This is a genomic window from Bacillus sp. ISO11 (assembly GCF_003458115.1).
Classification (GTDB): Bacteria; Bacillota; Bacilli; order Bacillales; family Bacillaceae_G; genus Bacillus_A; species Bacillus_A cereus.
In genome coordinates, this window is record NZ_QXCO01000012.1 from 114,092 (window position 1) to 155,925 (window position 41,834).

Consider the following 41,834-nt stretch of genomic DNA (forward strand, 5'->3'; position numbering starts at 1 on the left):
AGAGGAGATGTATTTTTCCAATTTGTTAGCCAAGGAAACTTATCTACATATAGTAGTTCTTCTTGATGAAACCAAGGATATCCACCGAATACTTCATCAGCTGATTCGCCGGATAAAGCTACGGTCGCATCTTTTTTCATTTCGCAAAATAGTAAATATAGTGAAGTTTCCATTTCACCAGCACTCGGTAAATCTTTCGCATGAAGGGGAACGAATAAGTGATTTGCTAATTCTTCAGCATTCACAATGATATCATGATGCGCTGTCCCGACATGTTCAGAAACGCGTTTTACCCAAGGAGCGTCTAAACCAGTGCGAGCAAATGTCAGTTCGAAATCTTTTGCGCTATTTACAAAGTCAACAGAATACGTATGAAGTGTTTTATTTTCAGCAGCAAATTCTTTACCCGCAAGTGCAGTAATACCGCTAGAGTCTAATCCGCCTGATAACATACAAACGAGAGGAACATCGGCAATTAATTGTCTTTTTACTGTATCTTGTAAAATAGATAAAATATGCGAAGATGTATCTTCTATAGAGTCTGTATGGAACTTACTTTCTAAATTCCAATACTTCGTAACTACTTTTTTATGACGTGTAAATGTTATAGAATGTCCAGCACGTACTTCTTGAATATGTTTAAAGACGCCACATCCTGGAGTGCGAAATAAGCCTAATCCAAATATTTCATTTATTCCATTAGCATCAATTTCAGCAGGGACAGATGGATGCGCTAATAATGCTTTAATTTCAGAGCCGAAAATAATACTGCCATTTCTTTCTGTAAAAAAGAGTGGTTTTACACCTAAATGATCTCGTGCTAAAAACAATTTTTGCTTCTGATCATCCCATAAGGCAAAAGCGAAAATTCCGTTTAAATGTCGTACGCAGTCTTCTTTCCATTCTAAATAAGCATGTAGTAATACTTCTGTATCTGAATGGGTTTCAAATGCATGCCCACATTTTTGAAGCTGCTCTCTCAGTTCACGGAAATTATAAATTTCTCCATTATAAGTAAGAGCATACGTATAATCACCAGCACGAAATGTCTTAGGCTGTGTCCCGCCTTCTGGATCAATTACAATTAAACGCCGGTGTGCAAAGGCCGCATGAGGTGAAAACCAAAATCCTTCAGCATCCGGACCACGATGCTGGATACTATTTGCCATCTTTTTTAAAATAACATGTTGATTTGAAAGGTCTTCTTTCCAATCTACCCAACCTGTAATTCCACACATACACATCTCATCTCCTAAATTAAAATAGTAGATTAACGAAATAAAATGTACACTAAGTTAAAAAGTGACTATATAAATAGTGTACTACATGAATTAAATTACAGACTTGAGAAAATTTTCTTTGAACGCATAGTTATGTGAGACAATGGCTAAGGGAAAGTATTCCATTACATACAAAAAATAAAAAAGATGAGAGGAAAAATTTTCTCAGACGTTATATAGGGTGTAAAAGCTTTTACAAAACAATAAGGGGAATCGCTACATGAAATCAAATGAGAAAAATTTTATAAAAAGATTACAGCGGCAAAAAGAAGACGCGTTAGAATTTGTTGTCGATACATACTTACCACTCATAAAGGGGATCACGCATAAAGTTCTACTTCCCATTCAAAATGATGGACTCATAGAGGAATGTATAAACGATATATTTCTTTCCATTTGGAATAACGCAAATAAATTTCATGGAGAGCCGAGTGATTTTAAAAAGTGGATTGCAGCGATTGCGAAGTTTAAAGCAATTGATTATTACCGGAAATCGACTAAAACAGTAGAAATCATTTCAGATGAGTTTCATATCAGTACAGAAAAATCAGCAGAAGACGAATTAATCGTTATGGAAGATAGGGAAGAATTATTGAAGCTCATTAATCAATTAGAACCGCTAGATCAAAAGGTGTTCATTATGAAATATTTACTTGGTATGAAGACAGAGGAAATAGGTGACAAGTTAGGATTAACTCGGGCAGCAATTGATAATCGAGTGTACCGGGGGAAAAAGAAACTACAACAAAATGCTACGAAAATTAGTTTTGGAGGTAGTGCAATATGAAAGACATTTATGAACTATTAAATGATATTGATATAGATGAAAAAGAACTAGAAGAAATTGAGGCTTCTGAAATTGAAAAGGAAAAAGTAAAACGAAATGTAAAACAATCGATACGTACGAAGAAAAAGATGAAAAGTTGGAAAAAAGGTGTCGCTGCTGCATCAATTTTAGTAGGGTTATCGGTTGCAACTCTTGGTATCGGTTTTCCTACATATGCCGGGGGATTGCCAATTGTAGGTGACATATTCCGATTTTTAGATAATGGTAGAACGGGGTTATATGAAAATTATAAGGAATTTTCGACTGAGTTGAATATGACAAAAGAGAGTAATGGGGTTAAGGTTACAATTAATGATGTAATTTCTGATGGCAGAACATTATCTATAACGTATTCACTGGAAAGTGAGCAGGACTTAGGGGAGGATCCTATCATATTAGGTGGATTGGATATAATGGACGCTCATGGTAGTTCAGGCAGTGGTAAAATGACTAAAGTTACTGAAAAAAAGTATGTAGGTATGGTAACAACGACGCATCATGATAGCAATAAAAAGGACAAAGTAAACTTTAGATGGAATATAGAGAGAATAGAGATGCCAGATAGGAAAAAATCAATACAAGGTAATTGGAATTTCGCGTTAACTGTAAAATCAGTGGATAGTAAAGAGAGAACAATTGGTGGGAGTTCAGAAAAAGAAGGTATAAAAGCAAATATGGAAAAGGTCGCAATATCGCCAGTTTCATTTATTCTTTATTACAATCAAGAGGTTTCTAAGGGCGCGAGGAAAGAATGGGATAGTGTAGATGTTGAATTGACGGTTAAGGATGATTTAGGGAATATTTATTCGGGTGAAGGAAATGGGGGAAGTGGCAACGATCCTTACAATATCCATTGGAGTGCCACCTTCCAAAAACTAAACGAAAATGCAACAAAGCTTATCGTTACACCTCGCGTGCACTTGCGAGTACATACACCTGAAAATCATGGTGGAGTAGAGTATGTGAATGGGAAAGAGAAGAAAATAGAAGTGCCGAAAAAAGAAGCGAAGAGCAAAGATATTGTGTTAGATGATATTGTCATTGATTTAAAGAAATAAAAGAGAGACTGCCTAAAATCATTTAGGCAGTCTTTTTTCGTTAAGAACTAGTGACGAATAGTGCATGCGGATGCTGCGTTTTATACTCATCTTTCCACGGAATGTTTAGTTGTTCCCACGATTCGCCGCTATCATTGGATTGAAAGACGCCATTGTTATTTAACGTGTAAAACGTATGTGGTTCGGCTTCGTTTGTAGCAAACATCGAAATGACTGTACCGATTGCAGATGGTAGTCCTTGTTGTACTTGCTGGAAAGGAGTATCTTTCGTTTTTCGATAAATATAAGACTCATAAGGGATACGATGATGAGCGAGATCAGCACTTGGCGCGGCAGAAACGAGAATCGTATCACAATCAGCTGGATCAATTGCCATGCTGTATAAATAATGATGTTCAAGTCCTGCACTACATGAGATCCAGCTGTTTCCATTGTTATAACTCTCAAGATAAGCACGATCAGGTCCGCCCATAAATCCGTCACCACATGATGCATAAAGGCGATTTGGTGCTTCAGGGTGCATAAGTAATTGATGAGCATCGATAGGAGCACCGAATTTTTTATCAATCCATGTATGCCCTTTATCATTACTTTGAATAACAGCACCAGCTTCGATTGAAACGTGTATTGTATTAGGGTTGTTTGGATCAACTGTAATCCAGCGTACGTGATGGGTAAAAGGTCTAGGCGGGAAAGCCCATGTATAAGAAGATAATAATGATTTCATATTTTTAAGTTCAGTCCACGTTTCACCACCATTTTCAGAGCGAAATAAAGCGCTCGGTTCTGTGCCGACATAAACGACCCCATATCCGTTAACTTGTTCATTTGAGCTTATTGTTATGGAAGTGATAGAGGAGTGCAAAATACCATCTTCTTTAGGGAAATCAAAGTAACGATAAGAATCTCCAATTGGTCTCCATGAATCCCCACTATCGTCACTTAACCATAGAGCTCGTCCAAATGTTCCGCAATATACACGATTCTTTTGAAATGGATCAACAGCGATACAGGTAGGTTGCATATTTTGTAAGTGATAAGTCGTTTCATAGTTATCATTGTGTTCTTTCACTACAACAAGTTCACGTTCCATACAGAGAAATAAACGTTTCATTTAAGTAACCTCCTTAAAAATTCTTTCATTAGTAAACAATATGAAAATAAAAAAGAAGTAGTCTTGTTTTATTTGAGAAAAAGGGATTGTTAAAAAAATAGCGAAGTGTGTATACAGAGGAAGCGGGCGTTTACAATCAGTCAATTCGGGATAAAGATGGGGAGTTTGTTTCATACTAACATACAGATATTGTACTTAAAGGAGTATAAGTATGGGACATTCGCATGATCATGGTCATTCAAAAAATAAAAAGGCGTTACTAATTGCCTTCCTACTAACAACAAGTTTTATGATTGCAGAAGTTGTTGGTGGGTTTGTAACAAATAGCTTAGCACTACTATCTGACGCGGGGCATATGCTAAGTGATGCAGTATCTTTAGCTTTAAGTTTACTTGCGTTTAAACTCGGAGAAAAAACAGCAACAACTGCGAAAACATACGGGTATAAGCGAGTCGAAATGTTAGCAGCATTATGTAACGGTGTCGTTCTTATTGTCATTTCGGTATACATTTTTATTGAAGCAATCCGTCGTTTTAAAGAACCAGTTGAGATTGCTAGTAATGGGATGCTCATTATTGCAGTCCTTGGTCTGCTTATTAATATTTTATCAGCTTGGATATTAATGAGAGGCGGAGATGTGAAAGGTAATTTGAATTTAAGAAGTGCTTTCCTGCACGTACTAGGCGATCTATTGGGTTCCGTCGGAGCGATTATTGCTGCGTTACTTATTAAATTTTTCGGATGGACTGCTGCAGATGCGATTGCTAGTATTCTTGTGTCTATTTTAGTCATTATTAGTGGATGGCGTGTAACACGTGATACGGTTCATATATTAATGGAAGGTGCACCACAGCACATAAATGTTGAAGAGGTAAAAAGTACGTTATTAAATATTCCAATTGTCAAAGAAGTTCATGATTTGCACATATGGTCTGTCACATTAGATTTTCAAGTATTAACATGTCATCTTATTATTAAAGGGAATGAAACGCAAAGTGTATTAAAAGAGGCTACGTATGTATTAAAGGAGAAATTTCATGTAGAACATGTCACCATTCAAGTAGAAATAGATGGTGAATTTAATCATGATGAGACAACTTGCAAAGTATGAAAGAAAAAGGATAAGAAAAAGTGTCATAACATTTTTCGCACGGCATACATATATATAATGTGGCCACAAGTACTTTGCAAGGTAAATATTTCATGAAATTACTTTACTTATAAAGAGTCATCTTTTATAATCAAAAGTGGTAATTGATAGAGATTATCATTTTCAATGATCGTAGAAAGGAGTTTTTTAAAAGATGAGTAGTCAACTCCGTTTTGCTGTTGAAAATCGTAAGAGGCATTTAATTGATGAGTTAATTGGAGCAGGTGTGTTTAAGATTCGCGACCGACAATTATACGAGCTGTCTTTAGAGGAATTGGAAAAAGAGTACGAAGATATGGAAGATTATGCGAATATTCAGGCGTAGCTATATAGATTAGTAAAAGGAGAGCTGGTTACGATTTTGTGTAACCAGCTCTCTTTTTATTTCGTAGAAATTATTTTTTGTATTTCTTTCATGGGACGGAGCCAGTTTTGGGTCATTATTTGTTCCATTTGTTTTTCGTCCTGCTTCTGTAATGCTTGAATGATAGAGTGATGTTCTTCAATAGATTGACTTGCTGGAACAAAGTTTTGGAAAAACAAATATTCAAGACGTAAAACGTGAAGTTGCATATTTTCTAGAAAGGGTTCAATATATTGGTTTTTAGCAATAGAAGAAATTGTATTGTGGAATTGTATATCTAATTCTAAAGCTTGTTTTGCGTTTTTTTTCTCTATAGATTGCTGAAAATGCTCATTTATTTCAGAAAGTAGTTGAATATCAGCGTTTGTAATGTTTTGAAGAGCTTGCTTTCCTATAATAGAGTGAAGACCAGCCATCGTTTCATAAATGATAGATACGTCGTCTAACTTAATAGGAGCAATTTTCGTTTTTTGCCCTGGTACCATTTCCACTAATCCAGAAAGCTCTAATATTTGAAGTGCTTCTCTTACAGGTGTTCTGCTTACTCCTAGTGCCTCAGCCAATTCCCCATCATTAATTTTTTCATTGGGCTTCAGTACACCCTCAATAATCCAATTTTGTAGTTGATTTAAAACGAGTGATTTTGCTGAAACTCTTCCTGGTTTTTTATAATTTTGAGGGACAGGCATAGTGAATTCAATCCTTTCATTGTATATTTTCCTTTTTTGCATGAACAAGCTTTAATTTTTGTTTCCCTTCATCCGGCTTTTGGCTTAAGATGAGCACCATTACAATGACACAAAAAGCGCCTAATAACTGAAAAGATTGAAATGGCACTTGCAATATAAGTACAGAAGAAATAATAGCTGCGAGTGGTTCTGTGCAACCAAATAATGTTGTTTCTTTCGGAGTCAGGTATCGTATGCTGTCTAAGTATAAATAAAAGGCAATAAGTGTCCCGAAAATGACGACAAATGTGATGAGCGGTAGGGTACTTAGTTTTACATATTTCATAGTTGATAATAAAATGAATTCGTTTGTAGAAATAAAGTGTACAATCGTTACACCAATACCCCCAATAATCATGCCCCATCCAACGATAACGGAGGAAGACCATTTTTCTAACAATTCCTTTGAATATAAACTATAAAAAGCGAGAGATAATCCAGATAAAATCCCCCAAATAATAGCTGGTGTAGAAACAGCCAAGTTATGAACAGACCCGTTTGTTAGTAAGAGAAAAGTGCCTACTAATGAAAGGGTAATTGAAATGAAATCAATTTTTGATGGACGAACGTTCCATTTGAAAAGTAAGTATACAGTGATGAATATAGGAGCTAAATATTGTAATAATGTTGCCACGGCAGCATTTCCTTCTTTAATTGAAGCGAAATACGTATACTGTACAGCAAGCATACCGAATAGACCAAACAAAATCATTTTAATAGCATCAGATTTTTGTTTCCAAATGCTAAATATCTCTTTTTTTCTCGTTCCGAATGAGGAAATAATGAGCAAAATAATTCCAGATATAAGTAAACGGATCGTAACTAACCATTCGGTTGAAACATTGTCATATTGAAAAAGTTGTTGTGCAGCTGTACCAGACAAGCCCCATAAACAAGCACCGATTATGACCATTATAATTCCTTTTAATCGATTTGAATCCATATGATCTAACATTCTCCTTTCTAAAAATACAAATTGAATACAATATGCAATATATCACAGAATGACGTGTTAATAAACTGAAATTTCTAATTTTGTTTTTTATGTATAGTAAAATATTGTAGAGGAGGGGGAGTATATGTTAGCTGGATTTTTAGTTTGTTTATTTGTAGGGTTACTTATCATTTTTTTAGGGTATCAAATACATGTGAAAAAGAGGTTGTTTTTGTTAGCAGGATATCAAGAAGAAACGTTTGTTGGAGACAAAAATAAATTAGCGAAGCTTTCAGGAGCATTTTCTTATATAGTTGGAGTTACTACTATAATATTACCGCTTGGCTTAGAAAAAATAGGTGCTGTAGTTGGTATCGTATATGCTATATTAATTGTTTTAGATACAATTGTATTCATAATTAAAGCAAACCTATTAAATAAGAGTGCTATAAAGTAAAAAAGGCTTCATTCTACTGAAGCCTTTTTTAAATTATTATGAAGTATAAGTAAAAGCTGGAATAGGATCAACAAATATATCCCAATCTTGTTTCATTTCTTTCTCTGTTAATAGACAACTATCTAATGATTGTTCAATTAAAGAACGGTTCATATCAATTCCGATAAATACGAGTTCGGTTATTCGATCTCCATATTGTTTATCCCAGTTTTTCAATACTTCTGGTTCTTCTGTAATCATTTGATTTCTTTCAGTTTCAGGTAATGCCGCTATCCACTCACCGGCTCCTTGAATTGTAATAGAGGAACCTGCTTGAGATAGAAGCCCTATCATATTATTACGAGATGCCAGCCAGAAGAATCCTTTCGCTCTTACAACATCTAAAGGCCATCTTTCTAGCCAATTCATAAGGCGCTCGGGATGGAAAGGATATTTGCGGCGGTAAACAAAGGAATTGATACCGTATTCTTCCGTTTCCGGTGTATGATGGTCACTATTTAATTCTTGTATCCAGCCGGCCGATTGACTGGCTTCTTCATAATTAAATAGATTTGTGTTTAAAATTTCTTGTAATTGTACTTTGCTAAACGAAGATTCAAGAACTTTTGCATTAGGATTTAATTTTTTTAGTAAATGATGAAGCTCTATCACATCTTCTTTTTCTAGCAAATCTATCTTATTAAGAATAATTACGTTTGCAAATTCAATTTGATCTATTAATAAATCAATAACTTCTCGGGTATCATTCTCATCGATTGCTTGTTTTCGGTCTAATAAACTTTCTCCATCTGCAAAATCATCCCAAAATCTATTTGCATCTACAACTGTAACCATCGTATCGAGGCGACAATTTTTCGTTAAATCAATGTTAAGGACTTCGTCTGTATAAGTAAACGTTTGAGCAACTGGAATAGGCTCACTTATACCAGAAGATTCAATAATAATATAGTCAATATCACCATTTTCCACAAGACGATTCACTTCTATCATTAAATCTTCTCGTAGTGTACAACAAATACAGCCATTTTGAATCTCTACTAGTTTTTCCTCCGTACGTGAAAAACCACCCTTTTTTATAAGAGATGCATCAATGTTTACTTCGCTCATATCATTAACGATAACAGCTACTTTTAAGTTATTCTTATTAGTCAAAATGTGATGTAGTAAGGTAGTTTTTCCAGATCCTAAAAAACCACTTAATACAGTGATAGGTACTTTTTTCATGAAATGATCTCTCCTTTAAATCGTAATGATTACGTTTTATATTAAACGATAGGAAAAGAAAAATCAATAATAAATCATAATGATTACGATTTAAGAATAGAAATAGACTATAAAATTTGTGCTGTAGTATGAAGCATTTGGACAAGCACATGTTTACATGTAAATAAAATGGAGGCGAGAAGCTTGGTCTTTAATAGAGTTTCAAAAGAATTAGTAGGCATAGCTCTTATCGCTATGTTTCTCTTTTTATTATTTTTTGTAGATTTTACAAGTCTAGTAAATTTGCACACAAATATACCGCAGGAATGGCTGAATGTGAATACGGTATTTTTAAGTATCATTTTTGAAGCAATACCTTTTATTTTATTAGGGGTAATTGTTTCTTCATGTATTCAAGTGTTTGTGACGGAAGATATGATTCAAAAAGTAATGCCGAAATCTCCAATTGTTGCAATGATTCCAGCAGTATTTGTGGGAGTTCTTTTTCCAATGTGTGAATGTGTCATTATACCAATTGTAAGAAGGCTCATTCAAAAGGGGCTACCACTTCATGTAGGCATTGTTATTTTATTGAGTGCACCCATTATGAATCCAGTTGTTCTTTTATCTACTGTATATGCGTTTCCAAAAAATGATTACGTTGTATATGCACGCTTTGGGATAACAATTCTAGTTGCTCTATTCATAGGTCTAATTGTGTATTATTGCTATCGCGAAAGAAATGTTTTAAAAGACGTAGAGGTTTCAGTTCAAACAAGCAAAAAAAAGAGTTGGAAAGATGTTATGAATCACACTGTAGATGAGTTTTTTGATACTGGTAAGTATTTATTGATTGGTGCTTTTTTAGCAAGTGTATTTCAAACGTTTTTTGATCGGAATGTACTGGATGCAGTAGCACATAACGAAGTAATTGCTCCCATTATTATGATGGGGTTTGGTTATGTTTTATCAATTTGCTCTGCAGCCGATGCTTTTATAGCTGCGTCTTTTGGACATGTTTTCTCAATAAAGGCACTTCTCGCATTTCTTGTGTTTGGGCCTATGCTTGATATGAAAAATACGTTAATGCTATTTGCGTATTTTCAAAAGAGATTTGTATTCTTTTTGATGGGAATTGTCATTGTATCTGTGTATACCATCGTGCAAATCATAATGTTATAGGAGGTGAGAAAGAATGGAGAAAGAGGAGCAGAAGGCATATCATCGCTATATTCGTGGCATTATTTTAATTGGTTTAGCAATGCTCTTATTTAAACTACTTGTAACAGGGAATATTTATAATTTTATCGCTCCAAAAATGATCAAATTTACGTATATAGCTTTTGTAGTAATTTTAATTTTTGGTATTGTACAAGTTTGGGGAGATGGAAGAGAAAAACAGCATGATTATAATTGTTGTAAACATCATACAACATCAAAATCAGGGATAAAAAGTTTCTTTGTATATGTTTTATTTGTTGTTCCGATAGTTAGTGCTTTTCTCTTTGGAAGTGTAACAATTGATGGAAGTTTAGCAGGAAAAAGGGGTATGAATCAAAGTGTACAGGCGAGAAGTCTGGAAAGAAACGAAAAAGAGGGGAAACAGGTTAAGTTTGATGAGCGAGAAGTATTAGTTGATTCAGAAGAAACATCAAATTTAGCAACGACTTATAAAACGGAAGAGCAAGTAGTAAAAAGTATGTTAGGACAGCGTAAACTACAAGTAAAGGATAAGGATTATGTTCAAACAATGAATGTAATTGGTCAAAATGTTAATTGGTTTAAAGGGAAAGAAATTACATTCTTAGGGTTTATATATAAGGATAAAGATGTGACGGGTAATAAAGCAGTAGTGGCTCGATATGGCATAACTTGTTGTATTGCGGATGCATCAGTCTGGGGGATGATTGTTACCGGGAAAAATATTGAAAAAATTCCAGAAGAAACATGGGTAAAAATAACAGGATTATTAGATGAAACGACATATAAAGGAACAGTCTTTCCACTTGTAAAAGTAAACAAAATCGAGAAAATTAATAAGCCAACTGACCCATATGTATATGATGCTTTACCTCAATAGAAAAGAATAAATTCTTCATATTTTCATGAAATAGAATCATAATCAAGGCGATAAAAAAATAAAGATAAGAGTAATTTGGTTTGTTAAAAATATGTGCAGAAGGAGTTATGCGATGAACTGGGTTACTCATAAACCATCATTTGAATTTGAAACATTTAGTCCTATTATTCGGTCACAATCTGCGTGGAGTGGACATTTAGATTTTGCATATGACTTAGTACGATTTGAAAAACCAGAAACTTTAGTTGAGTTAGGTACACATTTAGGAGCTTCCTTTTTTAGTTTTTGTCAGGGAGTAAAAGATGGAGGGTTATCGACTAAATGCTTTGCAGTAGATACTTGGGCTGGAGATGGGCATACAGGTCCATATGGAGAAGGGGTTTTTCAAATAGTAGAAAAAGTAGTGAGCGATAACTACCTTAATATAGGAAATTTAATTCGATCTACTTTTGATGATGCTGTAGACCTGTTTCAAGATGAAACGATAAATCTTTTGCATATTGATGGCTATCATACGTATGAAGCTGTTTCTCACGATTATAATACATGGCTACCGAAAGTCGCGAAAAACGGTATTGTATTATTTCATGATATTGAAGTTAGAAGTAGTGATTTCGGCGTATATAAGTTTTGGGATGAGGTAAAAGCGAAGTACCCTCATTTTCAATTTGCGCATTCATATGGACTGGGAGTGTTATTTCCGAAGGGTTGTAGTGATAAGTTTGAGGAAATACTTAAAAATAAAGAAGAAATACAAAATATGTATAAATAAAGATAGGGCATACATCATTTTTATGATGTGTGCCCTATTTTTTATGTAGAAAATAATGGTGTGAATTAAAAAGCTAAGATAGTTGTAAAAAGTTTTATTGCAGCAAATATTAAAAAAGTTAGTATGGGATTTTTCTTTGTAAATAAAGTGAAGCTTTAATACGTTCATATCAATTCGGAATTTTACAGTAGTTAATTTCTTACCTAAGTGCTTTGCACTTACTGAATTTTGAGATGGGGGTCTTATTGGCCGAAAATATTGGGATAAATAAAAATACAACATTTTTTATATTTTTCATTGCGAAAAACGTAATCTACTTTTACAATAGAAAGGGTTGTGAATATATTATACTGAAAAAATAAATCGAAATAATATGAAAATTTTGTTTTGTCTTCGCTAATTGTATATTACATACATGTAAGACGACATACGTCATGTTATCGACTTGTAAGGAGAGAAAAAAATGAAAAGTGTAAGATTACCATCGATGCTAGAAATCATAGTTCTTTTATTACTATTTCTTGCTGTTGTCTTTTCCTTCCAAACGATTTTTGATCTCCCAATTCAATTAGCGCTATTTATTTCATGGTTTTTAGTAATTGCGCTTGGATTAAGATTAGGATTTCGTTATCAAGAATTGCAAGATGCAATTACGAAAGGGATTTCTAACGGATTAGAAGCGATACTGATTTTAGTTGCAGTAGGTGCTTTAATTGGAACATGGATTGCTGGTGGGGTAGTACCAACATTAATCTATTATGGATTAGAATTTATTCACCCTAGCATATTCCTATTAGCAACATTAATTATTTGTTCTATAACTTCTATCGCAACAGGAACGTCTTGGGGAACAGTGGGAACAGCAGGTATTGCTATGATGGCGATTGGTGAAGGACTTGGTTTACCACTTCCGCTTGTTGCTGGTGCAGTTCTTTCAGGAGCTTATTTCGGCGACAAATTATCACCACTTTCTGATAGCACAGTTCTTGCAGCTTCTATGGCGAAAGTAGATGTTATTGCTCACGTTCGAGCTATGCTCGTATTAGATGTTCCAGCTTATATTATTACTAGTATTATGTTTACTGTAGCTGGTTGGATGTATGGCGGCGATAATGTAGATTTGAATCGAGTAGAATTTTTAAAAGAAGCTTTATTAAAGCAATTTGATATTAAAATATGGATGCTTGTTCCGGCGGTCATTGTTATCGTTCTATTAGCGATGAAGAAACCGTCTATGCCAACAATTGCAATGGGAGCTTTAATTGGTGCAATTTGGGCAACCCTTTTCCAAGGGATGAACTTTGGAGAGGCGATTGGAACAGCTTATAACGGATTCTCAATTCAATCTGGTGTTGAGTTTGTTGACAAGTTATTAAACCGTGGTGGAATTAACGGCATGCTTGGCTCAGTAGCCGTTATTATTTTCGGTTTAGGATTTGGTGGATTACTTGAAAAACTAGGTGTTTTAAAAGTAATCGTATCAAAATTTGAGAAGAAATTAAATTCTGCAGGTAATGTAACATTGTCTACATTAATCGTGGCATTCTTAGCTAATATATTTGGTTGTGCGATGTATGTATCACTAATTTTAACACCAAAAATTATGGAAGATAGCTATGATAAATTAAAAATAGACCGTCGTGTATTAGCGCGTAACTCAGAAGTAGGTGGAACGTTAACTTCAGGTATGGTTCCATGGTCTGATAATGGTATTTTTATGGCTGGTATTTTAGGTGTAGCAACGTTCTCATACGTTCCGTTTATGTGGTTAAGCTTCGTATCGTTAATTTTAGCAGTTATTTACGGATATACAGGCAAATTCATCTGGTATGTAGATGATGCAGATAAAGGAAAGCAAGCATCATAAAATAAAAATCACCTTCTACAATATGTAGAAGGTGATTTTTTTATTTTTTAATAGCATTTGCTGAAGTTATTTCATTCTCATATTTAGCAATTTTTTGTTGTATCTTTTTTAAGTTTTTTTCAGTGTCTTGAATGAGCTGTAAGACATTGGTCTCCTGTTGTTTCATTAATTCTAACCTTTGAAGGATGGTAGATTCTCCTTCCATAGACCAGTCGATAAATTGTTTTATTTTTTGAATTGGCATACCAGTGTTTTTTAAACACAAAATCATCTCTAAATATTTCAGTGCTTCTTCATCAAAAACTCGATCTCCTTTTTCGTTTCTTTGCAGAAAAGGAAACAGTCCTTGTTTATCGTAATAACGTATTTGAGAAATAGTTAAGTGTTGCATTTTGGCGACTTGCCCAATTGTATAATACATATCATTCATCCTTTTATTACCAAGGTATAATGCCATCTTTGTTAAGTATTTTACCATTATAGTTTGTTTCACTTAATGCATATTTAATAATAATTTTAGCACTTTCAGTGGTTGTATGGCCACCGGGGGAATTTCCATTAAGATCCGTAGTTGTAAAACCAGGAGTTACCCCAAATACTTCTGGACCGTTAGTGGCAAATTCTTTACTAAAAGCTAATGTTAAAGCATTAATAGCTGTTTTTGAAGAATTATATCCTAGTGTATTAATTGGATGTGTTTCACCATTAGCAAACATTGTTAGTGAGGCCATGTCAGTTGTTACATTTATTATTTTACTGTTGCTTGAATTCTTTAATAATGGTAAAAAGGCTTGCATCATTTGGAAAGTTCCAAAAAAATTAACTTCAAATCCTTGGCGTAAAGTTTCAATATTTAATTCACTAGGTAGCATATTGAAGTCTAGCGCTATGCCTGCATTATTAATTAATAAATGTAAGTGATCAGTCGTTTCGTAAATTTTCTTTGTTGCTTCTTGAATGGATTGTGAATTTGAAATATCTACTTGAATATAGGAAACGTTTGAAACATTTAAAGATTCTACGGCTTGTTGTCCAAGTTGTTCATTACGAGCACCTAAAAATACGTGATAATCTTTTTCTGCTAATTGACGAACAAGTTCATATCCAATTCCTTTATTCGCACCTGTTATAAAAGCATATTTTTTCATATTGAATTCCTCCAGTAATGTTATAGTAGGTTACAATGGAAAGGATACAGCCTAAACTTAAGTTTAGGTCAAGAGGAATTTTTTTAAATAAATATAGAATATCTATATATAAGAGTGAGAATTCTTATCATTTAAGAGAAAGTCTGTTATTATAAGAGATGTAGGTATTATATTTTCAAGGGGATGAAAACATGGAGTACAGAATTGAAAGAGATACATTAGGAGAAATAAAAGTTCCAGCTGATAAATTATGGGCAGCACAAACACAACGTAGTAAAGAAAACTTTCCAATTGGAACAGAGCAAATGCCGCTTGAAATTGTAAAAGCATTTGCAATTTTAAAGAAGAGTGCAGCGCTTAGCAATCAAAAATTAGGAAAGCTATCAGAAGAAAAAGCAGAAGCAATTGTAGAAGCTGCGGATGAAGTGATTGCAGGGAAATGGAATGAACATTTTCCGCTTGTCGTATGGCAAACAGGTAGTGGTACACAGTCAAACATGAATGTGAATGAAGTAATTGCAAATCGTGGGAATCAAATTTTGAAAGAGAAGGGATCTGACGTACATATTCATCCGAATGATGATGTGAACATGTCACAAAGTTCAAATGATACATTTCCAACGGCGCTTCATGTAGCTTGTGTAATCGCAGTAGAAAATCACGTATTACCAGCAATTACGAAATTAAAAGAAACTTTAGCAGAAAAAGTAACTGCATTTGAACATATTATAAAAATTGGTCGTACACATTTACAAGATGCAACGCCGTTAACTTTAGGGCAAGAAATTAGCGGATGGCACCGTATGCTTGAAAAAACAGAGCGTATGATTGCAGAGAGCAATACATATATGAAAGAGTTAGCAATTGGTGGAACTGCGGTTGGAACAGGTATTAATGCTCATCCTAAATTTGGTGAGATGGTATCAGAGGAAATTAGTCAATTTACAGGTAAACAATTTGTTTCTGCACCAAATAAGTTCCATGCATTAACGAGCCATGATGAAGCTGTATATACTCACGGTGCATTAAAAGCATTAGCTGCGGATTTAATGAAGATCGCTAACGATGTACGTTGGCTTGCAAGTGGTCCACGTAGTGGTCTTGGAGAAATTATTATTCCAGCAAATGAACCGGGAAGCTCTATTATGCCAGGTAAAGTAAATCCAACGCAAAGTGAAGCGTTAACGATGGTTGTAGCGCAAGTAATGGGGAATGATGCAACAATCGGATTTGCTGCGAGCCAAGGTAACTTTGAGTTAAATGTATTTAAACCTGTTATTGCTTATAACTTCTTACAATCAGCTCACTTATTAGCGGATGCAATTGTTTCGTTTAATGACAATTGTGCAGTTGGTATTGAAGCAGATGAAGAAGTAATTAATGAAAATGTGAATCGCTCACTAATGCTTGTAACAGCGCTAAACCCACATATCGGATATGAAAATGCAGCGAAAATTGCGAAGCATGCTCATAAAGAAGGATTAACTTTAAAAGAAGCAGCATTGCAATCTGGGCTACTAACAGAAGAGCAATTTGATGAAATTGTAGATCCAAAGAAAATGATTGCTCCAAAAGAGTAATAGAAAAAGCCAGGGTTCTGAGTATAGAATCTTGGCTTTTTGATGTTCATTTTTAAGTTTCATCTACTTGCAATAAAGCAAGCTTCAAAATATATTATTTGTTAGCAGGCGTATTCATTACTTTCATCTGTGGGCAGTTCTCTTTTAAGAGTGAAATGAATTTTTCTTCTTCTTGTGGTACGAAAGAGGTCACTGAGTCAAATAAATTGTAATGTATTTCTAATTGTTGCCTAGTCCATTTTTTTGAACGAAGTTTTTTGCCAGAGTGCTTAATATGGCGAATGTCTTTAAATGGGATTTCAGTACGAAGTATGAAACCGTGTTTTACAACAAGAGATGATTCCGTTACGTTGTAGTGAGAGAAATAGAATGAAGAAAGATTCACGATATTTAGCAGCATCATGAGAGTGAAAAAAATAGAATTTTCATTTTGAAAGAATAACGAAACGAAAAAAATAATTATAAATAATGTAATGAAAATGACGTGGAATGGATTTTTTTTCGCTTTAAATTTCAAGTTAGTCACCTCGGTATACTTGTTCTTTAACTAAATTAAATCATAACATTGTGATAAAACGTGTGAATATGCAGAATTGCATATTCACACGTTTTATTATTCATGTAAAATTTCTTGATGGGATAAATTCAAAAGAAGTTTTGTAATAGTGGAGTGGCATAAAGTGACTTACAAGAATAGAAAGATAGCGTTAGTCATAATTAGTTGTATGATGATTATGAGTAGTTGTGCTAATAAATTTGTTGAAGATAGAAATCGAAAGCATACATTTGTACAAGCAAGTAAGGTTTTAGTAGAGACTGTAAATAGAATATATAAAAAGTAAAGGATGTTTTCTTATACGAAAACATCTTTTTTGTAGTTAAAATTGAATACTGAAGTTTTGTAATGAGTGAATACCAGTTCCATATTCACTAATCGCATATGCGTTCTGTGCAATTTACTTAACGGTAAACCAAGGGTCTTGAAGAATATTCATGTTCTATTTTACATCCTATAAAATGAATTTGTATAAACATATTCGCTTTTCGTTGTATTAAATCCTTTCGATAGATGTTTTTATAAAAGTTTATAAAATGGGCAAACGAAACGTTGAAATGTTTGTTTGTGTTGTGATAAGATGATGAAGTAATAATAAACGATATAGCGATTTGTTTGGTTTTTAAATAAACATTTTGAAGGAGTGTTTAGTATGAACGATATTTCAGAGAAGTTTTGGGATGCGTCAATAGAGGAATTAAAGAAAGGGTATGTGTTTGATGAAGAAAAAGAGGGGTACATTTGCTTAGCTTGTGGTGAAACATTTATTAAAGGTGTTATTTATCAAGATAATCAAGTTTTGTATGAAGCAGAGAAGTTCGTCCAATTGCATATTCAAAATGAGCATACGTCTATGTTTGATTATTTGCTAAATATGGATAAGAAATTTACTGGATTAACGGATTTACAAAAGAAAATGGTTCAGTTTTTCTATATGGGACTGAATGATAAAGAAATTGTAAAAGAGATGGATGGCGGAAGTACATCAACAATTCGTAATCATCGATTTACACTGCGAGAGAAAATGAAACAAGCAAAAGTATTTTTAGCGCTAATGGAATTATCAGAAGAAAAATCAAAAGTACAAACGAAATTTGTGCCAATTCATAGAACAGCAACGATGGTAGATGATCGATACAATATTACGGAAGAAGAAAATGATGAAGTATTAAAAGCTCATTTTACAGAAGGGTTAGATGGACCTCTCTCTAAATTTCCGAAGAAACAAAAGCGTAAATTAATTATATTGCGCCATTTAGTGAAGAAGTTTGATAGTAATAAAAAGTATACTGAAAAAGAAGTAAATACAGTGATAGAAAATGTATACCCTGATTTTGTAACATTAAGAAGATATTTAATCGAATATGGATTTTTAGATCGAACAGCCGATGGAAGTCAATATTGGGTGAAGTTATAATCATACGAAAAGAAAATGAATAGAAGCACAGTATTATAACAACTATACAAAGAGATAGAGATTGAAAATAGATGTTTAATAAAAGGAGAAATGAAATTTGAAACCACCTGCAGATAACAATAAAGAAGGTGCGGAGTCACATAAGTTGGAAAGTGAGAGTAAACCGATTTGGAAATCGATGTCGATGTTTTTAGTACCGTTATTATTAAGTAATGTACTACAATCAGTTGGACAATTATTTGGTATGGTAGTAGTAGGAAGATGGCTTGGAGTTAATGATTTAGCGGCTATATCAGCATTCTTCCCATTATTTTTCTTGCTCGTTTCATTTGTAATTGGTATCGGTTCAGGAAGCTCTATTTTAATTGGTCAGGCGTTTGGTGCTAAAAACGAAGATCGTTTAAAAGCTATCGTTGGTACGACGCTGACATTTACCTTTATTATTGGAGTTGTGTTGGCGATAATAGGAAGTATTTTTGCGATGGATATTATGCGTCTAATGGGAACACCAGAAAATATTATTGAAATAAGTGTACATTATGCACGGATTTTATTTATATCGATGCCAGTATTATTTTTATATTTCGCATATACAACATTTATGAGAGGTACAGGAGATTCTAAGACGCCATTTTACTTTTTAATTGTAAGTACAGCACTAAATATGATTTTATTACCGGTTCTTATTTTTGGATGGTTAGGAGCTCCGAAATTAGATGTGTATGGAGCAGCCTATGCATCTGTTATATCTACAGTTATTACGTTTATTGTCATGCTTGTGTATTTAAAGAAGAAAAATCACCCATTACAACTAGATGGAACGGTTAGAAAATACCTTCGAATGGATGGGGAGTTATTAAAGCTATTGCTAAGGCTCGGTATACCGGCAAGTATAAATATGATATTAGTTTCATTATCTGAGATTGCCGTAATCGCATTTGTAAATCGTTACGGTTCGGATGCAACAGCTGCTTACGGCGTTGTGAATCAAGTTGCAAGTTATGTACAAATGCCAGCAGTTAGCCTTGGTATTACAGTTTCTATTTTTGCAGCACAATCAATTGGGGCGAATCAATTTGATCGATTGCAGAAAGTTGTGAAGGCCGGAATTATTATGAACTACGTCATCGGTGGTGTGTTAATATCTCTTATTTATTTATTCTCAAGAGACATTTTATCACTATTTTTAACGAGTCAAACTACAATTGAAATTGCTCATAGCTTAGTTATGATTACGTTATGGAGTTATTTAATTTTCGGTCATGCACAAATTATTAGTGCGACAATGCGAGCGAGCGGTACAGTACTTTGGCCAACTGTTATTGGAGTTGTTTCAATTTGGCTTGTAGAAGTACCCGTAGCATATTATCTTTCTTACCATACAAGTCTTGGAATAGAAGGCATTTGGATCGGGTATCCAGCAGCATTTATTGTCAGCTTACTATTGCAGTATGCATATTATAAGCTTTCATGGCAAAAGAAACGAATTACACGATTAGTTAGTTAAATAGAAAAATGTCCCTAAGTTATTAGACTTAGGGACATTTTTTCGTAAGTGCAGGTTTACAAATAGCTTTTTAAAGTTATATCAAAATGTTGTCTAATGAGTGTTTTATCACTCATATAAAACTCCCACGCTTTTTCCGGTTCACCGATAATCTCAAAGGATTCCTCTGTAATATATAAAGCGCAATTATCCTCCAGTGCAATTCCTTCTATATTCCCTTGATGATTTTGTAAAAAGGAATGGAAGGCGTTCATTCTGTTTAATTGATTATAATGTGGACAAAATCTTTTATTAACAATACCCCATCCGTTACTCTCTATGTAACCAGAACCTTCATAATCTGATCGGATACTAGACGTGAACCAACACATAGCACCAGCGCTATAACCAGCAATAAGTGTTCCTTGTTGCAGAGCCAATAATAATTTTTCATCAAGTCTATGTTCTTTCCATTGCGTAAGCATGTGAATATAGTTTCCGCCACCTAGATAAATTAAATGGGCTGAATGAATCATCTCCTCTATTTCATACTTAGAAGGTGAATCTGTTGTAATGCGTAAAATTTGTACTTCACAATGTAATTGTTTTTCAAACGTGTCTAAAAATAATTTTATATAGCTTTCATCATCATGACTAGCCGTTGGAATAAACAATACTTTTGGATACTGTTTATTTGTTAATTCTATAAGGCGTTCATTAATAGGCAAGTGATTTGAATCTTGTAAATCACCGCCACCAATGACAGCTAATTTCATAGTAAAGCACCACCTAATCATTTTTGTTATATAAAAATTCGATAGAAGAGAGTTACATTCCTTCCGTAATGTAATCAATAATTAGAAAATGTAGCTTAAGTATATCGGAATAGTAAAGAAACTACTGACTATATATACCAATACATTAGAAACCATTCATTGATATATAATATTTCATACTAATGTTTCAAAAAATGGAAAAAATATGTTTAAATAGATGTAATGAAGCATTCATTCATATTGAATTTATACTTATATTTTAAAAGGGTATCGGAAATAATAGCGATTTTCTAAAACAGTTTTTACTTTTAATAGGAAGTTGTATTACAATATGGTAAAATTATTTCAATATATTTATTTAATATGAAATACAAAGAAGGAGCGTGAAAAAAGTGGATTTTCGATTTGAATTTACAACGAAGCTGAAAGAATACTTAGACGATGAGAAGGATGAAAAAATAATAAAAGATGGACATAGAGATGTAATTTTTCACTATTTATATGCGTTAGAGACTGAAATTGGCGTTGTTAAAAATCCTAATTTTACTTTTTTTGCATCAGGAAGACGTTCACATATAGTGTTAGAAAACGTTGAATTTAAAACAGAAGTAAATGTAAAAAGTAATATAATTGAAATTATAAAAATAGTGGATAATGTAGTTATTCCGTTAGATACTATCGTAGCGAAGGATCGGGAATTATTTGCCCTTGGGCGTAATGAGAAGTTTAGTGTACAAATATTAGAGCAGTATCTCTTTGATACATTTGGAGATAAGTTAGGCTTATAATGAATAGAATGTGGTACGTATTTATAGGTAATGAATTTTAGTTTGTATTACTTGCGTTTGACCTCTCATTTAATTTGTACTACAATTCGTAGTGTGAAAGGAGTCATACGATGTTTACGCAAAACTATAGGTTAAATGAGCAAGGATTAAATCATTTCTTTGGACCGCTTGAAGCGAAGATTATGGAGATTATTTGGTCTACTGAAGGTATTACTATTAAAGAAGTCCAGCAGAAATTAAGTGAAGAATCGCCTGTGAATTTTAATACTGTTATGACAGTTATGAACAGGTTAGTAGAGAAATTACACTTAGAAAAACAGACTGTGAAAAGAAGTGGCATATATCGTGCTATACAAACGAAAGAAGAATTCTTATCCAATCAAACGAAGAAAATGACACAGGAATTAGTGGGGGAATTTGGAGATTTAGTTATAACACATATGATAGATGAGTTAGAGCAGGCTGATCCGAATTTAATAAAAAAATTAGAAGACAAATTGAATCAGTTAAAAAAAGAGGATCGATGAAATGAAATGGCAAATGCGTAAAATCGTATTGTTAGCGCTCATTGTTAGTACCCTCTTTTTCAGCTTGTTATTGTATTATGTTACATATCCATTTCTCTTTCAAAATAAGGCATTCTTCCTTTCAAAGTTTTGCTTGTTTCAGTTAGAAAAACATATGAAAGAACTATCAATGGTTCGTATTATAATAGCGGGGTTATTATTAATTACTGTATTGATTGTGTGTAAAAGAATTTGGCGGCAATTTTTCTATAGTAAAAAAGTACAAAAAGTACTTATCCCATTTATTAGAAAAGGGAAACAAATATATATACTGCCGACTGCGGAAGTTGCAGCGTTTACAATTGGATTATTCCGTCCGAAAGTTGTCATGTCGGAAGGTTTGCTTCAGATGTTTTCAGATGAAGAGATTGATGCGATTATTTTCCATGAAGAATATCATCAAAATAATTGGGATCCGCTAAAATTATTTTGTTTTACGTTATTAGCAGAAGGAATGATGTACATCCCGATATTAAAAGAATTGTTACAACGATATCATACGTATCAAGAGTTAGCAGCAGATAAATATGCGATGCAAAAAATGGAATCTTCATTTGAGTTAGGTAGCGCGTTATTAAAATTAATTAAAATAAAGACAATGGAAAATCGATGTGTTACAGCTTCATTTGCAAAAACAGCAATAAATTTACGAATCGAGCAAGTGTTAAATGAAAAGGTTGCTAAGCTTACTATTCCGTTACATACGAACTCGGTATATGTAACAGTAGGGTTATTCTGTGTGTCGATTGTACTTATTGTCGGAGAGTGCATATAGCCTCTTTTTTTTAGGGTAAACACTACTCTATGTAGTGTGGATAGAGTGTTGTCATTTATATCATTATACTTTTTATCGCTATATATATCTTATTTATCATATATTACAGGTATTTTATTGTATACAAATCAAATGACGAAAATTACAGCATTCTTTATTCGTCTATTCGGTGGATTTACAGGTTTTTAAAAATGAGGAGGAAGAAAAGTGAAGAAACTAATTGCTATTATACTAGTAGGTGCTCTCGCTTGGGCGGGGGTTAACTTTTATAATTCAAAGAAAGAAGAAAAGGAAAGAAAAGCAAAGCAAGCAGAGTTACAAGAGAAAGAAGTATTACCACAAGTAGGTTTTAAAGCACCTGGCATCACATTAAAAGGATTAGACGGAAAGTTGCAGTCGTTAAATGATGCCAAGGGAAAACCATATATTATTAATTTTTGGGCATCATGGTGTGGGCCGTGTGAAATGGAGGCACCTGACTTAGTTCATATGTATGATAAATATAAAAAGGATGTTGAAATTTTTGCGGTGAATGCAACTGTTAGTGACCCAGTACAAGAAGCAAGCGCATTTGCTAATCGCTATGGATTTGAGTTTCCGGTTCTACTAGATATGGACGGAGTAGCTGGACTAGATTATAAAGTATTCTCTTTACCGACGACATTTTTTGTTAATAAGGATGGAATTATAGTAGATCATGTACGAGGTGTATTACCACCAGATCAATTAGAAAAGAAATTTAAGAAATTGATTGAGAGCTAAAAGGGGATTTCGTGATGATGGAGTGGATCGTGAGATTACAACCCGTATCTCTTATAATTGGAAGTCTATTTGGATTTATGTTGATGAAACGAAAGATGAGGCATCAAAATGCATCATATGAAAAAATGATGGATGCCGTAACAAATGCGTTTATTATCACCGTATTTGTATGGAAGTTTGCACCAGCAATTTTAAATCCTGTATGGGCTTTTAAATCGCCATTGCAAGCATTATTAGCTATAGGAAGTATGCAACATATTGTAGTAGGATGCGTAATTGCTAGTGTATACATTGTTTGGAAAAGTAAAAAGGAACAATTTTCGCTTCGTATTTTACTTGATGTACTCCCTTTTGGATTGTGTGTGTGCAGTATCTTTTATTTTCTATTACATCATGAAGTAGGTGTACAAACGACACTACCATGGGGAATGAATATATACGAATCTAAATTTTTGTATCATCCTATTTTCGTATATGAGATTATCCTCAACCTTTGTATAATGGGCTTGTTATGGATGAAAAATGAAAGGCTCGGAAATGGAAAGAATATAAGTATTTTTCTAATTGTTGAGGGGTTTGCTCAAATTATTATTTCGCTTGTTAGTGAACAAAATTCGGTACAGTTTGGTCTATCAGCACAGCAAATAATGAGCTTTTGTATTATTAGTTTAGGGATTTTGTTGGTGCCGAAAAAATAAAAAATAGCCATTAACGGATATTCCCCGTGCATGGCTATTTTTTTATTATATATATTAAAAAATCGGCGGAGTAACAGAAAATAAGACTATCGCATTTTTCTCAAAATGATTCAACCATTTATGCTTTAAATAAGCAGGTATCTTTACACTGTCGCCAGTTTCTAATACGTATTCTTCCTCGTTTAAATATAATGTGATTTTCCCATCTAAGACAAATGCTAATTCTTCTCCTTTATGTTCTAGCACATTTTCTGATGAAGCTGTATTAGGCGGGACGGTCATAATTGCTGTTGCTAAATTTCCAGTGAAATCAGGTGAAAGCATTTCATATGATAAATTATCGATAATCATTTTCTTTCGTTTATGGGAACGTACAATTAAATCGTCTGTATTTGTATCTTCAAGTAAAAAGCTAAATGTTGGCACATCAAGAGCTTTAGCAAGCACTTTTAATGTTTGAATAGAAGGGTTAGCGGACCCACGCTCAATTTGACTTAACATAGATGGTGTAATATCGGCCATCTTTGCTAGTTCTTTACTAGTTAAACCTTTTTCTTTTCTTTGTTTTTCAATTTTTTTACCAATATCTATATTTTCCATAATGAAAATCTCCTTAAGGGTTATTAAATTATATTTAAATAAATTAAATTTAAATTAACTAAAGTTAACGATTTGTGTTAAACTATATTAAAATTAATTTAATTATAATTTATTATATGGTGAGCTACAAGGATATAAGGAGGAAACAAAATGAAAGTAATAGGGGCATTACAAGCAGAATACCCATTAGTGAATAAACTTATTGCAACAGAAGAAGTATTTTGGATAAATCCAAACATAGAAAAGTATGAGAGGGCAATAAAAGATTCACCACTTAATGAAGAGAATGTAAAAGATGCGGAAGAGAGATTAAAGCGTTTTGCACCATATATTGCGAAAGTTTTTCCTGAAACGAAAGGGACGAATGGCATAATCGAATCACCTTTAGTGAAAATATCTTCTATGAAAGAAGCTTTAGAGATTAATTACAAGCAACCTATTTTAGGAGAATTATTATTAAAATGTGATAGTCATCTTCCGATATCAGGATCAATTAAAGCTAGGGGCGGCATTTATGAAGTGTTGAAACATGCTGAACAACTAGCTTTGCAGCACGGTATGTTAACAGAAGAAGATGATTATTCCATTTTAGATAGTGATACATGTAGAGAGTTTTTTGCCAAATATTCAATTGCGGTCGGTTCAACAGGAAATTTAGGGCTAAGCATTGGGATTATGAGTGCGAAACTAGGTTTTAACGTAACGGTTCATATGTCAGCAGATGCGAAACAATGGAAAAAAGATTTATTAAGAAGTAAAGGTGTAAACGTTATTGAGTATGAAGCTGATTATAGTAAAGCAGTAGAAGAGGGGCGTCAGCAAGCAGATGCCGATCCTAGCTGTTATTTTGTAGATGATGAAAATTCCCATGATTTATTTTTAGGATACGCAGTAGCAGCATCGCGATTACAAAAGCAATTAGAAGAGTTAGAGATTGTAGTAAATGAAGAGCATCCTTTATTCGTTTACCTTCCGTGCGGAGTAGGAGGCGGACCTGGCGGCGTCGCATTTGGTTTAAAGTTATTGTATAAAGACAATGTTCATTGTTTCTTTGCAGAGCCAACACATTCTCCTTGTATGTTACTCGGCTTAATGACCGGCCTTCATGACAAAATTTCCGTTCAAGATATCGGAATTGATAATGTAACAGACGCGGACGGACTAGCGGTAGGAAGACCGTCTGGATTTGTCGGTAAAACGATGGAACCATTTTTGAGTGGGAATTACACAGTAAGCGATGAAGAGTTATATAGATTGTTAAAAGAACTAGCTGACACGGAGAATATTTATTTAGAGCCTTCTGCACTAGCAGGTATGATTGGGCCAGTGAAAGTATGTAAAGAAGATGAGTATTTACAAAAGCAACAGTTAACAGAGAAGGTGAAAAAAGGTACTCATATTGTGTGGGGAACGGGTGGAAGTATGGTTCCAAAAGATGTAATGAATGAATATTATAGGAAAGGTTTGGAGTTAACGGTATAAGAAAAATGAGGCTAATTGTAGCCTCATTTTTTCATGTACATAAAAATCTTTGTTATTTTCACAATAGTTCTTTATAGTATATATAAAGGATAACTAATATTGAATAAATACAACAAAAAAGCTTTATTTTACATAATAAGAGGATGTGTATACGATGTCATTACAGACTAAATATATAGCGGGTATTTCGCTTGGGGTTATGGGTGTAGGCTTTGCGGCTTCTATCCCTTTTCAAGGAACGATAGCTGGAGAGATTATACAAGGGGGATTTGAAGCTGGGTTAGTTGGCGGGCTTGCAGATTGGTTCGCAGTTACAGCATTATTCCGTCACCCGATGGGAATTCCAATTCCGCATACAGCTTTGTTACCTAAAAACCGTAAACGAGTAACGAAAGGGCTCATCAATACGTTAGAAAATGAGTGGCTAACGAAAGAAAGTATTACGAATAAAGTAAAAGAAATGCAGCTAGCACAAATGGTGCTACAAATTGCAGAGAGAGAAATGCAGTCTGATGCTGTGAAAAAAGGCATTGTAACGATTGCTGAGAAGGCGATTGTTTCAATCGATACAGAAAAATTAGCGGTTATTATTGAAAAAGAATTAAAGACGTATTTACATACAATTAATACAAATAACATTTTACAAGTGCTTGTTGATCAATTAGTTGTGCAAGAATATGATGAAAAGACACTTGATTACATATTAGTGAAGGTAAAAGATTGGACAGCGCAAGATGAAGCTCGTTACCAGCTCGGTAGCTTAGGTATGAAGGCGATGGAAAATATAAAAGTAGATGGATTCTTGCAGTTTACTTTGAAATCATTTATGAATATTGTAGATGAAGATAAAATTGGCGGCATTTTGCAGAAGTTTATCATTAGTAATATTAACAGCTTACAAGAGGCTGATAATAGCACAAGACAACTTATATTAGCGAAGATTCGTCAAGAAATTATCAAAGTAAAAGAAAATGAAGCCTTATTACAGGAATTAGAAAATTGGAAAGAAAAGTGGATTGCGAATTGGAATGCTACTGACAAAATAAAAGAGATGCTAGAGCAAGTACAGCAAAGAGCAGTTGCTTTTGTAAATAATGAAGAATTTGCTGATAAATATGTTATTCCATTTTTACAAAAACAAATGAATAAAATAAAAGAAGATGAACAAACTGTTCAAAAAATAGAGGAGTGGTTACAAAAGCAAGTTGTCACACTTGTGGAAAAGAACCATTCGAAAATCGGTAAGCTTGTACAAGAAAATCTTGATAAGTTAGATGATAAAACGTTAATCGAAATGATTGAAAATAATGTCGGTAAAGATTTACAGTGGATCCGAGTGAACGGGGCGGTTTGCGGATTTATGATTGGATTAGTGTTAGAAGGAATTAAAGCGATTATATGAGAAAAACCTTCCGCAATTGCGGAAGGTTTTTTATTTTTCGAGAACACTCATATTCAAATTATAAGCTTTCTCAATATTTAACTTGTATGTCCCATTTCCAGTTTTAATCGAATTTTTATACCAATGTTCTTGGTTGTTTAATTCTGGATGTTCTTCTGAAGAAGTATTTTCGTTTTTCGTTAAATCTTCTACTTGTTCCCAAGGTGTACTTCCATGGGTTTCTTTTTGATTCGTTACTGCTGTTAAAGATACATCACTTTCTTTTGCAAGATGGACAGACACTCTTGAGCTTTCCTGTACAAACCAATTATTTTGTAATTGACCTGGATAAAGAGATAGTTCGTTATTTGAAGCACGGATTTCCACATTTTTATTTTGCGGAAGAACAAGCGTTGGTTTCACCTGTGGTGCTGAATTAAATAATGTATGCTGAACAGGTAAAGATTTTAAAGTGATATACATCGTTTCTCCAGCCGTTTGAACTGAAAGGAAATCATCTCGTTTTAAATTGAGTTTTTCATTTGCTTTCGTTGTCATTTCATAAGTTCCCAAAAGATGAATTTGATTTGTATTATTTCCCTCTATCGTTAGAGGCTGATGTCCTGCATCTACTACGATTTTTTTGATAGATTCAGGTATATCAAATTGTCCGTCTGGAATATTACTCGTTTGCCTCGTTGTGTTAATAGAGTGACGAACTTCTTCTAGTAATCCAGTTGATAATAAACAGTAAAAAGCAATTCCGACGCTTCCTAAAACGCCGATAAAGAAAATACTAAAAATATCATATTTAATAAATGATTGTTCCTTCTTAGAAAATAGAAGGTATAGTAAAACTTCGGCTCCAAGTATGATGAGTAAAACTGGCCACCATGCAGTTAGTGTATCTAATACTTGAATTCCTTTTACGACTGAAAATAGTAAAAAGCATCCTAACGATATAATAGAAAGCCCCATTGAGAATGTTCCAACACGCCAAGTCCTCATTCGCTTGTCCCACCTTTGTTTTCTTTATTTCCAAGTAACAATTTAAAGCCGCCGCCAATTAAAAGGAGCGCAACGATAGATGTTTGGAAATAGCGATAATATAGTTCACTAAGATGAATATTAAATATAGTTACAAAATAATCATTCAAAATAGGAAGGACTGTTTGATTTAATAAATAATAACCACCGAGTGTAATTAATCCGATACCGATCCATCTTTGATGATTTATAAAATAATCGATAATGGGTTCGTCTTGAACTCGTTCTTTTCCGTATTTTGCTGTTTGCTGTAACGCATCAAAAAAGCTATAGAACCAAATGATTGGTACTAAAAATAAAAACGCAGAAAGTCTTAATAAGTCGAGTAAATAAATAGATAGTAAGAAGGCTGCCATAAGCTGAAGACCACGGCGTTGTAAGCCTAAATACATATGACCTGCTCCAGGGAACATCGCTAAAATAGAAGCAAATGTTTTACTTTTCTTTCCCTGCTCTCGATGTTCTTCAAAATCTTCGAAAATAGTACGGTCAATTAATTGCTCGCCACGTTCTTTTTTCTGTAGTTGCTGAACAACGTCAAAGAAATTATAAATCCATAAAACAGGTAACGTAATAAGGAAGATAAGAAAACTTTCTTGCGATGTTAAAAGTGCAACGAAAATGATCATACTTCCGATTCCTGTGCAAGCTACTAAAAATGTAAGTCCGCGTTGCATAAGTCCTAATTGGAAATGGCCAAGTCCAGGGATGATGGATAAGAGAATGATATAAAATCGTTCGCTCTCTTTAGAGGAATTTATCACTTCTCCAGCTTCTTGCTTTTTCGTTTGGTTTATAATGGTGATAACTAAATCTAGTAAGTTAATTACCCATAGAACAGCTAGTAAAAATAGAGAAAGAAAAGCAATATCACGTTCTCTTACTACTATGGTACAAAATACTGCAAAGGAGAATAGAAATAGTGATCCCCCGCTATATAAAATAAACCGTCCTAGCTTTTTTAAGTATAAATGTCCAAGCCCAGGAATTAGCCCTAATACAAGTGCTAAAAAGGGATTTTTATTCATGCTTTGAACCTCCGTCCTTTTTCGATGTGTCTACCGATTTGTTTACAATTTGTTGTGAAATAGAAGACTCGTTATGTTTTGAAGATTTCTCTAAATTTGATGTCGCTGTAAAAATATACTGAAATAAACCACTTACCATAAAAATAATTGTAGCCGCAGTCGCAATTATGTAATGAATGATCGTGCGCTTTAGTGAGGTTGTTTTTATATTTTCATTAGACTGTAGTGTTTCAAAATTAATTTGCGTCATAACTTCGTTCGTAAATGAATCATCATTTATCATTGGAAGGTTTTCATGTTGTTCATCAATACTTTCCATATAAAGTGCTAAACAATGATCACATTCATAAAGGTGTTCTTCCATAGATTCACGTTCATTACTTTCTATAAAATCTAATGTATAATTGCGCCAATCTTCTTTTGAATAATGCATCATAGAAACTCTTCCTCCTTCCAATGTTTTTTAATCCATTTTCGTGCTCGATACAGTTTCATTTCGACTGTTTTTACTTCGATGTTTTCCTGTAAAGCAATTTCTTGATAGCTCTTTTCTTCTAAGTAATGTGCGAGAACAACGTCACGGTAATTTTCGGGAAGTTCTCGCAGTTTTTGAGCAATGAGTAATTTTTGCTCTTTCGTCAATAATAAAGCCTCAATATTATGAGAGGACTGTATATTTTCCTCAGCTTCTTTACATAAGGAGAGTTCTTCACTTTCTCTAGCTTTCTTTCTCTTATAATCAATAGCGTGATTGGTGGCAATACGTGCCATCCACGTTTTTAATCCGCGAAATTGATAATTTGGGAGAGAGGTGTGAATTTTTACGAATACTTCTTGTGTAACATCTTTCGAATCTTCTTCATGTCTTAAAATAGAAAAGATAACTTGAAAAATATAATGACGATATGTTTGTACAAGGATACGAAAAGCATGCTCACTTCCTTGCTGTGCTTTTTCAATTAATTGTTTTTCCTCAATCGGTCTCTCCCTCCTTTTTGACGCATTCTATTATATAGACGTAAAGAATGATAAGTCACCCTACACATTTTGTAAAAAAAGAATAATATATTTTTTGCGGGAGAGCTAGATGAAAAAAGGTGTGAAAAAATGGTAAAGAGAAGTATATAATGAGCAAGTAGGAAATGTTACACGGAGAAAGGATGTGAATGTTAGTAGGGAAAGGTCCATACTAACAAACATGAAAATTAAAATATTAATAGCAGATGATAACTCTTTTATTAGAGAAGGCATGAAAATTATTTTAAATACATACGAAGAGTTTGAAGTAGTAGATACTGTAAATGATGGGGAAGAAGCTGTAGCGTATTGTAAAAAGCATGAAGTTGATATTGCTCTTTTAGATGTTCGTATGCCAAATATGAACGGTGTAGAGGCGACGAAGTTCATTTGTGAAGAGACGAAAACAAAACCGCTTATTTTAACGACGTTTGATGATGATGAATATATTTTGGATGCAGTAAAAAACGGAGCGAAAGGTTATTTATTAAAAAATAACGATCCGGAGCGTATTCGTGATGCGATAAAAGGAGTATATAACGGTCAAACTGTTATGCAAGATGTTGTCCTCGATAAAATTAAGTCTAATTTAATGGAAAGTAAAGAGGAAGAATGTAAAATTGATAAGAGCCTTTTCACAGAAAGGGAGCTTAGTATTATCGCATTAATTGCAAAAGGTTTCTCAAATAAAGAAATTTCGAAACAGCTTTTTATATCTGAGGGAACAATTGCAAATTATATTACGTCAGTTTTAGGGAAAACTGGACTTGAACATCGCACACAAATTGCGATTTATTACTTAACAGGGAAAGTAGATTAATGATATGGAATTTTGGTTAACTGTAAGTAAATTAATTGTCTTTTTATATATTGTGTTCAGTTATATTTACGCAAATGTAGCAAATTTACCGTGGGTTATATTTACTTTACTTATTTACCTTTCTGTAAACGTAATGATTTCTATATTTAAAAAAGATACGTATAAAAAAATATTAATCTGTATATCCATTGGCGTAGTTATGTTATTTACATGGAGGGTTCATCCATTTTTTATTTTGTTTTTATCTTTGAACTTATACGAAATTACATTCTATTACATAGAAAAGAATTGGCCACGCTTTGTCGTTATGATGCTCCCAATTACGATTGCAGATGAAAGTATTCGAATGACTTATGGATTAATTGTTGCATTTTCTTTTCTCGTTTTAACTATTGCAGATCGATATATATCGCGTGTAGTAAAGCTTGAATCGCAAAATGATAAGATGCGAAAAGATATGCAACGACTTACGAAAAGCTTACATGAAAATAAAGAGTACATAAGACAATCTGAATACACATTTAAGCTAGAAGAGAGAAATCGGTTATCGCAAGAAATTCATGATAAAATTGGTCACTCGATGACGGGTGCACTTATTCAAATGGAGGCAGCAAAGAGGTTAATGGAAATAGATAAAGAAAAATCTGCGGAGTTATTACAAAATGCAATTCACATTTCAAAAGATGGAATTGAAAGTATTCGCATTACATTGAAAAATATGAAGCCACCAACTGAGCAAATTGGTATTCATCGTATGAAATTATTCATAGAGGAATTTGCCGGTAAGAATGATGTGAATATTCCTTTCGTTTATAAAGGGAACTTAGATATGATTTCTCCGATACAGTGGAAAATTATTGGTGAAAATGTTATGGAGGCATTAACGAACGCGATGAAGTATGCTGATGCGACAGTCATCTCAATTGATATTCATGTACTTAACAAGATGGTGAAAGTACAAGTGAAGGATAACGGAAAAGGTGCGGTTCTCGTTAAGAAAGGTCTCGGGATTATGGGGATGGAGGAGCGAACAGCGTCAGTAAACGGAAAAATTATTGTAGATGGAACAAGTGGTTTTGCAGTAACAATGTTGTTGCCGATATGAGGATGAATCATCTCATATGAAAAAAGTGAATAATCTCATGTGAAAAGAATGAACTTCTGCACTGAGCAGGTTCATTCTTTTTGTTTATACTAAAAGCAGAGAAACCGAAATAGGGGTGAAATGATGAATACATTAGAAATTAAAAATTTAACGAAAAAATTTGGTGATTTCATCGCAGTTGATAATATGTCTTTATCTATTAAAGAAGGAGAAATATTTGGCTTTTTAGGATCGAATGGTGCTGGTAAGAGTACAACGATTAATATGATTGCTGGTTTGTTAAGAAGTAATGAAGGCGAAATTAGCATACTAGGAAAAAATATAAAGAAACATAACCGATTTGCGAAGATGAATATCGGTATCGTTCCGCAAGATATTGCGATTTATGAAGAGTTAACTGCCTATGAAAATGTGAAATTCTTTGCTGGGTTGTACGGATTAAGAGGAGTTGAGCTAAAAGCGAGAGTGGAGGAAGCACTGCAATTTGTGGGGCTTAGCGATAAACATAAAAGTTATCCGAAAAACTTTTCTGGCGGGATGAAACGAAGATTGAATATTGCTTGTGCAATTGCACATAGACCGAAGTTAATTATTATGGATGAACCGACAGTTGGAATTGATCCGCAGTCAAGAAACTATATTCTTCAGTCTGTCCGGAAGTTAAATGAAATGGGAAGCACTATTATTTACACGAGCCACTACATGGAAGAAGTAGAAGAGATTTGTACGAAAATCGCAATTGTCGACCACGGTAAAGTGATTGCAGAAGGTACGAAAGAACAGTTAAAAGCGATTATTACAGATACGAAAGATATTTGGATTGAAGTGAAGTCAGTAGAAAATTTAGATGTAGAAAAGTTAAAAGAGATAAACGGTGTGAAAGCTGTTCAAATTGAAGAGAACGTAATCAAGGTAAACTCGGATGCAGGATTAAATAATTTAAATCAAATTATTCAGCATTTCATTAATCATGACATTGAAATTCGTTCGTTAGAGGAGCAGGCTCCAAACTTAGAAACAGTATTTCTTACGTTAACCGGAAGAAACTTACGAGATAAATAAAAGGTAAATGAAGAAAAGGTAAAGGGAGGTTCATCAATTGAACATCTTCAATATTGCAATTATGCATATTAAAAGAGATTTCAGAGACATAAGAACTTTAGTTTTTATGTTAGCATTTCCGATTGTACTTATGCTTGTGTTAGGAACAGCGTTAACCAACGCATTTAATAGTGATAGTCATTCGATTAAAGATATACAAGTGCTATATAAAGATGAAGCGAGTAGCACGTTTTCTCAATCATTTGCAGCATTTACGAAAGAAGTGGATAAATCAGGTATTCATTTTAAAAAAGCTTCCGGCAGTATAGATGGGAAAGAAGAAGTGAAGAAAAATAAATATGCTGCTTATGTAGAGTTAAATAAAGATGGTGCAAAATTTTACGGAAGTGACAAAAGTAGTATTGAGGGGAGTATTGTGGAAGGAATGCTTACAACATTTGTTGATAAGTACAATGTAGCGGTCGAAGTTGCAAAAGTAGATCCTACTAAGGTGAGCACAGTTATTTCAAACGGAAACCATAATGATTATATAAAAGAAACATCTTTACAAGCTGCGAAAAAACCAGGTTCTATGGATTACTACGCGGTTGTAATGACAACGATGATTGCACTGTATGCTGCGATGGGAGCGAGTTCTTTAATTCGAGGAGAACGAATACGTAAAACAGGAGATCGTCTCATTGCTGCACCTATAAGTAAAGCTGAAATATTCATTGGAAAAGTACTTGGTAGCCTAGTAGCAAATGCCCTGTGCATATTACTCGTCATGTTATTTAGTAAATTTGTTTTTCAAGCGAATTGGGGCGACCATCTTGGAATCATATTTCTTATTTTATTAACACAAGTCTTTCTAGCAATTAGCTTCGGTTTAGGAATCGGATATATCACGAAAACAGCTGAAGCGTCCAGGGCAATTATTATGGTTGTTGTGCAATTAGCTTCTATTTTTGGAGGTGCATATTTCGTAGTAGAAGAAAATTTCGTTACGAATTTATCGCCATTAACTTGGGCAAATACAGCTGTTATGAAAATTATTTATGCAAATGATGTAGGGGCAGCACTACCAGTCATTTCTTTAAACATTGGAATTTCAGCACTCTTTTTATTAATTGCAATTATTGCATTACGTAGACGGGAGGGGCTATAGTATGAAGGATATTTTATGGCTCATACAAAAAACGTTATCTGTGCTTTTGAAAAATAAAAAAAGTTTACTCATTATAATTAGCTTGCCGATAATAGGGACGCTCATTTCCTTCTCGATATACGGAAATGCAGGGCAAGGAACGTTAAATATCGGGATTGTAAATAAAGAAAATGAGCCGATAGCAAATGATACGATAAAGTTTTTAGAAGGATTAAATCATGTGAATGTGAGTAAGGTTAAGGAGTCTCAAATAGAAGATAAACTCACTTCCAAAAAACTTGATGGAGTTATTACATTAGATTCTGGTTTTTCAAAAAGTGTTCGAGAAGGGAAACCAGAGCATATTGAAATTTCATCGATTAAAGGTGATCAAGTAACAGGATTTATAAAATCATATTTATATAATTATATTGATAATATAGCAGCTATTAGTAAAGTAGCCGGAACAGATCAAAGCACATTCGACAATATGTACGCAGGGTATCAAAAAAGTTCATTTAAAATGAAAACTGAGACGCTAGAAGATACTTCGAAAAATAAAGATATGACAAATCAAACGATGGGTTACCTTATTATGTTTATGCTGTTTTCAGCAGCGAACTTATCAGGTCATATTTTAAAAGAAAAAGAGAATAGAACGTACTTTAGACTATTATCAACGCCGATAGATGGGAAGAAGTTTATATTATCTAATGTCGGAGTAAATATGATAATACTAACAGTACAAATTTTGATTACAATCCTATTCCTAACGAATGTTTTTCATACGAATATCAATATGCCTTTCATAGTGATGATGGGCGTACTAATGCTATTTGCATTAATCGCAATTGGAATATCATTAGTCCTTGTAGCTTTTTCGAAAAACTCAGCATCGGCAAATGCGATGCAAAATATGATCATTGTACCAACATGCTTACTTGCTGGATGTTATTTCCCATATGACATTATGCCAAGTGCAGTACAAAAAGTAGCTAATTTTCTTCCGCAGCGCTGGTTGTTAGATACGATATCAAAACTACAGCAGGGAATACCATTCTCGGAGTTGTATTTAAACATTTTAATTTTATTCGCTTTCGCAATTGCATTCTTCTTAATTGCTATTTATAAGTTTGGAAGAAATAATGACGCGAGAAATTTTGTTTAATGTGAAAAGGTGTGGCTTAATGCCATACCTTTTTTGTTTGAAACTTAGAGTATCTTTTGTAGTATAGGAATGCTTTTGTAGAGCACTTCATTATGTGAAGCATGCAAAACATATTTATTTCCCTCTAGAAGAAAAACGCTATGTAGAACAGCGTTACCGTCACCATGTTTTGTAAGTAAATCACCGACGACTTTGCCGTCTGTCCATTTCAGTTTGGAATGTGAAGGGACGACTTGTAAATATTGAGTTGTTTCCTCTCCATCTCCGGCAATGAGTGTCGTTTCAATATTTCTTTTTTGTATAATAAATCTATTTGTATTTAATATATCGAGGAAAGGGTTTTTCATTTTCATCTTACTATAAGGAAGAAATGTAATAGAAGAGTCGGATTTTATAAATAAATAATTTCCGTAATCTTTACAAGGAATAACATCTTGTAATCCTGGAAAGTAAATGTGTATCGCCTCAACTTTATTCATTTTATGTAAGATGCTTAAGTAACAAATATATTGTTCCATATAAAAATGAACGATATTTATTTTAGAAGAGGCATGGATAGGGAGACTGCCTCCAGTCCAATAACTATAATTTGGTGGAGATCCAGCGTTTGGTGTGCAGAGTATTATAAGTTGATTCACATCATTTTTATATTCGTCACTTTGAACGTAAGAACGTCCAAGAAGGCCGCCCATACTATGACAAATTAAATTTAGTTTATCGCAACCTGTAATCTTTTTAGCATAAGCAATCGTTTGTAATAAATATTTTTGTGTAGAAAGAACAATACGCTGCCGCCAGTCATAAAAACAGATGAACAAGTCTTTATTTCGTTCGTACCCCATACTTTCTAGCATCATGATGAATGGTTCGTAAACAAATGCAGAAAGTCCAAAACTCCAATTACCAGTGCCGGGAATAATAATATTGCTCATTGAACCGAAAAGACCTGGGATAAAAACAATAGGAGTTTTTCCTTTTCTCATATTCGTATCTCCTTTAACTGTTCAGTATCAATAAAAATAAGAAATACATTTCGTATGAAAACATATTTAAATGAAACACTACGAAATAGTAAGGAATATGATTGGAAGGAAACCAAAATGATAAAAAAAATATTAAGAGTTACTTCTATTATTATTGCTATTTTCGTTTTTATTTTAATTTGTATGCATATCGATGTTACCTTAGGTAGGAAAATGGAAGCTGGAAAAAACATGCCGACAGAGTATGCGCCTCATTATAGTGATTTTCAATTATATGTAGAAGGGAAATCATTATATGAGCAGCTATTTGAAGATATTAAAAAAGCGAAAAGCTCCATCTACACTTATTTCTTCATTTTGTCGGATGATAAAAGTAGTCATACTTTTTTAAACTTATTAAAAGAGAAGGCAAAAGAAGGAGTAAACGTCTATTTATCAGTTGATCGCATTAATGATTTATCATTTGAAAGAAAGATGATAAATGAATTACGGGAAAGTGGTGTGCATTTTACATATAGTAGAAAACCTGCATTGCCATTCGGATTTTATTCACTTCACCATCGTAATCATCGCCGTATTACGACGATTGATGGGGAGATTGGCTATACAGGCGGATTTAATATAGGAGATGAGTACTTAGGGAAAGATAAGCGATTTGGATATTGGCGTGATTATCATGTACGGCTTAAAGGAGAAGGAGCAAAAGATTTAGAACAGCAATTCGCTTTAGATTGGAAACGAGATACGAAAGAAGAGATAAAGAGGAGTACGAATAAAGCTAGTAAAGGGAATACATTACATACTATGACTAGTTACAATGGGCATTACGTTGCTGAAAAATATATAGAGCTCATAAAACAAGCTCAGCACTCCATTGTAATTGCAACGCCGTATTTTATAGCAAAAAATAAAGAGTCCATGAATGCTTTAATCGCAGCACAAAAGCGTGGTGTTACAGTAAAAATACTTTGGTCATATAAACCAGATCTACCTCTTATAAAAGAAGCGGCGTATCCATACATACGTCAAGCTGTTAATAATGGGATTACTGTATATGGGTATAAAAAAGGAATGTTCCATGGCAAATTAATGCTTATTGATAATGAATTAACCGTTATTGGTACAACAAACTTTACTTCGCGTAGCTTCAATATAAATGATGAAATGAATTTTTATATTTATGGTGGTCCTATTGTAGGACAAGTTAATAAGGCGTTAACAGAGGATTTTCATGATTCGAAAGAAATGACGAAAGAGTTTTTTGAAAAGTTATCTTTTTGGGAGCGTTGTAAGGAGAAAGTGGCGGGATTGGTTGAGTTCTATTTGTGATGATGGATTAGGAAAGGGTGCCTACAAAAGGCACCCTTTTTGGTGGGAAATCATTATTTTTCATGCACCAGCATCGTAACATCATCATTAATCAACGTCCCCACATGTTCACCTAAACATATTTTTTTCATCACTCCAGGCTCATCAAAGTTAAAGACATGTGCTGGTAAATTGTAGTCCCGGGCAAGCAGTAATGCCGCTTGATCCATGACTTGTATATTTTGTCTAACGACATCATTATAGTTTAGTTTGCTGTACATTTTTGCTGATTTGTTATGCTTTGGATCACTTGTAAAAACACCGTCGACACCTTGTTTTGCGACTAATATGGCATCACTATTCATTTCGATGGCTCTTTGTACACTTGGATAATCTGTTGTCACGAACGGTTGCCCGTTTCCGCCTCCAAAGATAACGATATAGCCGTTATCTAAATGGTGGACTGCACGTAAGCGAATGTATGGTTCAGCTACTGCATTAAATGGAATGGACGTCATAACGCGTACTTCTCTATTTGTTTTACTTGTTAAAACACCGCGAAGCATTAAGCTGTTAATGATTGTACCTAGTGTACCGATATTATCAGCTTCTACGCGATCAATTCCCCACTCTTCAGCTAGATGCCCCCTAAAAATGTTACCGCCACCGATGACGATGGATACTTCGATACCTAAATCAACAATGGATAAAATTTCGTTTGCGATATGTTCTAATCGTTTGGAGTTAAAGCTATTTCCAGTTTGATCGGCAAGTGCACCGCCGCTTAATTTAATTAAGACACGTTTATATGGCCTCATAACAATTCCCCCTATATAGATCGCAATAAAAAAGGAACAAAGGCGAATGCCTTTGTTCCTTTTTAAGAAAATGAAAAAGAAAAGAAGAAGATAGGACGAATTGCTTTGTATAGTTTTTCATAACATCCACTCCTTTTCATTTTGATTTGTTTTAAGTATATATCTTTTTGATTATACGAAACAATCTGATTACTTATCAAGTTTATTTTATCGTTTTTTAACAAAATGGTGTCAATGAAAAAAAGAAGAAAAATATTTGAATTTTTTGTGACGAACTTGTAGGTTTTTGTATGATTTTGTAGGTTCGCTTATAAGATGTGTGAGTAGCTTTTATAAATTCAAATTGAAAGCGTTCGCATGAAGGGGATGAACATAAATGAAAAAATTCGGATTGGCAACACAAATTTTTGTCGCGCTTGTTTTAGGGATTGTAGTAGGGGCAGTCTTTTATGGCAATAAAACGGCGATTTCTTATATCACACCAATTGGGGATATATTTATTCACTTAATTAAGATGATTGTAGTACCAATTGTTATTTCAGCATTAATTGTTGCAGTAGCTGGTGTAGGAGATATGAAGAAGCTTGGGAAACTGGGTGGTAAGACAATTCTTTATTTCGAAATTATTACGACGATTGCTATTTTAATGGGATTACTTGCAGCGAATATATTCCAACCAGGTACTGGTGTTGATATGAGTAATTTACAGCAAAGTGATATTTCTTCTTATAAACAAACTGCAGATGCAACAGAGAAGAAAGGTTTTGCTGAGACAATTGTTCACATTGTACCGAAAAACGTATTTGAATCGATTGCACAAGGTGACCTATTACCGATTATATTCTTCTCAGTATTATTCGGCTTAGGAGTTGCGGCAATTGGGGAAAAAGGAAAGCCTGTCTTTAACTTTTTTGAAGGCGTACTCGAAGCCATGTTTTGGGTTACAAATCAAGTTATGAAATTTGCACCATTTGGTGTATTCGCATTAATTGCCGTTACGGTTGCAAAATTTGGTGTAGCAACACTACTTCCGCTAGGAAAACTAGTGCTAGCTGTATACGTAACTGTTATACTATTCGTTGTGATTGTATTAGGTATTAATGCACGAATGGTTGGAGTAAACATTTTTACATTAATAAAAATTTTAAAAGAAGAATTGATTCTTTCATTTACGACAGCAAGTTCAGAAGCTGTTTTACCTAATATAATGAGAAAAATGGAAGAGTTCGGTTGTCCAAAGGCAGTTGCCTCTTTCGTAATTCCGACAGGTTATACATTTAACTTGACTGGATCGGCTATTTATCAAGCGTTAGCGGCATTGTTTGTTGCACAAATGTACGGTGTGCACATGTCACTAACGGAGCAAATAACGTTATTATTCGTTCTCATGTTAACATCCAAAGGTATGGCGGGAGTTCCAGGTGCATCGTTCGTTGTTGTATTAGCAACGTTAGGTTCAATGGGGTTACCACTAGAAGGTATCGCATTAATTGCGGGAATTGACCGCATTTTAGATATGATTCGCTCATCTGTCAATGTATTAGGAAATGCATTAGCGGCCATTGTTATGTCGAAGTGGGAAGGCGAATTCGATAATGAGAAAGCAAAACAATATGTAGAAACAGTCAAAGAAACAAAAGCAGCATAAGAAATCGTTAAGGAGTGAATAATCATGGCAACATTAACTGAAGTTAAAAATGGTGTTCGAATTGAAAAAGATTTTTTAGGTGAAAAAGAAGTACCAAACTATGCATACTACGGCGTACAAACAATGCGTGCAGTTGAAAACTTCCCAATTACAGGATACAAAATCCATGAAGGTTTAATTAAAGCGTTCGCAGTTGTAAAAAAAGCTGCAGCGCTTGCGAATACAGATGTAGTAAGATTGGAATTAAACAAGGGCGGTGCGATCGCAGAAGCTGCTCAAGAAATTCTTGATGGAAAATGGCATGATCATTTCATCGTAGATCCAATCCAAGGCGGAGCGGGTACTTCAATGAACATGAATGCAAATGAAGTCATTGCCAATCGTGCTCTTGAATTATTAGGAATGGAAAAGGGAGACTATCATTATATTAGTCCAAATAGTCATGTAAATATGGCCCAATCAACAAATGATGCATTCCCAACGGCGATTCATATCGCAACGTTAAATGCATTAGAAGGCTTATTACAAACGATGGGTTATATGCATGATGTATTTGAATTAAAAGCCGAACAGTTCGATCATGTGATTAAAATGGGACGTACACATTTACAAGACGCTGTGCCAATTCGCCTTGGACAAGAGTTTAAAGCATACTCACGTGTACTTGAACGTGATATGAAACGCATTCAGCAATCACGTCAACACTTATATGAAGTGAACATGGGAGCGACTGCAGTTGGTACAGGCTTAAATGCAGATCCAGAATATATTGAAGCAGTTGTAAAACATTTAGCTGCAATTAGTGAATTACCGCTTGTTGGTGCAGAAGATTTAGTAGATGCGACGCAAAATACGG

44 protein-coding genes (1 of these 44 cut by a window edge) are annotated in these 41,834 nt (G+C 34.0%); 28 read left to right on the plus strand and 16 right to left on the minus strand.

Annotated features, from left to right (window positions below):
- Positions 1 to 1,238, minus strand: the 5' portion of a protein-coding gene (gene asnB, locus D1166_RS15190; protein WP_097861573.1) for an asparagine synthase (glutamine-hydrolyzing). It extends 586 nt beyond the left edge of the window; 1,238 of the gene's 1,824 nt are visible here — the first part of the coding sequence; it begins with the start codon at positions 1,236 to 1,238; the stop codon falls past the left edge of the window.
- Positions 1,239 to 1,500: 262 nt separating this feature from the next.
- Here asnB and D1166_RS15195 point away from each other — a divergent pair, with 262 nt between their 5' ends.
- Together D1166_RS15195 and D1166_RS15200 are read left to right on the plus strand one after the other, a co-directional pair.
- Entirely contained in the window at positions 1,501 to 2,067 is a 567-nt protein-coding gene (locus D1166_RS15195) for a sigma-70 family RNA polymerase sigma factor (RefSeq protein WP_000840006.1), read from the plus strand.
- Positions 2,064 to 3,164, plus strand: a complete 1,101-nt coding sequence (locus D1166_RS15200) for a DUF4179 domain-containing protein (RefSeq protein ID WP_003312848.1) — start codon at positions 2,064 to 2,066, stop codon at positions 3,162 to 3,164. Before D1166_RS15195 ends, D1166_RS15200 begins: the two co-directional genes overlap by 4 nt.
- A 40-nt stretch (positions 3,165 to 3,204) precedes the next feature.
- Here the strand turns inward: D1166_RS15200 and D1166_RS15205 are convergent, their stop codons facing one another.
- Positions 3,205 to 4,278, minus strand: coding sequence for a WD40/YVTN/BNR-like repeat-containing protein (locus tag D1166_RS15205; RefSeq protein WP_118043344.1), 1,074 nt, complete (start codon positions 4,276 to 4,278; stop codon positions 3,205 to 3,207).
- Between the two features lie 211 nt (positions 4,279 to 4,489).
- On the opposite strand from D1166_RS15205, the gene D1166_RS15210 reads away from it, so the two are divergent.
- Positions 4,490 to 5,389, plus strand: a complete 900-nt coding sequence (locus tag D1166_RS15210) for a cation diffusion facilitator family transporter (protein WP_097861574.1) — start codon at positions 4,490 to 4,492, stop codon at positions 5,387 to 5,389.
- Positions 5,390 to 5,582: 193 nt separating this feature from the next.
- Complete coding sequence (fbpA, locus tag D1166_RS15215) at positions 5,583 to 5,753, plus strand: Fur-regulated basic protein FbpA (RefSeq protein WP_000098302.1); 171 nt, start codon at positions 5,583 to 5,585, stop codon at positions 5,751 to 5,753.
- Positions 5,754 to 5,809: 56 nt separating this feature from the next.
- On the opposite strand, the gene D1166_RS15220 is transcribed toward fbpA, so the two are convergent.
- Positions 5,810 to 6,481, minus strand: coding sequence for a GntR family transcriptional regulator (locus D1166_RS15220; RefSeq protein WP_001987091.1), 672 nt, complete (start codon positions 6,479 to 6,481; stop codon positions 5,810 to 5,812).
- A 16-nt stretch (positions 6,482 to 6,497) separates the two neighbouring features.
- The gene (locus tag D1166_RS15225) at positions 6,498 to 7,463 is read right to left on the minus strand and encodes a DMT family transporter (protein ID WP_000378087.1); all 966 of its coding nucleotides are present in this window, start codon (positions 7,461 to 7,463) and stop codon (positions 6,498 to 6,500) included.
- A 136-nt stretch (positions 7,464 to 7,599) separates the two neighbouring features.
- On the opposite strand from D1166_RS15225, the gene D1166_RS15230 reads away from it, so the two are divergent.
- Positions 7,600 to 7,911, plus strand: a complete 312-nt coding sequence (locus D1166_RS15230; protein WP_087875160.1) for a DUF3784 domain-containing protein — start codon at positions 7,600 to 7,602, stop codon at positions 7,909 to 7,911.
- A 36-nt stretch (positions 7,912 to 7,947) separates the two neighbouring features.
- Here the strand turns inward: D1166_RS15230 and D1166_RS15235 are convergent, their stop codons facing one another.
- Entirely contained in the window at positions 7,948 to 9,135 is a 1,188-nt protein-coding gene (locus D1166_RS15235) for a GTP-binding protein (RefSeq protein WP_097861575.1), read from the minus strand.
- 168 nt (positions 9,136 to 9,303) lie between these two features.
- On the opposite strand from D1166_RS15235, the gene D1166_RS15245 reads away from it, so the two are divergent.
- From D1166_RS15245 to nhaC, 4 genes are all read left to right on the plus strand, one after another.
- Positions 9,304 to 10,296: a permease gene (locus D1166_RS15245; protein ID WP_170955299.1), complete on the plus strand. Its 993-nt coding sequence runs from the start codon at positions 9,304 to 9,306 to the stop codon at positions 10,294 to 10,296.
- Between the two features lie 13 nt (positions 10,297 to 10,309).
- Positions 10,310 to 11,194 carry a TIGR03943 family putative permease subunit gene (locus D1166_RS15250; RefSeq protein WP_000409938.1) on the plus strand — a complete coding sequence of 295 codons (885 nt, stop codon included), beginning with the start codon at positions 10,310 to 10,312 and terminating at the stop codon, positions 11,192 to 11,194.
- Between the two features lie 112 nt (positions 11,195 to 11,306).
- The gene (locus D1166_RS15255; RefSeq protein ID WP_097861577.1) at positions 11,307 to 11,966 is read left to right on the plus strand and encodes a class I SAM-dependent methyltransferase; all 660 of its coding nucleotides are present in this window, start codon (positions 11,307 to 11,309) and stop codon (positions 11,964 to 11,966) included.
- 463 nt (positions 11,967 to 12,429) lie between these two features.
- Entirely contained in the window at positions 12,430 to 13,833 is a 1,404-nt protein-coding gene (gene nhaC / locus D1166_RS15260; RefSeq protein WP_000843992.1) for a Na+/H+ antiporter NhaC, read from the plus strand.
- Positions 13,834 to 13,873: 40 nt separating this feature from the next.
- Here the strand turns inward: nhaC and D1166_RS15265 are convergent, their stop codons facing one another.
- Positions 13,874 to 14,254, minus strand: a complete 381-nt coding sequence (locus D1166_RS15265; RefSeq protein ID WP_000291861.1) for a MerR family transcriptional regulator — start codon at positions 14,252 to 14,254, stop codon at positions 13,874 to 13,876.
- 16 nt (positions 14,255 to 14,270) lie between these two features.
- A complete protein-coding gene (locus tag D1166_RS15270; protein ID WP_000759549.1) occupies positions 14,271 to 14,981 on the minus strand; it encodes an SDR family NAD(P)-dependent oxidoreductase in 711 nt (236 codons plus the stop codon).
- A 191-nt stretch (positions 14,982 to 15,172) separates the two neighbouring features.
- Here D1166_RS15270 and fumC point away from each other — a divergent pair, with 191 nt between their 5' ends.
- Positions 15,173 to 16,561: a class II fumarate hydratase gene (gene fumC / locus D1166_RS15275; RefSeq protein ID WP_097861578.1), complete on the plus strand. Its 1,389-nt coding sequence runs from the start codon at positions 15,173 to 15,175 to the stop codon at positions 16,559 to 16,561.
- 94 nt (positions 16,562 to 16,655) lie between these two features.
- On the opposite strand, the gene D1166_RS15280 is transcribed toward fumC, so the two are convergent.
- Entirely contained in the window at positions 16,656 to 17,078 is a 423-nt protein-coding gene (locus D1166_RS15280) for a PH domain-containing protein (RefSeq protein WP_097861579.1), read from the minus strand.
- 163 nt (positions 17,079 to 17,241) lie between these two features.
- Here D1166_RS15280 and D1166_RS31615 point away from each other — a divergent pair, with 163 nt between their 5' ends.
- From D1166_RS31615 to D1166_RS15290, 3 genes are all read left to right on the plus strand, one after another.
- A complete protein-coding gene (locus D1166_RS31615; RefSeq protein WP_000221432.1) occupies positions 17,242 to 17,403 on the plus strand; it encodes a hypothetical protein in 162 nt (53 codons plus the stop codon).
- 366 nt (positions 17,404 to 17,769) lie between these two features.
- A complete protein-coding gene (locus tag D1166_RS15285) occupies positions 17,770 to 18,534 on the plus strand; it encodes a DUF2087 domain-containing protein (protein ID WP_097861580.1) in 765 nt (254 codons plus the stop codon).
- Positions 18,535 to 18,631: 97 nt separating this feature from the next.
- Positions 18,632 to 20,041 (plus strand): MATE family efflux transporter, encoded by a 1,410-nt coding sequence (locus D1166_RS15290; RefSeq protein WP_000804128.1) that lies wholly within the window; start codon positions 18,632 to 18,634, stop codon positions 20,039 to 20,041.
- Positions 20,042 to 20,097: 56 nt separating this feature from the next.
- Here D1166_RS15290 and D1166_RS15295 read toward each other — a convergent pair whose 3' ends face one another.
- Positions 20,098 to 20,796 carry a peptidase E gene (locus D1166_RS15295; RefSeq protein WP_097861581.1) on the minus strand — a complete coding sequence of 233 codons (699 nt, stop codon included), beginning with the start codon at positions 20,794 to 20,796 and terminating at the stop codon, positions 20,098 to 20,100.
- Positions 20,797 to 21,188: 392 nt separating this feature from the next.
- On the opposite strand from D1166_RS15295, the gene D1166_RS15300 reads away from it, so the two are divergent.
- From D1166_RS15300 to D1166_RS15320, 5 genes are all read left to right on the plus strand, one after another.
- Positions 21,189 to 21,584 carry a DUF3942 family protein gene (locus D1166_RS15300; protein ID WP_016098054.1) on the plus strand — a complete coding sequence of 132 codons (396 nt, stop codon included), beginning with the start codon at positions 21,189 to 21,191 and terminating at the stop codon, positions 21,582 to 21,584.
- A 110-nt stretch (positions 21,585 to 21,694) separates the two neighbouring features.
- Positions 21,695 to 22,111, plus strand: a complete 417-nt coding sequence (locus D1166_RS15305) for a BlaI/MecI/CopY family transcriptional regulator (RefSeq protein ID WP_000495075.1) — start codon at positions 21,695 to 21,697, stop codon at positions 22,109 to 22,111.
- Position 22,112: 1 nt separating this feature from the next.
- Complete coding sequence (locus D1166_RS15310; RefSeq protein ID WP_070757105.1) at positions 22,113 to 22,925, plus strand: M56 family metallopeptidase; 813 nt, start codon at positions 22,113 to 22,115, stop codon at positions 22,923 to 22,925.
- A gap of 207 nt (positions 22,926 to 23,132) precedes the next feature.
- Positions 23,133 to 23,687 carry a TlpA family protein disulfide reductase gene (locus D1166_RS15315; protein ID WP_000733174.1) on the plus strand — a complete coding sequence of 185 codons (555 nt, stop codon included), beginning with the start codon at positions 23,133 to 23,135 and terminating at the stop codon, positions 23,685 to 23,687.
- Between the two features lie 17 nt (positions 23,688 to 23,704).
- On the plus strand, positions 23,705 to 24,385 hold the full coding sequence (locus D1166_RS15320; protein WP_118043347.1) for a prolipoprotein diacylglyceryl transferase family protein: 681 nt from the start codon (positions 23,705 to 23,707) through the stop codon (positions 24,383 to 24,385).
- A 54-nt stretch (positions 24,386 to 24,439) separates the two neighbouring features.
- On the opposite strand, the gene D1166_RS15325 is transcribed toward D1166_RS15320, so the two are convergent.
- Positions 24,440 to 24,985 carry a helix-turn-helix domain-containing protein gene (locus D1166_RS15325; RefSeq protein ID WP_097861583.1) on the minus strand — a complete coding sequence of 182 codons (546 nt, stop codon included), beginning with the start codon at positions 24,983 to 24,985 and terminating at the stop codon, positions 24,440 to 24,442.
- A 150-nt stretch (positions 24,986 to 25,135) separates the two neighbouring features.
- Between D1166_RS15325 and D1166_RS15330 the strand changes: the two genes are divergently transcribed.
- Both D1166_RS15330 and D1166_RS15335 read left to right on the plus strand, forming a co-directional pair.
- Positions 25,136 to 26,467, plus strand: a complete 1,332-nt coding sequence (locus D1166_RS15330; RefSeq protein WP_118043345.1) for a D-serine ammonia-lyase — start codon at positions 25,136 to 25,138, stop codon at positions 26,465 to 26,467.
- Positions 26,468 to 26,621: 154 nt separating this feature from the next.
- Positions 26,622 to 27,869: a DUF445 domain-containing protein gene (locus tag D1166_RS15335; protein ID WP_097861585.1), complete on the plus strand. Its 1,248-nt coding sequence runs from the start codon at positions 26,622 to 26,624 to the stop codon at positions 27,867 to 27,869.
- Positions 27,870 to 27,899: 30 nt separating this feature from the next.
- Here D1166_RS15335 and exsE read toward each other — a convergent pair whose 3' ends face one another.
- The 4 genes from exsE to D1166_RS15355 are packed head-to-tail and all read right to left on the minus strand — an operon-like array spanning position 27,900 to position 30,901.
- Entirely contained in the window at positions 27,900 to 28,856 is a 957-nt protein-coding gene (exsE, locus tag D1166_RS15340; RefSeq protein ID WP_001261427.1) for an exosporium protein ExsE, read from the minus strand.
- Positions 28,853 to 29,923: a hypothetical protein gene (locus tag D1166_RS15345; RefSeq protein WP_001039124.1), complete on the minus strand. Its 1,071-nt coding sequence runs from the start codon at positions 29,921 to 29,923 to the stop codon at positions 28,853 to 28,855. Before D1166_RS15345 ends, exsE begins: the two co-directional genes overlap by 4 nt.
- On the minus strand, positions 29,916 to 30,359 hold the full coding sequence (locus D1166_RS15350) for a hypothetical protein (RefSeq protein WP_000972351.1): 444 nt from the start codon (positions 30,357 to 30,359) through the stop codon (positions 29,916 to 29,918). The genes D1166_RS15345 and D1166_RS15350 overlap by 8 nt, the downstream gene beginning before the upstream one ends.
- Positions 30,356 to 30,901 (minus strand): RNA polymerase sigma factor, encoded by a 546-nt coding sequence (locus tag D1166_RS15355; protein ID WP_306302920.1) that lies wholly within the window; start codon positions 30,899 to 30,901, stop codon positions 30,356 to 30,358. The genes D1166_RS15350 and D1166_RS15355 overlap by 4 nt, the downstream gene beginning before the upstream one ends.
- Before the next feature lie 220 nt (positions 30,902 to 31,121).
- On the opposite strand from D1166_RS15355, the gene D1166_RS15365 reads away from it, so the two are divergent.
- The 5 genes from D1166_RS15365 to D1166_RS15385 all read left to right on the plus strand — a co-directional run bounded on the left by D1166_RS15365 (position 31,122) and on the right by D1166_RS15385 (position 36,221).
- Positions 31,122 to 31,760 (plus strand): response regulator transcription factor, encoded by a 639-nt coding sequence (locus D1166_RS15365; protein WP_000694093.1) that lies wholly within the window; start codon positions 31,122 to 31,124, stop codon positions 31,758 to 31,760.
- A 4-nt stretch (positions 31,761 to 31,764) separates the two neighbouring features.
- On the plus strand, positions 31,765 to 32,865 hold the full coding sequence (locus tag D1166_RS15370) for a sensor histidine kinase (RefSeq protein WP_097861586.1): 1,101 nt from the start codon (positions 31,765 to 31,767) through the stop codon (positions 32,863 to 32,865).
- A gap of 123 nt (positions 32,866 to 32,988) precedes the next feature.
- Entirely contained in the window at positions 32,989 to 33,927 is a 939-nt protein-coding gene (locus tag D1166_RS15375) for an ABC transporter ATP-binding protein (RefSeq protein WP_001093830.1), read from the plus strand.
- Positions 33,928 to 33,964: 37 nt separating this feature from the next.
- The gene (locus D1166_RS15380; protein ID WP_097861587.1) at positions 33,965 to 35,074 is read left to right on the plus strand and encodes an ABC transporter permease; all 1,110 of its coding nucleotides are present in this window, start codon (positions 33,965 to 33,967) and stop codon (positions 35,072 to 35,074) included.
- Position 35,075: 1 nt separating this feature from the next.
- Positions 35,076 to 36,221: an ABC transporter permease gene (locus D1166_RS15385; protein WP_058839107.1), complete on the plus strand. Its 1,146-nt coding sequence runs from the start codon at positions 35,076 to 35,078 to the stop codon at positions 36,219 to 36,221.
- 44 nt (positions 36,222 to 36,265) lie between these two features.
- Here D1166_RS15385 and D1166_RS15390 read toward each other — a convergent pair whose 3' ends face one another.
- Positions 36,266 to 37,204, minus strand: coding sequence for an esterase/lipase family protein (locus D1166_RS15390; protein ID WP_097861588.1), 939 nt, complete (start codon positions 37,202 to 37,204; stop codon positions 36,266 to 36,268).
- Positions 37,205 to 37,321: 117 nt separating this feature from the next.
- Here D1166_RS15390 and cls point away from each other — a divergent pair, with 117 nt between their 5' ends.
- Positions 37,322 to 38,533 (plus strand): cardiolipin synthase, encoded by a 1,212-nt coding sequence (cls, locus tag D1166_RS15395; RefSeq protein ID WP_097861589.1) that lies wholly within the window; start codon positions 37,322 to 37,324, stop codon positions 38,531 to 38,533.
- Positions 38,534 to 38,586: 53 nt separating this feature from the next.
- Here cls and pyrH read toward each other — a convergent pair whose 3' ends face one another.
- On the minus strand, positions 38,587 to 39,330 hold the full coding sequence (gene pyrH, locus D1166_RS15400) for a UMP kinase (RefSeq protein WP_001248059.1): 744 nt from the start codon (positions 39,328 to 39,330) through the stop codon (positions 38,587 to 38,589).
- Between the two features lie 376 nt (positions 39,331 to 39,706).
- On the opposite strand from pyrH, the gene D1166_RS15405 reads away from it, so the two are divergent.
- Entirely contained in the window at positions 39,707 to 40,978 is a 1,272-nt protein-coding gene (locus tag D1166_RS15405; protein WP_000713291.1) for a cation:dicarboxylate symporter family transporter, read from the plus strand.
- A gap of 24 nt (positions 40,979 to 41,002) precedes the next feature.
- Positions 41,003 to 41,834: lyase family protein (locus D1166_RS15410; protein WP_255422505.1), on the plus strand; the 832-nt coding region annotated here is incomplete at its 3' end.

Excerpts from the sequence above, each read along its gene's own strand:
- D1166_RS15265 (WP_000291861.1), bottom strand. The coding sequence starts at position 14,254 with ATGTATTATACAATTGGGCAAGTCGCCAAAATGCAACACTTAACTATT.
- D1166_RS15405 (WP_000713291.1), top strand. The coding sequence starts at position 39,707 with ATGAAAAAATTCGGATTGGCAACACAAATTTTTGTCGCGCTTGTTTTA.
- D1166_RS15195 (WP_000840006.1), top strand. The coding sequence starts at position 1,501 with ATGAAATCAAATGAGAAAAATTTTATAAAAAGATTACAGCGGCAAAAA.
- fumC (WP_097861578.1), top strand. The coding sequence starts at position 15,173 with ATGGAGTACAGAATTGAAAGAGATACATTAGGAGAAATAAAAGTTCCA.
- D1166_RS15335 (WP_097861585.1), top strand. The coding sequence starts at position 26,622 with ATGTCATTACAGACTAAATATATAGCGGGTATTTCGCTTGGGGTTATG.
- D1166_RS15385 (WP_058839107.1), top strand. The coding sequence starts at position 35,076 with ATGAAGGATATTTTATGGCTCATACAAAAAACGTTATCTGTGCTTTTG.
- D1166_RS15230 (WP_087875160.1), top strand. The coding sequence starts at position 7,600 with ATGTTAGCTGGATTTTTAGTTTGTTTATTTGTAGGGTTACTTATCATT.
- nhaC (WP_000843992.1), top strand. The coding sequence starts at position 12,430 with ATGAAAAGTGTAAGATTACCATCGATGCTAGAAATCATAGTTCTTTTA.
- D1166_RS15270 (WP_000759549.1), bottom strand. The coding sequence starts at position 14,981 with ATGAAAAAATATGCTTTTATAACAGGTGCGAATAAAGGAATTGGATAT.
- D1166_RS15350 (WP_000972351.1), bottom strand. The coding sequence starts at position 30,359 with ATGATGCATTATTCAAAAGAAGATTGGCGCAATTATACATTAGATTTT.
- cls (WP_097861589.1), top strand. The coding sequence starts at position 37,322 with ATGATAAAAAAAATATTAAGAGTTACTTCTATTATTATTGCTATTTTC.
- D1166_RS15390 (WP_097861588.1), bottom strand. The coding sequence starts at position 37,204 with ATGAGAAAAGGAAAAACTCCTATTGTTTTTATCCCAGGTCTTTTCGGT.
- D1166_RS15220 (WP_001987091.1), bottom strand. The coding sequence starts at position 6,481 with ATGCCTGTCCCTCAAAATTATAAAAAACCAGGAAGAGTTTCAGCAAAA.
- pyrH (WP_001248059.1), bottom strand. The coding sequence starts at position 39,330 with ATGAGGCCATATAAACGTGTCTTAATTAAATTAAGCGGCGGTGCACTT.
- D1166_RS15320 (WP_118043347.1), top strand. The coding sequence starts at position 23,705 with ATGGAGTGGATCGTGAGATTACAACCCGTATCTCTTATAATTGGAAGT.
- D1166_RS15325 (WP_097861583.1), bottom strand. The coding sequence starts at position 24,985 with ATGGAAAATATAGATATTGGTAAAAAAATTGAAAAACAAAGAAAAGAA.
- D1166_RS15235 (WP_097861575.1), bottom strand. The coding sequence starts at position 9,135 with ATGAAAAAAGTACCTATCACTGTATTAAGTGGTTTTTTAGGATCTGGA.
- D1166_RS15210 (WP_097861574.1), top strand. The coding sequence starts at position 4,490 with ATGGGACATTCGCATGATCATGGTCATTCAAAAAATAAAAAGGCGTTA.
- D1166_RS15295 (WP_097861581.1), bottom strand. The coding sequence starts at position 20,796 with ATGAAATTAGCTGTCATTGGTGGCGGTGATTTACAAGATTCAAATCAC.
- D1166_RS15345 (WP_001039124.1), bottom strand. The coding sequence starts at position 29,923 with ATGAATAAAAATCCCTTTTTAGCACTTGTATTAGGGCTAATTCCTGGG.
- D1166_RS15200 (WP_003312848.1), top strand. The coding sequence starts at position 2,064 with ATGAAAGACATTTATGAACTATTAAATGATATTGATATAGATGAAAAA.
- exsE (WP_001261427.1), bottom strand. The coding sequence starts at position 28,856 with ATGAGGACTTGGCGTGTTGGAACATTCTCAATGGGGCTTTCTATTATA.
- D1166_RS15250 (WP_000409938.1), top strand. The coding sequence starts at position 10,310 with ATGGAGAAAGAGGAGCAGAAGGCATATCATCGCTATATTCGTGGCATT.
- D1166_RS15205 (WP_118043344.1), bottom strand. The coding sequence starts at position 4,278 with ATGAAACGTTTATTTCTCTGTATGGAACGTGAACTTGTTGTAGTGAAA.
- D1166_RS15285 (WP_097861580.1), top strand. The coding sequence starts at position 17,770 with ATGAACGATATTTCAGAGAAGTTTTGGGATGCGTCAATAGAGGAATTA.
- D1166_RS15370 (WP_097861586.1), top strand. The coding sequence starts at position 31,765 with ATGGAATTTTGGTTAACTGTAAGTAAATTAATTGTCTTTTTATATATT.
- fbpA (WP_000098302.1), top strand. The coding sequence starts at position 5,583 with ATGAGTAGTCAACTCCGTTTTGCTGTTGAAAATCGTAAGAGGCATTTA.
- D1166_RS15375 (WP_001093830.1), top strand. The coding sequence starts at position 32,989 with ATGAATACATTAGAAATTAAAAATTTAACGAAAAAATTTGGTGATTTC.
- D1166_RS15225 (WP_000378087.1), bottom strand. The coding sequence starts at position 7,463 with ATGGATTCAAATCGATTAAAAGGAATTATAATGGTCATAATCGGTGCT.
- D1166_RS15305 (WP_000495075.1), top strand. The coding sequence starts at position 21,695 with ATGTTTACGCAAAACTATAGGTTAAATGAGCAAGGATTAAATCATTTC.
- D1166_RS15365 (WP_000694093.1), top strand. The coding sequence starts at position 31,122 with ATGAAAATTAAAATATTAATAGCAGATGATAACTCTTTTATTAGAGAA.
- D1166_RS15310 (WP_070757105.1), top strand. The coding sequence starts at position 22,113 with ATGAAATGGCAAATGCGTAAAATCGTATTGTTAGCGCTCATTGTTAGT.
- D1166_RS15255 (WP_097861577.1), top strand. The coding sequence starts at position 11,307 with ATGAACTGGGTTACTCATAAACCATCATTTGAATTTGAAACATTTAGT.
- D1166_RS15245 (WP_170955299.1), top strand. The coding sequence starts at position 9,304 with ATGGAGGCGAGAAGCTTGGTCTTTAATAGAGTTTCAAAAGAATTAGTA.
- D1166_RS15330 (WP_118043345.1), top strand. The coding sequence starts at position 25,136 with ATGAAAGTAATAGGGGCATTACAAGCAGAATACCCATTAGTGAATAAA.